At 69.0% G+C, this 56,344-nt stretch carries 51 protein-coding genes; 21 read left to right on the top strand and 30 right to left on the bottom strand.

Annotation, left to right across the window (positions count from 1 at the left end):
* The first annotated feature begins 349 nt into the window (after positions 1-349).
* Positions 350-1,363 (top strand): LacI family DNA-binding transcriptional regulator, encoded by a 1,014-nt coding sequence (locus tag C693_RS0100535; protein ID WP_017460289.1) that lies wholly within the window; start codon positions 350-352, stop codon positions 1,361-1,363.
* Positions 1,364-1,429: 66 nt separating this feature from the next.
* The gene (locus C693_RS0100530; protein ID WP_017460288.1) at positions 1,430-2,725 is read left to right on the top strand and encodes an MFS transporter; all 1,296 of its coding nucleotides are present in this window, start codon (positions 1,430-1,432) and stop codon (positions 2,723-2,725) included.
* Between the two features lie 52 nt (positions 2,726-2,777).
* Here C693_RS0100530 and C693_RS0100525 read toward each other — a convergent pair whose 3' ends face one another.
* Positions 2,778-3,473: an AIM24 family protein gene (locus C693_RS0100525; protein WP_017460287.1), complete on the bottom strand. Its 696-nt coding sequence runs from the start codon at positions 3,471-3,473 to the stop codon at positions 2,778-2,780.
* Positions 3,474-3,808: 335 nt separating this feature from the next.
* Between C693_RS0100525 and C693_RS0100520 the strand changes: the two genes are divergently transcribed.
* The gene (locus C693_RS0100520) at positions 3,809-4,639 is read left to right on the top strand and encodes a hypothetical protein (protein ID WP_157798521.1); all 831 of its coding nucleotides are present in this window, start codon (positions 3,809-3,811) and stop codon (positions 4,637-4,639) included.
* A gap of 84 nt (positions 4,640-4,723) precedes the next feature.
* Here C693_RS0100520 and trmY read toward each other — a convergent pair whose 3' ends face one another.
* The 10 genes from trmY to C693_RS0100470 form a co-directional block, all read right to left on the bottom strand.
* Positions 4,724-5,317: a tRNA (pseudouridine(54)-N(1))-methyltransferase TrmY gene (gene trmY / locus C693_RS0100515; RefSeq protein WP_017460285.1), complete on the bottom strand. Its 594-nt coding sequence runs from the start codon at positions 5,315-5,317 to the stop codon at positions 4,724-4,726.
* 103 nt (positions 5,318-5,420) lie between these two features.
* Complete coding sequence (locus C693_RS0100510) at positions 5,421-6,122, bottom strand: hypothetical protein (RefSeq protein WP_017460284.1); 702 nt, start codon at positions 6,120-6,122, stop codon at positions 5,421-5,423.
* Between the two features lie 224 nt (positions 6,123-6,346).
* Complete coding sequence (locus C693_RS0100505) at positions 6,347-7,075, bottom strand: zinc-dependent peptidase (RefSeq protein ID WP_241762604.1); 729 nt, start codon at positions 7,073-7,075, stop codon at positions 6,347-6,349.
* Positions 7,076-7,233: 158 nt separating this feature from the next.
* Positions 7,234-8,301, bottom strand: coding sequence for a S41 family peptidase (locus C693_RS20725; RefSeq protein ID WP_017460282.1), 1,068 nt, complete (start codon positions 8,299-8,301; stop codon positions 7,234-7,236).
* 76 nt (positions 8,302-8,377) lie between these two features.
* The gene (locus C693_RS0100495; RefSeq protein ID WP_017460281.1) at positions 8,378-9,043 is read right to left on the bottom strand and encodes a response regulator; all 666 of its coding nucleotides are present in this window, start codon (positions 9,041-9,043) and stop codon (positions 8,378-8,380) included.
* On the bottom strand, positions 9,044-10,456 hold the full coding sequence (locus C693_RS20720) for an ATP-binding protein (RefSeq protein ID WP_157798520.1): 1,413 nt from the start codon (positions 10,454-10,456) through the stop codon (positions 9,044-9,046).
* A gap of 154 nt (positions 10,457-10,610) precedes the next feature.
* Positions 10,611-11,222: a dihydrofolate reductase family protein gene (locus C693_RS0100485; RefSeq protein ID WP_017460279.1), complete on the bottom strand. Its 612-nt coding sequence runs from the start codon at positions 11,220-11,222 to the stop codon at positions 10,611-10,613.
* A 306-nt stretch (positions 11,223-11,528) separates the two neighbouring features.
* Positions 11,529-13,469 carry a CocE/NonD family hydrolase gene (locus tag C693_RS0100480; protein WP_017460278.1) on the bottom strand — a complete coding sequence of 647 codons (1,941 nt, stop codon included), beginning with the start codon at positions 13,467-13,469 and terminating at the stop codon, positions 11,529-11,531.
* A 199-nt stretch (positions 13,470-13,668) separates the two neighbouring features.
* Positions 13,669-14,559, bottom strand: a complete 891-nt coding sequence (locus tag C693_RS0100475; protein ID WP_017460277.1) for a hypothetical protein — start codon at positions 14,557-14,559, stop codon at positions 13,669-13,671.
* A gap of 193 nt (positions 14,560-14,752) precedes the next feature.
* A complete protein-coding gene (locus C693_RS0100470; protein WP_017460276.1) occupies positions 14,753-15,460 on the bottom strand; it encodes an SDR family NAD(P)-dependent oxidoreductase in 708 nt (235 codons plus the stop codon).
* A 130-nt stretch (positions 15,461-15,590) separates the two neighbouring features.
* On the opposite strand from C693_RS0100470, the gene C693_RS0100465 reads away from it, so the two are divergent.
* Together C693_RS0100465 and C693_RS0100460 are read left to right on the top strand one after the other, a co-directional pair.
* A complete protein-coding gene (locus C693_RS0100465) occupies positions 15,591-16,520 on the top strand; it encodes a LysR family transcriptional regulator (protein ID WP_017460275.1) in 930 nt (309 codons plus the stop codon).
* Between the two features lie 66 nt (positions 16,521-16,586).
* Complete coding sequence (locus tag C693_RS0100460) at positions 16,587-17,354, top strand: DUF2189 domain-containing protein (RefSeq protein WP_017460274.1); 768 nt, start codon at positions 16,587-16,589, stop codon at positions 17,352-17,354.
* Positions 17,355-17,409: 55 nt separating this feature from the next.
* Here the strand turns inward: C693_RS0100460 and C693_RS20715 are convergent, their stop codons facing one another.
* The 4 genes from C693_RS20715 to C693_RS0100440 all read right to left on the bottom strand — a co-directional run bounded on the left by C693_RS20715 (position 17,410) and on the right by C693_RS0100440 (position 22,718).
* Entirely contained in the window at positions 17,410-18,609 is a 1,200-nt protein-coding gene (locus C693_RS20715; RefSeq protein WP_017460273.1) for an alginate export family protein, read from the bottom strand.
* A gap of 88 nt (positions 18,610-18,697) precedes the next feature.
* Positions 18,698-20,062, bottom strand: a complete 1,365-nt coding sequence (nirK, locus tag C693_RS0100450) for a copper-containing nitrite reductase (protein WP_017460272.1) — start codon at positions 20,060-20,062, stop codon at positions 18,698-18,700.
* Between the two features lie 354 nt (positions 20,063-20,416).
* The gene (locus tag C693_RS0100445) at positions 20,417-21,469 is read right to left on the bottom strand and encodes a sensor domain-containing diguanylate cyclase (RefSeq protein WP_017460271.1); all 1,053 of its coding nucleotides are present in this window, start codon (positions 21,467-21,469) and stop codon (positions 20,417-20,419) included.
* Positions 21,470-21,515: 46 nt separating this feature from the next.
* Positions 21,516-22,718, bottom strand: coding sequence for an HD-GYP domain-containing protein (locus C693_RS0100440; RefSeq protein WP_043598226.1), 1,203 nt, complete (start codon positions 22,716-22,718; stop codon positions 21,516-21,518).
* A gap of 191 nt (positions 22,719-22,909) precedes the next feature.
* Between C693_RS0100440 and C693_RS0100435 the strand changes: the two genes are divergently transcribed.
* The 3 genes from C693_RS0100435 to C693_RS0100425 are packed head-to-tail and all read left to right on the top strand — an operon-like array spanning position 22,910 to position 24,328.
* Complete coding sequence (locus C693_RS0100435; protein ID WP_017460269.1) at positions 22,910-23,359, top strand: helix-turn-helix transcriptional regulator; 450 nt, start codon at positions 22,910-22,912, stop codon at positions 23,357-23,359.
* Positions 23,356-23,799, top strand: a complete 444-nt coding sequence (locus tag C693_RS0100430; RefSeq protein ID WP_241762602.1) for a VOC family protein — start codon at positions 23,356-23,358, stop codon at positions 23,797-23,799. The genes C693_RS0100435 and C693_RS0100430 overlap by 4 nt, the downstream gene beginning before the upstream one ends.
* A gap of 37 nt (positions 23,800-23,836) precedes the next feature.
* Positions 23,837-24,328 carry an iron chaperone gene (locus C693_RS0100425; RefSeq protein ID WP_017460267.1) on the top strand — a complete coding sequence of 164 codons (492 nt, stop codon included), beginning with the start codon at positions 23,837-23,839 and terminating at the stop codon, positions 24,326-24,328.
* 34 nt (positions 24,329-24,362) lie between these two features.
* Here C693_RS0100425 and C693_RS0100420 read toward each other — a convergent pair whose 3' ends face one another.
* From C693_RS0100420 to C693_RS0100410, 3 genes are all read right to left on the bottom strand, one after another.
* Positions 24,363-26,174: a diguanylate cyclase gene (locus tag C693_RS0100420; protein WP_198506809.1), complete on the bottom strand. Its 1,812-nt coding sequence runs from the start codon at positions 26,172-26,174 to the stop codon at positions 24,363-24,365.
* 166 nt (positions 26,175-26,340) lie between these two features.
* A complete protein-coding gene (locus C693_RS0100415) occupies positions 26,341-27,633 on the bottom strand; it encodes an MFS transporter (protein ID WP_052329332.1) in 1,293 nt (430 codons plus the stop codon).
* A gap of 66 nt (positions 27,634-27,699) precedes the next feature.
* Entirely contained in the window at positions 27,700-28,584 is an 885-nt protein-coding gene (locus tag C693_RS0100410; RefSeq protein WP_017460264.1) for a LysR family transcriptional regulator, read from the bottom strand.
* A 128-nt stretch (positions 28,585-28,712) separates the two neighbouring features.
* Here C693_RS0100410 and C693_RS0100405 point away from each other — a divergent pair, with 128 nt between their 5' ends.
* Positions 28,713-29,270 carry a cysteine hydrolase family protein gene (locus C693_RS0100405; RefSeq protein WP_017460263.1) on the top strand — a complete coding sequence of 186 codons (558 nt, stop codon included), beginning with the start codon at positions 28,713-28,715 and terminating at the stop codon, positions 29,268-29,270.
* A 63-nt stretch (positions 29,271-29,333) separates the two neighbouring features.
* On the opposite strand, the gene C693_RS0100400 is transcribed toward C693_RS0100405, so the two are convergent.
* Positions 29,334-29,849 (bottom strand): hypothetical protein, encoded by a 516-nt coding sequence (locus tag C693_RS0100400; protein WP_017460262.1) that lies wholly within the window; start codon positions 29,847-29,849, stop codon positions 29,334-29,336.
* 213 nt (positions 29,850-30,062) lie between these two features.
* Between C693_RS0100400 and C693_RS24455 the strand changes: the two genes are divergently transcribed.
* Positions 30,063-32,348 carry a winged helix-turn-helix domain-containing protein gene (locus C693_RS24455; RefSeq protein WP_083868188.1) on the top strand — a complete coding sequence of 762 codons (2,286 nt, stop codon included), beginning with the start codon at positions 30,063-30,065 and terminating at the stop codon, positions 32,346-32,348.
* A gap of 99 nt (positions 32,349-32,447) precedes the next feature.
* Here the strand turns inward: C693_RS24455 and C693_RS0100390 are convergent, their stop codons facing one another.
* Positions 32,448-32,996 (bottom strand): hypothetical protein, encoded by a 549-nt coding sequence (locus tag C693_RS0100390; RefSeq protein WP_026107069.1) that lies wholly within the window; start codon positions 32,994-32,996, stop codon positions 32,448-32,450.
* A 331-nt stretch (positions 32,997-33,327) separates the two neighbouring features.
* Here C693_RS0100390 and C693_RS0100385 point away from each other — a divergent pair, with 331 nt between their 5' ends.
* The 5 genes from C693_RS0100385 (at position 33,328) to C693_RS20710 (ending at position 38,904) form a co-directional block, all read left to right on the top strand.
* Positions 33,328-34,146 carry an HDOD domain-containing protein gene (locus C693_RS0100385; RefSeq protein WP_017460259.1) on the top strand — a complete coding sequence of 273 codons (819 nt, stop codon included), beginning with the start codon at positions 33,328-33,330 and terminating at the stop codon, positions 34,144-34,146.
* Positions 34,147-34,329: 183 nt separating this feature from the next.
* Positions 34,330-36,282 (top strand): M61 family metallopeptidase, encoded by a 1,953-nt coding sequence (locus C693_RS0100380; RefSeq protein ID WP_017460258.1) that lies wholly within the window; start codon positions 34,330-34,332, stop codon positions 36,280-36,282.
* A 164-nt stretch (positions 36,283-36,446) separates the two neighbouring features.
* On the top strand, positions 36,447-36,812 hold the full coding sequence (locus C693_RS0100375) for a hypothetical protein (RefSeq protein ID WP_017460257.1): 366 nt from the start codon (positions 36,447-36,449) through the stop codon (positions 36,810-36,812).
* Positions 36,813-36,878: 66 nt separating this feature from the next.
* Entirely contained in the window at positions 36,879-37,685 is an 807-nt protein-coding gene (locus C693_RS0100370) for an SGNH/GDSL hydrolase family protein (protein ID WP_017460256.1), read from the top strand.
* Positions 37,686-38,085: 400 nt separating this feature from the next.
* A complete protein-coding gene (locus C693_RS20710) occupies positions 38,086-38,904 on the top strand; it encodes a GGDEF domain-containing protein (protein ID WP_157798519.1) in 819 nt (272 codons plus the stop codon).
* 6 nt (positions 38,905-38,910) lie between these two features.
* Here the strand turns inward: C693_RS20710 and C693_RS20705 are convergent, their stop codons facing one another.
* From C693_RS20705 to C693_RS0100330, 7 genes are all read right to left on the bottom strand, one after another.
* Complete coding sequence (locus C693_RS20705) at positions 38,911-40,710, bottom strand: GGDEF domain-containing protein (RefSeq protein ID WP_017460254.1); 1,800 nt, start codon at positions 40,708-40,710, stop codon at positions 38,911-38,913.
* A gap of 285 nt (positions 40,711-40,995) precedes the next feature.
* Positions 40,996-42,729, bottom strand: coding sequence for a tetratricopeptide repeat-containing diguanylate cyclase (locus C693_RS0100355; protein ID WP_241762601.1), 1,734 nt, complete (start codon positions 42,727-42,729; stop codon positions 40,996-40,998).
* 60 nt (positions 42,730-42,789) lie between these two features.
* Positions 42,790-43,080, bottom strand: coding sequence for a hypothetical protein (locus C693_RS20700; RefSeq protein WP_017460252.1), 291 nt, complete (start codon positions 43,078-43,080; stop codon positions 42,790-42,792).
* Between the two features lie 156 nt (positions 43,081-43,236).
* On the bottom strand, positions 43,237-44,061 hold the full coding sequence (locus C693_RS0100345) for an SAM-dependent methyltransferase (RefSeq protein WP_198506807.1): 825 nt from the start codon (positions 44,059-44,061) through the stop codon (positions 43,237-43,239).
* 80 nt (positions 44,062-44,141) lie between these two features.
* Positions 44,142-44,690: a peroxiredoxin gene (locus C693_RS0100340; protein ID WP_017460250.1), complete on the bottom strand. Its 549-nt coding sequence runs from the start codon at positions 44,688-44,690 to the stop codon at positions 44,142-44,144.
* Between the two features lie 105 nt (positions 44,691-44,795).
* Positions 44,796-45,329 carry an SRPBCC family protein gene (locus tag C693_RS0100335; protein WP_017460249.1) on the bottom strand — a complete coding sequence of 178 codons (534 nt, stop codon included), beginning with the start codon at positions 45,327-45,329 and terminating at the stop codon, positions 44,796-44,798.
* Entirely contained in the window at positions 45,326-45,694 is a 369-nt protein-coding gene (locus C693_RS0100330; protein WP_026107066.1) for an ArsR/SmtB family transcription factor, read from the bottom strand. The genes C693_RS0100335 and C693_RS0100330 overlap by 4 nt, the downstream gene beginning before the upstream one ends.
* Before the next feature lie 491 nt (positions 45,695-46,185).
* On the opposite strand from C693_RS0100330, the gene C693_RS24340 reads away from it, so the two are divergent.
* Together C693_RS24340 and C693_RS0100320 are read left to right on the top strand one after the other, a co-directional pair.
* Positions 46,186-47,847, top strand: a complete 1,662-nt coding sequence (locus C693_RS24340) for a methyl-accepting chemotaxis protein (RefSeq protein WP_017460247.1) — start codon at positions 46,186-46,188, stop codon at positions 47,845-47,847.
* Between the two features lie 180 nt (positions 47,848-48,027).
* Positions 48,028-48,816 (top strand): hypothetical protein, encoded by a 789-nt coding sequence (locus C693_RS0100320; protein WP_017460246.1) that lies wholly within the window; start codon positions 48,028-48,030, stop codon positions 48,814-48,816.
* 16 nt (positions 48,817-48,832) lie between these two features.
* Here C693_RS0100320 and C693_RS0100315 read toward each other — a convergent pair whose 3' ends face one another.
* Positions 48,833-49,675, bottom strand: coding sequence for a class I SAM-dependent methyltransferase (locus C693_RS0100315; protein WP_017460245.1), 843 nt, complete (start codon positions 49,673-49,675; stop codon positions 48,833-48,835).
* Positions 49,676-49,835: 160 nt separating this feature from the next.
* Between C693_RS0100315 and C693_RS0100310 the strand changes: the two genes are divergently transcribed.
* Together C693_RS0100310 and plsY are read left to right on the top strand one after the other, a co-directional pair.
* Positions 49,836-51,638, top strand: coding sequence for a DegV family protein (locus C693_RS0100310; RefSeq protein WP_017460244.1), 1,803 nt, complete (start codon positions 49,836-49,838; stop codon positions 51,636-51,638).
* A 3-nt stretch (positions 51,639-51,641) separates the two neighbouring features.
* Entirely contained in the window at positions 51,642-52,295 is a 654-nt protein-coding gene (plsY, locus tag C693_RS0100305) for a glycerol-3-phosphate 1-O-acyltransferase PlsY (protein WP_017460243.1), read from the top strand.
* 47 nt (positions 52,296-52,342) lie between these two features.
* Here plsY and C693_RS0100300 read toward each other — a convergent pair whose 3' ends face one another.
* Positions 52,343-52,834: a GNAT family N-acetyltransferase gene (locus tag C693_RS0100300; protein ID WP_017460242.1), complete on the bottom strand. Its 492-nt coding sequence runs from the start codon at positions 52,832-52,834 to the stop codon at positions 52,343-52,345.
* Between the two features lie 156 nt (positions 52,835-52,990).
* Here C693_RS0100300 and C693_RS0100295 point away from each other — a divergent pair, with 156 nt between their 5' ends.
* Both C693_RS0100295 and C693_RS0100290 read left to right on the top strand, forming a co-directional pair.
* Entirely contained in the window at positions 52,991-54,247 is a 1,257-nt protein-coding gene (locus C693_RS0100295) for an FAD-dependent oxidoreductase (RefSeq protein ID WP_017460241.1), read from the top strand.
* A gap of 113 nt (positions 54,248-54,360) precedes the next feature.
* Positions 54,361-55,551, top strand: a complete 1,191-nt coding sequence (locus C693_RS0100290; protein ID WP_017460240.1) for an MFS transporter — start codon at positions 54,361-54,363, stop codon at positions 55,549-55,551.
* A 31-nt stretch (positions 55,552-55,582) separates the two neighbouring features.
* Here C693_RS0100290 and C693_RS0100285 read toward each other — a convergent pair whose 3' ends face one another.
* A complete protein-coding gene (locus C693_RS0100285; protein WP_017460239.1) occupies positions 55,583-56,041 on the bottom strand; it encodes a hypothetical protein in 459 nt (152 codons plus the stop codon).
* Positions 56,042-56,344 lie beyond the last annotated feature (303 nt).

Raw genomic sequence — 56,344 nt, 5'->3', positions numbered from 1 at the left:
TTGTGCCGGGCCCCCCGATTGCGACGCAAGCTAGCCACTTGTACAAGCGCTGTCAACAAAAATACCAGCGCTGGTATTTTTGGAGTGGACGGCCAAAATGACCGGCGGCTTCGCACGTTTTCCCGAGCGTGATGATGCGCTGCAGCGACAAGGTCGGGCCGCGTGGCATCCGTTGCGATTCGGATAGTCCGCCGCGATGTGCGGCGACAGGTGTCGAGCGTCCCGAAGTCATGCAAGAATGCCAGCGCTGGTATTTTCAGGGTGCGCGGCTGATGTCCCTCGTGGCGGCCGGTCACGGTCGTCACCGGCATGGTGCGTTGCAATACGGAAAGGATGGAAAGCTCAGGTCATGGCCGCAAGAATCGAAGACGTCGCCGCGGACGCAGGGGTATCCGTCAAGACGGTGTCGCGCGTGCTGAACGGGTACACCAATGTGCGGGTCAAGCTCAGGGAGCGCATCGAGAAGTCGATCCGCGACCTGAACTACGTGCCCAACGCATCGGCGCGCAGCCTGGCGGGCAGGCGCTCGTTCCTGGTGGCGCTGCTCTACGACAACCCGACGGCGGTGTCGAGCTACATCATGGATGTGATCGTCGGCGTGCTGGAGGCCTGCAAGGAAACGCCGTACAACGCCGTGCTGCACCCCTTCGATGCGGCCGACGACCTGGCGGCGCGAATCGACGGCTTCGTGGCGCACCACCGGCCGGACGCGCTGGTGCTGGTGCCGCCGCACGCGAACAACGCCAAGCTTCTGCAGCGGCTGGACGAGCTGGACATACGCTATGCGACGATCTCGTCGCGCCTGCGCGAGTCGGGCATCGACATCGGATTCGACGAGCGCAAGGCGGCCGAGGACATCGTCGAGCACCTGCTGTCGCTGGGGCACCGGCGCATCGGCCACGTGACCGGCCTGAAGGGCCACGGCGCGCGGGCGTGGCGTCGCACCGGCTATCGCGACGCCTTGCGCAAGGCCGGTGTGGCCTATGACGCATCGCTGGTGGTCGAGGGCGATTTCACTTTCGAGTCGGGGGTGGCCGCCGCCAGGGTGTTGCTCGATCTGGATAACCCGCCCACGGCCATATTCGCGGCGAACGACGATATGGCGTGCGGCGTGATGCGCGAAGCGTACGAGCGGGGACTCGTCGTTCCCGACGACATCTCGGTATGCGGCTTCGACGGCACGCCGGTGTCGCAACTGATCTCGCCCGGGCTGACCACGGTGCGCCAGCCCTGCCGGGAGATGGGATGCGCGGCAGTGCAGAGCGTATTGCAGGCGATTCGGGATCCCTCCCTGCGCCACCAGGAGCGTCTGCCTTACCAGCTGAAGATTCGCGGGTCATCGGCAGCACCCGGAACGTCGTAGGATTCGCTCAGGCCGTGTACCCGGCATGCCCCTGGCGGGGCGTGGGGTGCAGGGGGCGAATGGACGATGGACGACGACAAGGCCGAGGTAGCGGTGGCGGAGATGCCGCAGGCAGGCGCGGGTGGTTACGCGTGGGTATGTGCCCGCCCGGTCAGCCGGTGGTTCATGGTGGTCTACGGCCTTGCATACACCGGCATGTGGATGGCGTTGCTGTCGCCCCTCCTGGTCGGGCTGGCGATGCGCGTGCAGGTCATCGACCCGGCGCACGCGGACAACAGTCTTTCGCTGGTCGTTGGCGTGGGGGCGTTGGCGGCGTTGTTCGGCAACCCGTTCTTTGGCCGCCTCTCCGATCGCACGGTGTCGCGTTTTGGAGCACGCCGGCCCTGGCTGGTCGGGGGCGCGCTGGCGGGAGTGGCCGGTCTGGCCCTGGTCGCGCAGGCCGACTCGGTGCCGGCACTGCTGCTGGGCTGGTGTGTCACCCAGTTGGCGTACAACGCGCAGCTCGCCGCGCTGGCTGCCATCCTGTCCGATCAGGTTCCGCCGGCGCAACGCGGTACGGTATCCGGCATCGTCAGCATCAGCCTGCCGGTGGGCATGGCCGTCGGCACTTTCCTGGTGCAGGCCTTCGCCACCTCGACCTATGCCATCTTCCTGCTGCCGGGCGCCATTGCATTGGTTTCTGCGCTGGCTCTGGCTGCGGTCCTGCGCGGCGATCGATCGGCTGCGACACTTGCGGCGCCATACGGCTGGCGGGAATTCGCAGGCAGCTTCTGGATCGATCCGCGGCGCTTTCCCGATTTTTCATGGACGTGGTGCAGCCGCTTCCTCCAGTTTGCCGGGGTGGCGCTGCTGCTGACCTACCAGGAGTTGTACCTGATCCACCAGTTGCACTGCCCGCCTCATGAGGCGCCGCACCGGATTTTCCTGTCCACGCTGCTGCAGTCGATCATGCTCGCGGCCTTCGGCGTGCTGGGCGGCCGGCTGTCCGATGCAGTGGGCCGCCGCAAGGCATTCGTATCCGGCGCGGCGCTGCTGTATGCGCTGGCCCTGCTGCTGATCGCACTCACCCGCTCGTTCGACTGGTTCCTCGTCGGGATGGCGGTGACCGGCATCGCGCAGGGGGCCTACCTGGCGGTCGACCTGGCGCTGCTGACCGACGTGCTGCCCGAGCGCGAGACCCACGCAGCGCGGAACCTTGGCATCTTCAACATCGCCAGCGTGCTGCCGCAGCTGCTGATGCCGGCGATGGCGCCGGGTATCCTGGCGATGACCGGCGACAGCTACGCGGTGCTGTTCGGGCTCGCGGCGATCCTGGTCGCCGCCGGGGCCTGGACCATCCAGCGGGTGCAGGGCGTGCGCTGAGTCGGTGGCAGCGCCGGTCCGGTCGGGGGCTCGTCCGCCCCGCGGCGGTAACTCAGCGCGCCTCTGGATAGTGCATGTACATCGACTGGATGCCGACGCGGCCGGGGCCGGTGAAGCGGTTGAGCACCAGGTTCATGCCGCCCAGCAGGCCGCTGGTCAGGCGGTCGACGGTGGTCTCCATGCGCACCGATGGATCCTTGTACAGCCAGCCGCCCGGCTCGATATCGATCGACTCGCCCGGTGCCAGCACTTTCTCGAACACGTTGCCGTAACCGTGCAGCCACAGGATGCCGTCACCGGCATGGCTGTGGAACTTGTCGATAAAGAACCCGCTGCCGCCGAACAGCATGTTGGAGAAACCCTTCACCCGCTCGAAGCTGTAGTCGATGCTCTGCGTCGCGGCCAGGAACTGGTGTTCGCGCACGTGCAGCTCACGGCCCTTTTCCAGGTGGATCGGCACGATGTGGCCGGCGCCGTCGCGGCTGAAGGCGATCATGCCCGGGCCTCGTGCCTCGGTGACGAAGATCTGCATGCCGGCCATCATCCGCTTCAGCGAGCCGCGCATGTTGCGCAGGCTGATCGCCACCTGCGGATGCTTCCACAGCAGGATGTGATGCTCGAAATAGACGGCCGTCTGTGACACGTCGACGGTGAGCACCGGCACCAGTTCGCCGTCGATGTGGTAGGTGACTCCACCGAAGGTCTCGGCCCTGGCGGTGGTCGGCATCAATACGGGCAGTTCTTCCATCGCTGCATCCTTGGCTGAAAGATCGGGAGGTGCTACCGGTTGAGCTTAGCCGGATGCGGCGGTTTCAAAGCCTTCCGGTGATCGATTCGAAAGGATTTGCGCGATGCGCCGGGGTCGCATGGCCGGAGTGGCTCCCGGCGCGGCCCTTTCTTGTGGGGGCGCACGGAAATCGCCGGCCAGCGGATCTGCCCTGCATGTCTGGACGTGCGTGCCCTTGCGGTCCGCTGGGGACGCCACCGCAACTTGGCGCATACTGGGCGAGGCTTGGTGCAGGAAGCGAAACCATGGCAAGTGCAGCCTCTTGGCGTCGTTGCGCAGGGACGATGGCATGCCTGATGGTGGGCATCGCGCTCTCCGTTCCGATCAGGGCCGAGCCAGCTCAGGATCGATCCACCATGGCCTGGGCGGTGATCCTCGATCCGCACCAGCCGTTGGACTTGCGGCGACAGACGCTCGCCGGACTCGAGGAACATGCGCCTGACGACGACCAGCACGACCTGTATCTGCTGGGTTCGCTCTATCGGATGGGACCGAAAGCGTCGGGTGCCCCCGTTCCGCAGGACCTGACCAAGGCCACGCTGTATCTGGGCAACGCGGCGTTGCGCGGCAGTCTGCTGGCGATGGCGAAGATGGCCGAGATCAAGCTGGCCGAACATAAGGACCGCGAGGCGATGATCTGGGCGCAGGTCTTCGCGCACTACGTGACGCAGGTGCCGGGCGAAGAGCGTCCCCCCGAAGGCTATATCGCCGAGCTGGTGCAGCGGATTCTCGATCGGCTGGGGCAGGCGGGCATGCCGCAGGTGATGTCGGACGTGGCCGGCTTCGTTGCCCAGCACGACGCAGCTATTCTTGCTGGCCTCCGTGCGCAGAGCCGCGCAAAGACTCTGCAGCCGCAGCCTGGCGAGCACTTCGTGACGATGCCGCCCGGACGCTTTGCACCGCAGTCGGGTATTGCCGATTACCTCGTGGCGTTCCGACCGGATGGTTCAGTTGAGCATGCCTGGCTGCTCGACGCGGTGCCCGCCCCCTCACTGGGCAGGGCCTTGCATCACTACGTGCACGGGATGACCCTGCCGGCCCGGTCCGGCGAGAATGGTCATCTACGCTACGAGTGGGTGCCTGCCATGTATGACGATCACAGGTATCGCGCGACACCGGGTGCCTAGCGGGTAGCCAGGGAAGCACATGGTCGGCGCGCGACCGTCGCCGCTGTTGTCGTTATCTCCGCTGGGGCGGCCGTCTCGAGGGAATCAGCGCCCATCCAGCTCGTGATGGATCAGCACGACGCACTGCGAGGCGAACAGCATGGTCGGGCCGAGGGTGATCTTCTTCGCGCCCAGCCGTTCCAGGCTGTGGAAGGTCTTCTTCGGCATCGGGATGTGGTCGGTGAGCAGGAAGCAGGGGCTGCCGTCGAAGGCCTGCTCGCGGATCGGCGCGCCCTTGCGGTCCATCACGAACAGCGGGTGGTCCTCGGCCAGCTCCTGCACCAGCCGCTCGAAGCTCACCGTGCGCACGGTGATGCCGGGTGCGACCGGGCGCGATTCCTCCTTGCCCATGCCGATGGAGGCGTCCAGCGCCTTCGCCACCACGGCCAGCAGCCGGCGCTCGTCGAAGCCGCCGATGTCGGTGAGCGCGTTGGCCTCGACACGGATCGTGCGCGAGTAGTCCGGCGTGCTCTCCAGCACCAGGTAGACGACCACGTCCGCGCGGTGCGACTGCGCCACGAAGATCGCGTTCATCAGCGTGTGCGCAAGGATCTCCGGATGCGCCTCCTGGCCGATGGCGGCCAGCAGCTTGTGGCTGTCGGTGGGCGCGGCGCGTGCGCGCAGGACGAAGGTTCGCATGGAGCATTCCGAAGGCTGGGAAAAGAGGCGCGAGGCGTCTCCGGTGCCGATTGTCCCCTGAACGCCCCATGCGTGACAGACCGGAGTCGTACCGACGAATGGATCAACCCAGTAGCCGGGTGAGGAAGTCGCGCCAGGCTGGCGTCTGCATCGCGAAGAAAGCCGCCTGCATGACCAGCACGAAGATCGCTCCACCGATGGCGAATGCCGGATGCAGCCGGCGATGCCGAAGCGTGTCGATACCCACGCACAGCACCAGTGCGCCGTAGACCGCCAGCAGGATCGAGAGCAGGCTCTGGAACAGTCCCAGCGGAAGGCGCGGAAGCACCGAAGGCAGCATGCACACCAGGGTGAGCAGCATCAGTCGCTTGTGGTAATCGCCGCGGCGCCGCAGCCAGACGGCGCTGGTGACGAACCCGGCGAAGAGCAGCATCTCCACCAGCTCCAGCCCGGTGATGGTGACCTGCAAGGGTGCGATATCGGTGTGCGCGCGCACCTCCCGGATCGACGCGTGCAGCGTCGCCATGGTGCCGATCGTCACCACCAGCACGGCCCAGCCGGCTCCCACGGTGCCGAGCTTCCGATGCATCCGCATGTGACCGGTCTCCACCAGCCCGGTCTGCATGATGAACATCAGCACCCAGCCACTCATGATGGCGCCATGCACCTGCAGGAACAGCGACAGGTGCGGACTCCGGAACAGCCATCCCAGGTAGTAGCGCTGCGCAAACGCAAGAAACACCAGCAGCACGAACAGGCTGGCGGCGATCACGAAGAAGGGGCGGTCAGCGGCTTCCTTTCGCATGGACGACCTCACGCATCGGTAGCAAGGACGCCGGAATGTCCCTTCGGGCAGGGGGCGCGGGCGTCATCCCGGCCCGGCGTGGGCATTGAGGCACAGCCTTTTGCGAGTTTCAATCGGCGCGAACGGTCTGATGTGCCGATGCCTGCCACGACGCCGGTCACCCCGGCTTGGCCCGGCACCGCGGCGACCAGCATTGCGCTTCCGGATGCGGTGGCGAGGACGGCTCAGTACGGGTGCTGTCGGTAGAACAGCTCCAGTTGCCGGTACACCTCCGGCAGATGCTCGCGCAACGTCGCGGGTGCCTCGAAGAACTGCTCGCTGGCCACGGCGAAGAATTCGGCGGGGTTCTCCAGGCCGTACGGGTCGATCGGGATGGGGACGCCCTGGTGGTGCTCCCGGCGCAGGTGCGCCCAGGCGTCGGAGAACACCTGCGTCCACCGGCGCGGGTCCATGCGCCGGTGCAGCGGCGGAAAGCCGTTGGCGGCGCCGTTCTGCAGGTCGAGCTTGTGCGCCATCTCGTGGATGACCACGTTGTGTCCCGGTCGGTGGCCGGCACGGAGCACGTCCGCCCAGGACAGGATCACCGGTCCTCGGCCCCAGGCCTCGCCGGCCATCGGGGTGCTGGTCCGGTGCACCACGCCGGCCTCGTCGACCTGCGTGCGGTGGGGGACGAACGCATCCGGGTAGACGATGACGCTGTGCCAGCCCTCGAACCAGTCGATGCCCAGCTTGAGGATGGGCACGCAGGCGTGGGCGGCGAGCAGCACGCGGTCGGCGTCGTCCAGCTCCAGTCCCTGCACCGGCTCGATCGACTTCTCGCGCAGGAACAGCGTGGCCAGCACGCGCAGGTTGGCCTGGTCCGACGCACCCAGCCGGCGGGCCGGGGCACATCGTGCCAGCGCAGCCTGCCACAGGGGGTCGGGAATGGGGTGCCTGGCGACGATGCGGCGCACGCGCCAGTTTCTGAGCTTTCGGAACATGGCCCCACGCAGGAGGAGTCTTGGCGTTCCGAAGCATCAGGGCGAAGTGCGCTTTCTCAAGCGTGCTCGCCCATCTTCCGGGAGCCCGGGGCCCGCACCGTGGGGTGGAGCCCCGGGCGCATCTGCCCCGGTCAGTGGAGCTCGGCCACGCGCTGTTCGAGCTTGGCCTTCCACCGCGGATCGTGTTCGTTCGCGACGAGTGCCTTCAGGGCGGCGAGCTGGGCGACGTCCATCGCCTTGTCCGCTGGTACCTGCACGTCGGGGGCGACCCCCGTGCCCTCCCAGTCGGCATGGGTCACCGGATTGATCGGCCGTCCGGAGGGCACGAACATCATGAAGTGCGCGGTCAGCCGGTGCGGGCTGCCGGCGTGGGCACCGCCGCCGGTGGCCTGGCCGATCACGGTGGCGCGGTGGTTGTTCTTCAGCGCGTAGGCGAAGTCCTCGCAGCCGGAGAAGGTGTCCGGGCTGGTCAGCAGGTAGACCTTGCGTGTCTCGCCGTAGCGGGTGCCGGGCACCTTCGCCCGGGTCCAGCGGCGCTCGGTGCGGTTCTCGTCGCGCCAGTAGATGTCGTTGAGGTGGGTCGGCTTGTCGTACAGGTAGCTGGCGAACGCCATCACCGTGTCCGGATCGCCGCCGCCGCAGTGGCGCAGGTCGACGATCAGCGCATCGGTACCCGCCAGCAGGTTCATCGTGGCGGCGATGCGTGGCGTGGCACCTTGCGGGCGGCCGAATTCGTGCAGGTCGATGTAGCCGATGTTGCCCTTCAGACGCTGGATGGTGGAGAGCCCGAAGTTGAAGCGACGTTCCTGGGTCAGCTCGGCCGCGGCCTCGCGGGCCTGGTCGGCCCGGTCGCCGTGCCCGGCCGGCACGGCCTGGGGGAAGTAGCGCACCATCAGGTGCCCGTCATGGCTGGTGCGACGAAGCAGGTCGGTGAGGGCCTTGGCGAAGGCGTCGCCATCGGTGATCGCCGCGAAGTCGCCGCGGGCGAGGCTGGCGTCCAGGGCCGCGTCCATCACCTTTGCCTTGTCGGGAAACACGTAGGCCCGGTCGAGGTTGGCCTTGATCGCGATCGCGACTTCGGCGCGGGTCGCCGCGTCGAGGGGATGCGGCGGCGTCGGCGGGGCGGACTGTGCCAGGCTGCGGCCGCAGGCCAGTCCGGCGACGATCAGCGCGACGGCGAGGGAATGCTTCGGGGTCATGCAGGTGCTCCGGAATGCGTCGGGATTCGACGCATCGGAGGCTGCGGCCGGATCGTGGAGAAACGATGGAGGACGCTCAGGTCTCCACCCGGTAACCCACGCCGTAGACCGACTGCACGATCTCGGCGCCGCCGGGTTGCGCCGCCAGTTTCCGGCGCAGATTCTTGATGTGGCTGTCGACCGCGCGATCGGTGACCTCCAGCGTGTCGCGGCGCACGGCATCGAGCAGCTGCGCGCGGGAGAACACCACGCCCGGGCGACGTGCCATCAGCGCGAACAGGTCGTATTCGGTCGGCGTGAGGTCGAGCGGCTGGCCGCGCAGGCGAGCCGTGCGGCTCGCCTCGTCCACCTCGATCGTCGGCACCGGGCCAAGCCCTCCGCGGTAGCGCCGCAACTGCGCGTTGATTCGCGCCATCAGCTCACGCGGGCTGTAGGGCTTGCACAGGTAATCGTCGGCACCGGAGTCCAGTCCCAGTACGCGATCGATCTCCTCCACTCTGGCGGTGGTCATGATGATCGGCACATCCGATTGCCGGCGCACTTCGCGGCACAGCGACAGGCCATCGAGCCCGGGCAGCATCAGGTCCAGCACGACCAGGTCGTAGCGTGCCTCGCGCAGGCGCACGAGCGCGTCGTGACCATCCTCGACCACGTCGGCGCGAAAGCCTGCCGCACGCACGTAGTCGCCCACGATGCGGGCCAGCTCGGTCTCGTCTTCGACGATGAGCACCGCGGCGTCCACTCACCGGACTCCGGGCAGGGTCAGCACCACGCGCAGCCCGCCGAGCGGCGAAGGCGCGAACGTGAGGCTGCCGCCGTGCGCTTCGGCGATCCCGCGGCTGAGCGCCAGCCCGAGCCCGGCACCGCCCGCGGCACGGCTGCGCGACGGGTCCACGCGGAAGAAGCGTTCTCCCAGGCGTCCGAGCAACGGCCCGGGTACGCCCGGCGCGCTGTCTTCGACCACGATCCTCAGCGCGTCGCGGCCGCCTTCGCCGCTCAGCCGCACCTGTCCACCGGCGTCGGTATGGCGGCGCGCGTTTTCCAGCAGGTTGGCGATCAGTTGCCGCAGGCGTTCGGCATCGGCCAGCACCACCATCGGGGAGTCGAAGCCGGTCATGGCCGTGCTGAGCTGGCGGTCGGCGAAGCGCCCGGCGAACCCCTGCCAGACCGGCACGACGAGTTCGCGCAGGTCCAGCGGGTACCTGTCATAAGCGCGTTCGCCGAGGTCGGCGGCGGCCAGTGCGTGGAGATCGTCCACCAGCCGGGCAAGTGTGCCGGTCTGCGCCCGGAGCAGCGTCAGGCTCTCGCGGTCGAGTGGGCGGATGCCGTCCTGCAGCGCCTCGATCTGCGCGCGCAACACCGCCAGCGGCGTGCGCAGCTCGTGCGAGGTGTCGGCGACCCACTGTCTGCGCTCCTGCTCGGTGATGGCCAGCTTCTCGGCGAGCTGGTTGAAGGTGTCCGCGAGCTCACCCAGCTCGTCACGGTGTCGTGCGACGACGCGTGTGTCGTAGCGACCGCTGCCGAGGCGGCGTGCGCCGCGCACCAGCGCGTCGATCGGTCGCCGGAAGCCCGTCGCGACGATCGCCGCCGCGAGCGCACCGAGGCCGGCGGCGATCAGTGCGAGCAGGGCGAGCGGGCGCTGCTGCTGGATCAGGAAGGCGACCACCAGTGCGTCGCGGGCGTCGTGCGGCACGGCGACCGTGAGGTAGCCCACGGTGCGGCCATCGACCATGACCGGCGTGCGTGCGCGGTCGATCGATGCCAGCGCCACCAGTACGCGGGACGGTATGCGGCCGGCGAGTACGTGGCCCTGCGCATCGGACAGCACCAGGCGGAATCCCAGGGTCGGCGATGCAGGGGCACCGGCGTCCGATGTCGCGGTCGTGGATGCCAGAACGGATGCCCGTCCGAGCAGCCAGCGCGACCGCTCGCCGGCGTCGGCCGGCAGGAATCCCCAGCCGTCGCGTGCGCGATAGCGGGAGGCGAGGTCATCGCGCAGGGTGTCGACGAGATGCGACTCATCCGTCGCCATCGTGCGGTCGGGAGGCGTGCCGTCGGCCAGCCTCCAGCGGATCAGGCCGAGGCCGGCTGCCGCGACCGCCAGCATCGACAGCGACACCATGAGGAAGAGACGGACCGCGATGGAGACTCTCAACTGGCGTGCGCCCGGGCGAAAGTGGAGGTTGCCTGGCGCGGCGCGGTTCGCGGCGATCGGCTCGGCGGCTGACTGTGCATCAGTCCGGTGCCTCCGGGAAAGGGGCGGGTGGCCGCCCGCGACCGGGCCGGGCCGCGCCCACGGGCGGCCGGACTCACATCGGAGCGACCCGCAACTCGCCCTCGCGGACGTAATGGCTCGCCACGTTCCCCTTGCTCGAGGTCGTCGACGACGCCAGCCGGAACGCCGTCGGCAGCGCGCGATCGTCGAACAGTCGCTTGCCCGTGCCGAGCAGGATCGGCACGACGATCAGGATCAGCTCGTCGACCAGGTCGGCGGCCAGCAACTGCTTCACCAGCTCGCTGCTTCCCTGGGTGAGCAGGGTAGGGCCATCGCTCTGCTTGAGCGCGCGCACGGCCGCGATGACGTCGGGCCCGAGGGCCTGGCTGTGGTCCCACGGCAGTACGTCGGGACGGTGCGTGGCGACATGTTTGGTGGCGGCGTTGAACAGGTCCGCCGTGCCGCGCAGCGGGGAGTCCGCGGCGACCTCGGGCCAGAAGCTGGCGAAGCCGTCGTAGGTGCGTCGCCCGAGCAGCAGCTCGAACGGATGCTGGAACAGCGCCTCCATCGCATCGGTGGCCTCGTCGGCATACGGCCAGAACCAACCGCCATGGGTGAAGCCGTCGGCGGTGTCCTCGTCAGGGCTGCCGGGCGACTGGATGACGCCGTCGAGGGTGACGAAGGCGGGGACGATGAGCTTTCTCATTCGGGTCACTCCTGGGACGTTCGGAAGATGCGCATACCTCTTTGACGAACGACAGGGCGAGGAATCGACAACGCCCGCATGCAATGCACGCGGCCGGGGCCATGGATCAGTTCAGGCCTGGCGGATGCTGCGCGCCGGTGTACCGATCTGTCCTGGACGGGTGGATCCATCTGCCACCCCGGTGGCGTGTGGCGCATCGCCGTAGCGAGCATGCCCGCCAACGGCCCGCCTGCGGGAAAGGCCCGGCCCGCGATGCTTCGCGAACCGGGCCGGCCCATGGATGCCCGCCGATGGCCGGACGCCGAATCAGCGAGGGGTGGTTGCCACCACCGGCAACAGCACCGCGCTCTTGCCATCGGCGCCGTGCTCGATGGTGATCGTGGCCTTCCTGTAGTCGGCGGGTTTGGCGAACAGGATGTTAGGCACGTATGTCTGCGGGTTGCGGTCGTACAGCGGGAACAGGGTGGACTGGATCTGCACCATGATCCGGTGTCCCGGCTTGAACTCGTAGTTGATCGTCGGCAGCCGGAACTTGTACTGCTGCACCTCGTTGGCGGGGATCGGCGACGGATCGGAGAAGCTCTTGCGGTAGCGGCCGCGGAAGATGTCCATCGACACCGGCAGCTCGTAGCCGCCCATGGTCGGGTCGGTCGGCACGCTGCCGGGGTAGACGTCGATCAGCTTCACCACGAAGTCGCCGTCGGTGCCGGTGGTCCTGGCGAACAGGTCGGCGATCGGCGCACCCTGCACGGTCACCGTCTTCGTGAGCACCGGCGTGGTGTAGGACAGCACGTCGGGGCGGTCGACCACGAAGCGCTGGTCCTGCACCAGCCAGGTGCGCCAGCGGTCCTCGTTCTGCGCCGGGATCGGGCGCTGCAGGTAGGGCACCGGCTTGGCCGGGTCGGAGACATAGCTGTCGCTGCCGCCCGAGGGCTGCTCGAAGCCCAGGCCGAAGTTGCCCTGCAGGTAGATCGGGGTGAGCTTCTGCTCGCTGGCCGGCTTCCAGTCGTTGAAGCTGTCCCAGTGCTGCTCGACCGCGTTGTAGACCATCGCCTCGGGCAGCGGCTTGGCCATCGGCGTGCCGCGCAGGTAGTGGTTGAACCAGGGGATGATCACCTGCTGGCGGAACTGCGCGGTGGTGTCGCCCGGCCACTTCAGCGGGCCGAGGTTCCAGCCGGCACGGTTGATCTGGCTGTGCCACCACGGGCCCATCACCAGATGGTTGTTGGCGCCGTGACCGGCCTTCTCCAGCGCTTCCCACGCGTGCACGGCGCCGTAGATGTCCTCCTGGTCCCACAGGCCCTGCAGCCACATGGTCGGCACGTTGGACGGATGCTGGACCAGGAGCTTGTCCAGCGCCTGCAGCTGCCAGAACGCGTCGTACGACGGGTGCGCGGCGAAGCGGTTCCACCAGGGCAACTGCCTGAAGCCGTGGGCGTCGGCCCAGGCGCCGGGCGAGCCGGCCTCGAGGAAGTTGGTGTAGTCGTCGTAGTTGTCGCGCGGCACGCTCTCGCCCGAGCCCTTCTTGGTCATCTGGCCGGTGAAGTAGTCCAGGTTCACCTGGCGCAGCGCGCCGTAGTGGTACCAGTCGTCACCCATCCAGCCGTCGATCATCGGGCTCTCCGGTGCGGCGACCTTCAGGGCCGGATGCGGGTGGAGCAGGGCCATCGCCACGGTCCAGCCGTCGTAGGACGAGCCGATCATGCCGACCTTGCCGTTGGATTCCTTGATGTTCTTCACCAGCCAGTCGATGGTGTCCCAGGCGTCGGTGGTGTCGTCGGTCTTGGTCGGGTTGAGCGGGCCCATCGGCGGGCGCGTCATGATGTATTTGCCTTCCGAACCGTATTTGCCGCGGATGTCCTGCCACACCAGGATGTAGCTGCCGTCGGCCCAGTCCTTGTCGCCCGACCAGACCGCGTCGGCCATGTGCGGACTGTTGCCGGAAGCCATGCCGCTGGCGTCGTAGGGCGTGCGCTCGAGCAGCATCGGCAGGTCGTGTGCACCCTTCGGGATCATGATCACCGTGTGCAGCTTCACGCCGTCGCGCATCGGGATCATCACCTCGCGCTTGACGTAGTCGAAGTTGCCCTGCGGCTGCACCCACTTGGCCGGGATGTCCGATCCGGTCTGGATCATGTCCGGGGTGACCTTCGACGATGCCTGGCCCGGCAGGGGCGCAGCGAACGCGGTGGCGGAAGCAAGGCAGACGAGCGAAACGATCGCCGAAGCCAGGACGGCTTTCTTCATGGGTGGGGATCCTCTGGTGTGGGGAGTCACGGCAGCCCCGCGGGGGCGCCATCCCCGAGACTATGAAAACGTCGGGTCGGGTTTGGCAAGGCGGGGTGCGTCAAGCGTGGGTTCTTGCGGCGGGCAGGCCGGTTCCCCCGACGCCGGAAACGGAAAAGGCGGCCGAGGCCGCCTTCTCCAGTCGTCGCGAGGCCGGTGCTCAGGCCGTGGCCGGTTCCGGCAGCGCGGGGGCATCGTCGGTGCCGCACACGTCGCGCCACAGGTGGTAGCTCACGCCGAACATGGCCATGAAGATCGTCATCATGAACGCGATGTACAGCGGGATGGAGATCACCAGCATCAGCCACGCGCCGACCAGCTTGCCGAGCAGGACGGCCACCATCACTACGAAGATCAGGACGATGGCGACACCGATCAGTGCGAGCAGACCGCCGAGCGCATACGCTAGCAGCGGAAGCACGTTCTTCACCGCGCCGACCAGGCCGTCGCCAATGGACGCGAACACGCCACGGCGGCTCAGCGCGACCTGGCCGAGACCGATCGCGTAGAAGCCGGTGAAAAACAGGAAGAACACCGCGCCCAGGGCAACGAACAAGCCCAGGCCATGCGGCAGCGGCAGTTGCTGCGCCTGCATGGTGAGCGCCTGCATGTACCAGTGCAGCAGCCCTCCGCCAGCGGCAACGAGAAGCAGCGCGAACATCGCGACGTAGATCAGCAGGGCCGCCAGCCCGAAGCCGATCAGGCGCAGGGCACTGCCATCGCGATAAGGGCTGAAGATGTCGCGTATGCGCGCCGCGCGGCTGTATTCGGCCGCATCGATCACCTGCAGGTATCCGCCGTACAGCGGGATCACCAGCAGGCCGATCAGCATCGAGAGTGCGGTCCACGCGACGGAGGTCATCGGGGAGACCGGCACGCCGGCATGGATGGCATGCAGGCGAATCGGCAGCGTCACCAGCGACGGCAGGACAACCGCCGCCAGCAGTATCGCCGCACCTCCCCATAGCGGTTTCGGATGGCGAAAGCCCGCACTGAATCCGCGCGTCAGCCAGCCGAACCCGGCCGACGCCCGCCTCGATCGTGTCGTCATCGTTGCTCCCCCTGATCGGCGCCCCTTGCGCCGCTGCGGTCGAGCATAGCGACAGCGCCAGCCCGAAGAGCGATGCGGTCTGCCGGGGCCTCGAAAAACGGCGGATTTCGCAAGCGTTTGCGACGTGCCGGCGACCGCAGGTTCCGTGCATCCACGGGTTGCCGCGGGTATCGCGAGCCCCGCCCGGGCGCCGCTACCAGGGCACCGTGCGACCCAGATAGTCGAGGTACCGCAATCCGGGCGTGCCTGGCTGGGCGAGCAGCACGTCCACCAGGCGGGGCACGCTGTCCTCGATGGCCAATGGCGCCTCCGCGCCACCGAGCTCGGTGCGCACCCAGCCGGGGGCCATCAGCACCATGGCGCGGGCGGAGCCGGCGTGCCGGGCGGCGAAGCTGCGCATGAACATGTTCAGCGCGGCCTTGCTGCCCCGGTAGAGCTCGCGCATGCCTTTCTCGTTGTTGGCGATGCTGCCTTGTCCGGACGACATGATGCCGATGAGGCCGGTGGAGATGACGAGCGCTTCCAGTCGCTCGACCACCCGCATCGGGCTGAGCGCATTGGTGACCATCAGGTCGACGAAGTCCCGGGTCGACACCTCGCCGATGGTCTGCGTGGGATCGGGATTGGTCGTGCCCGCGTTGACGAACAACATGTCGAAGCGCCGATGATCCAGGCGCTGGCGCAAGGCGGCCAGCTGATCCGCGAAGCAGATGTCCAGCGTCTCGATCTCGACCCGGCCCGGGTGCGCATCGGCCAGCTCGTGCAGTCCGGTGCGGGCAGTGCCGCGCACGGTGCCGACGACGTGCCAGCCCCTGCGCAGGAACTCGCCCGCCATGGCGAGGCCCAGACCGCGCGAGGCACCGATCAGCAGGATCGTCGGGGGGAGGAGAGGAGTCGGCATCGGGGGTGTCCGTGCATCGGGGGCGACAGGGAGGGTTCCACGCCTTAACGGCTGGCGCCAGACGCATGAGATGCAAATTGTTTGTGCACCAGACGCAATGATGCGGGCGGCTCGGCGCTATGCTGCACGGATGGACGCCGTCGATCTCAATCTGTTGCCGGCCCTCGACGCCCTGCTCGCCGAAGGCAGCGTGACCGGCGCGGCGCGCCGGCTGGGATTGAGCGCTTCGGCGATGAGCCGGACGCTGGCGCGGCTGCGCGCGGCGACCGGGGATCCGCTGCTGGTGCGCGCCGGTCGTGGCCTTGTGCCGTCACCGCGGGCGATCGAGCTGCGCGAGCGCGTGCATGCGCTGAGTCGTGACGCGCAGGCGGTGCTGCGGCCGGTGGCGGATGCGCTCGACCCCGCCGCGCTGGATTGCACCTTCACCCTGCGCGCCAACGAGGCCTTCGTCGAGCGTTTCGCGGTGCCGCTGTTCCGGGCGGTGTTGGCCGGGGCGCCGCGGGTGCGGCTGCAGTTCGTGCACAAACCCGACAAGGATGTGACGCCGCTGCGCGACGGAAGGATCGATCTGGAGATCGGCGTGGTCGGCACCGCGGCGCCGGAAGTAAGGGCCCGCCTGCTGTTCCGCGACCGCTACGTGGGCGTGGTGCGTACCGGCCACCCGCTGCTGTCGGCGCGGACCGTGACCGCGAAGCGCCTGGTGGCGCACGGGCATGTCGCCGCGTCACCCGGCGGCGAGACGCGCGGACCGGTCGACGATGCGCTGGCCGCCGTGGGACTGCATCGCGACGTGCGGGTCGTGGTGCCCGGCTTCACCGATGCATTGGCGATGGCGCGCGATACCGGCCTCGTCGCCATCGTGCCGCAGTCCTGCCTCGGAAGCGCGTCGCCGGGACGTCGCTCCCGTGCCTCCGCGCTCGACATGTTCGAGCTCCCGCTGAAACTGCCGCCGCTGATGGTGAGCGCGATCTGGCATCCCCGGCTGGATGCCGATCCGGCCCACCGCTGGCTGCGTGGCGTGGTGCTGGCGGTCTGCCGCGCAGCCTGTCCGGCGGGTTAGCCGACCGGCACACGGCGATGGCACGGCTCGTTATAGTCCGCCGCAGGGGATCGTGGAGGAGGGGCCATGACCGAGGAAGCGCAGCGACCGTTCGTGGTGCCGTGCCGACCATTGCAGCTGTCGGCGCCGTGGCGCTGGCTGGCGGCCGGCTGGCGCGACGTGCGTCGGGCGCCGCGTCTCACCGCCGTGTTCGGCGCGGTGATCGTGCTGGTGAGTGCGGCGGTATCGGCGCTGGCGTGGGAGCTGGGGCGCTTCGCATTGCTGGCCTTGCTGCTGTCCGGCTTCGTCTACGTGGCGCCGCTGATCGGGGTCGGGCTGTATTCGGTGAGTTGCGCGCTGATCGCCGGGCGCGAACCGCGGCTGCGCGATTCGTTCACGGTGGCACGGCGGGTGATGGGGCAGGCCGGGATCTTCGCGCTGATGCAGCTGGTGATCATCCTGATCTGGTCGCGCGCCGGCATGATGCTCACCGCCTTCGTGCCGGTGGACCCGGGCGACCACCGCGCGCTGCTCGAGTATCTGGCGATTGGCTCGCTGATCGGTGCGGCCTTCGCCGCCTTCACCTTCGCCGTGTCGGTGGTGTCGCTGCCGCTGATCGCACAGCGCGACGTGGACATGGTCACCGCCTGCGTCTCCAGCTTCAACGCGGTGCTGCGCAACAAGCCGGTGATGCTGCTGTGGGGCGCGATCATCGTGGTGTTGACGGTGATCGGTTTCGCCACGGTGGTCGGGCTGGGCCTGGTCATGCCGTGGCTGGCCTACGCCACCTATCACGCCTACCGCGACACGCTGGATGCGTCGGACTGGCCGCTGCAGGAGGGCGCGGCCGGCTGACCCGCGCGCCGATGCCGGCGGCGACCGGCGGTGACCCCGGCCGCCGCCGTGCCGCTCAGAGCGTGTACTGAACGGTGAACCAGACGATGCGGGTGTCGCTGGCATAGTGGTCGGCGCGGTAGTCGGCCAGCGCCAGCGAGGTGCTGAAGTGGCGGTCGATCGCCAGGCCGGCAGACAGGTCCAGTTCGTTGCCGTAGTGCGTGCTGGTGTGTGTCGCGGCGAAGCGGTGCGCGGTGGCCGCCACGCTCAGCGCGCGTGCCTTCCAGCTCACGCCGAGGTAGCTGTCGGCGAGTCCGTCGGCCGGCGTGGCGAGGAAGCGGTCGGCCCAGCCATTGAACGCATGCAGCGTGGCCAGCGGGGTCTGCAGCGCGCTGGTGCCGTTGCCCTGCAGCCGCTCCTGGCCCAGCGTCCAGTGCCAGGCACGCAGGCCCAGGGCCAGTTCGGCGTGCAGGTAGGAACGGCTGCCTTGCAGCGTGCCGCGCTTCCAGGCGTGCTGCCGGGCGGCTTCCAGGGTGTAGTCCAGGCTCCAGTCCTGGCTGTGCGCGGCATGGCCCAGCCAGCGCAGGCCGAGGTCACGATGCGAGCTGGCCGGCAGCGACTGGTTGCCGATCAGGTAGGCGTAGCCGACCAGGGTGCCCGCCGCCTGCTTCCACGACACGTTGAGCAGATGGGTGTCCAGGTTCTGCCGGGCGTGCAGCGGGTCGGGGTGATGGGCGCCGAAGATGCGGTTGACGCGGGTGAGGTAGGCGTAGTCCACGCGCCAGGCCGCCGACGGCGTCCAGGTCGCACGCGCGGCGTCGAAGCTCTGTTCGAGCTGGCGGAAGCCGACGTTGCCGACGAAGCGGTCGTTGTCGAGCTTGATCACCTGGCGGCCCACGCGCAGGTCCAGCGGTTGCCAGCCGTGGTACTCGACATAGGCCTGGTCCAGCCCGGTGTCGGCGGGGTCGGACACCACCGGGTAGTCCGTCTGTCCGTTGCGGGTGCTGTTGTAGAGGTCGTTGCCGGCCACGCGGTTGTCCTGCAGCGAGACCAGCGCGCTCCAGCCGCTGTGGTCGGCGAAGCGGTAGCCCAGCCGGGTGCGCACGGTCGAGGCGTTGGCGTCGCGGGCGAAGCCGCCCTGGTCGACCTGCTCGAGGCGGTAGCGCACATCGAGCTGGGGACCGCTGGCGGTGTCGGCATGCGCGCTGGCGCAGCCGGCGGCCCCCAGCAGCAGGGCGAACGCGGCGCGCGGGGTGTTGACGGCCCATGGTTTCATGGTCGTTTCCTCGGAGTTTTCGGGAGGGATGGCCCGGCGGCGGGTGCCGCCGGGCGGGGAGGGCGGCGTGGCCGCCCGGAGGGCCGGATCAGTTGCCGGCGCGGAAGATGCCCGGGTCCTTCGGGCCGGTCACTTCCACCCAGCCGGCGAGGCCTTTCTCAAGGCGCGACAGCGCGTGGTCGACGAGGATGTACTTGCCCGGCTCCTCGAAGTGCACGTCGGTCACCACCGCGCCACCCGGCGGTACGGAGATGGTCTGCACATCGTGTTCCGGCCGGTTGGCCAGCGCGCCCCAGGCCCAGGCGTCGTCGAACATCTCGCCGATCAGGTGGAACGAGGAGGTCTTGTTCGGGCCGCCCACGCCGAAGTAGATGCGCACGGTGTCGCCTACCTTGGCCTTCAGCGGATGGTCGGTGGTGAGCGCGCCGACGGCGCCGTTGAAGACCATGTAGGTCGGCTGTTCGGCGAGCAGCTTGTTGACGTCGAACTGCAGGTGGCCGTGGGTGTTGAACGGCTCGGTGGTGTAGATCTCGCCCTGCATCATGTAGAACTCGTGCGCCACCCTGGGCAGGCCGCCGGCCGGCTCCACCAGGACCATGCCGTACATGCCGTTGGCGATGTGCTGGGCGACCATCGGCGTGGCGCAGTGGTAGACGTAAAGGCCCGGCTTGAGTGCCTTGAAGGTGAAGCTGCGGGTCTGGCCCGGCGGCACCTGCATCACCGCGGCACCGCCGCCCGGACCGGTCACCGCGTGCATGTCGACCGAGTGGTTCATCAGGCTGTGGGCGTCGTTGTGCAGGCTCACCGTGACGGTGTCGCCGACGCGGGCGCGCAGCATCGGGCCGGGCACCTTGCCGTTGAAGGTCCAGTAGGTGAACGTGGTGCCGTTGGCGAGCTGGCCGGTGACTTCCTCGGTGGTGAGGTTGAACTCAAGGTGCTTCGGTGCGCGGTCGCCGACCGGCGGCGGCAGGTCGTCCGGCGCGCGGCTGATGTCGGCGGCGGTGGCCTTGGGCGCGGCTTCGGCCTCGCCCACCACCAGCTTGCCGTCCATGCCGGCGGCGCGATGGCCGGGGATGTTGCAGAAGTAGTCGAAGCTGCCGTCGTGGTCGGCGCGGAACACCACCGCGGTGCTGGCGTCCTTGCCCACCACGTCGTTGGACAGCACGTTGAAGTCGGGCAGGCGGATGTTGTGCATCGAGCCGTCGCCGTCGATCAGGTTGATCTGCACGATCGCGCCGGCGGGCACCTTCAGGGTGGGGTTGAGCTGGCCGTCGATGGCGCCGCCCACGCCGCGGAAGCCCATGCCGAACGCGCCGATATCGGTCTTCAGGGTGAAGGTCACGGTCGGCGTGTATTCGGCCGGGCTCTGCAGGTTGGAGGTGGTGGCGTTCGCGTGGCCGGCCCAGGCCAGCGCCAGTGCGAACACCGGTAAAAGCATGCGACGAATGTTCATGGTTCCGTCTCCTGCAGCGACATCCGGGCCCCTGTCGCATGCACTGATCTCGGAAAGCGTCCTGCCCGGCGAGCGTGTCGTTCGAGTCGATCAACGTTCGGGGCACACGCTATCGGCCCGGGTGGTGCGAGGGGTCTGATCCATGTCAGGCGAGTCCGCCATGGCGCGGGGTGCGACCGGATGCCACGGGATGGCGGCGAGAGGGTCGATACCTGGTGCTGCGCCGCACGCAGCGGCGCACCGCTCGTGCGCGTGGAGCATTTTCGCGCCTGCGTTGAGCGGCGGGTTCTGCGCCGGGCATCGATCATGCGGAGCGTCGGCTGCCGCATCGACCCGGTTGAAGGCCGCGGCGTGTCAGCGCGGCGGCATGTCCGATGCGTGGCCGCCGACGCGGTTCCTGCCTGCGTCCTTGGCCTGGTAGAGCGCGCGGTCCGCGGCTTCGATCCACTGGCGCGGGTGGTTTCCGCCGCCCGGGCGGGAGGCGATTCCGATGCTTACCGAACAGCGCAGCGAGGGCACCAGCGGGAAGCGCAGGCTCTCCACATCGGCGCGGATGCGTTCGGCGATCGCGCCCGCACCGGACGAATCGACAGGCAGGACGAGGGCGATTTCGTCGCCTCCCAGCCGTCCGGCCAGCCCACGATCGGCCACCTGCTCACGCACGATGGTGCCGATTGCGCGCAGCACGTCGTCGCCGATCGGATGGCCATGGGTGTCGTTGACCACCTTGAAGTCGTCCAGGTCGATCAGCAGCAGCGTGGCGTCCGCACCCGGGCGCAGTGCGGCCAGCATCGCGGCAACGCGCTGTTCCCAGTGGCGTCGCGTATGCAGGCCGGTCAGCGGATCGGTGTGGGCCAGCTCCTTCAGGCGCAGGTTCTGCAACTGCAACCGGCGCACCAGGCTGTAGCTGATCGCGCTGACCACCAGCGTGTGGATCACCAGGATCGGCAGGCTGGCCATCACCACTGCCATGTCGGAGGCGGGGGCGGCGGCGAAGCCGGTGAGCAGCCCGCCCAGCACGATGCCGGCGGCGGTCCAGCCCAGCGAGCGAAGCCACAGCCCGCGGATGCCGGTGGTGACCTTGTCGGCCGCCACCACGGCGATCAGCACCACCGACGGCAGCAGGTTGAAATGCATCAGCGGGGCGCAGGTGCCGGCGAAGAACGAGTCCAGCAGCAGATTGCGCCGCTCGGTCGCGGCCGGATCCCTGCCGTGGCGGGCCATCAGGAAGGCGAGGTGCGGCCAGGCGAAGCACACCAGCCCCGCCCACGCCCAGGCTCCCCAGCTTCCATACTGCTGCAGCACGACGGCGATGGGCAGCGCGCCCAGCCCCATGCCCAGCACGCGCAGCACGTAGGTGCGCCGGTAGAGCTGGCGCAAAGGGTTGCTGGACAGGTCGTTCTTCATGGGCTTCACGATGCCTGAGGGCGGGCCGGCGGGAGCTGTGCCGGCCTCATGCACGCAGCAGGGCGGGGATATCCAGATCCCAGTCGGCGGGATCTTCGATGGTGAGGATGCGATCGTCCGAGCCTTCCAGGTCGAGCGTCTCCGGCTCCAGCGGCGCGCAGTCGGGAAGGGTGCAGATCAGTCGCACGATCGGATTCAGCGCGCTGCCGTTGCCCTGCACCAGCACCACGGCCAGCCGCTGGGACGCCAGTCGCACGAGTGTGCCGGTGGGGTAGATGCCGATGAGCTTCACGAAGACGTGGAAGATCCTGCGGTCGAAATGACCATCCTGCCACTCGGCCATGCGGCGAATGGCGTCGGCCGGCTCCCAGCCGGCCTTGTAGGAGCGCTCGGAAGTGATCGCATCGTAGACGTCGCAGATCGCACCCATGCGCGCGACCTCGCTCAGCGCATCGCCGGACAGGCGGCCCGGATAGCCGGTGCCGTCGGTCCGTTCGTGATGGTGCAGGCACACCTGCAGCGCCATCGGGCCGGCGGCCGATTCGCGGCTCAGGATGTCCCAGCCGATCTGCGGATGCTGCCGCACGGTAGCCAGCTCCAGTGGGTTGAGGCGACCGGGTTTGTTGAGCACCGCGTCGGATATGCCGACCTTGCCGATGTCGTGCAGCAGCCCCGCCACGCCGAGCTCTTTCAACGCTTCGCCCTGGTAGCCCAGGCGCCTGCCCAGGGCGATCATCAGGGCGGCGACCGCGACCGAGTGCAGGTAGGTGTAGTCGTCCTTGTTCTTCAGGCGGACCACGCTGAGCATCGCGGCAGGGTTGCGGGCAATCACCTCGTTGATCTCGTCCACCACCTCGGCAGCGGCGTCCATGCTCAGCGCCTTGCCCATGCGCGCCTCGCCGAACAGCGACTTCGCCACGCCCTTGGCGCGCTCGCGGATGGCTTCGGCGGCGGCATAGTCATCGCCGAAGACGGAACGCGGCGGCGATGGCACGGGTGCCTCCGCGGGCGCCGCAAGGACGGGGGCAGTGGCCGGTTGCGGTGTCGCGACAGGCAGGTCCACGCCCTTGCTGGTGTCGATCCAGACGCCCTGCTGTCCCAGCGCGCGCAGGGTGACCAGGGTCTCGCCAGGTTCCACCACGAACGAGCCGCGCCAGAACGGGTGATCCAGCCAGCTGCCATCGATCTTCCTGACATACATGCCGGGTACGACCTGGGTGGCGGGAATCTTTTTCAGGGGCGAGGACATGTTCGGGCGGGAGGGGGCGTCTTGTTGCGGAGCTGCATGACACCTTCGTGCCGCGTCCCGGCTGTCTGGCGGCGGGGCGGCTCTCCGGTGAATGGCTTGCCGATCAGATATCGGCGCGGCGGCCCCCGACTTGAGTCACGTACCGGTCTCCGCGCCGGGTACGCCGCCAGTGTGCGTGTGACAATCCCGGCATGACCCATCCGCCAGCCCCGCCGCACCATCTCCGCGACCTGGCCCGCCTGCGACGGGTGCGCGACCGCATCGACCGCGAGTACGCGCGGCCACTGAACGTCGAAGCGCTGGCCCACGGCGTGCACATGTCGGCAGGACACCTGAGCCGGCAGTTCCGGCTGGCGTTCGGCGAGTCGCCGTATGCCTACCTGATGACCCGCCGCATCGAGCGGGCGATGGCCCTGCTGCGCCGCGGCGACCTCAGCGTGACCGAGGTGTGCTACGCCGTGGGCTGCGCATCGCTGGGCACGTTCACCACCCGCTTCACCGAGCTGGTGGGCGTGTCGCCCGGCGTGTACCGGCGCGAAGCGGCTCAGGCGACGCGGGGCATGCCCGCGTGCGTGGCCCGGCAGGTGACGCGACCGGTCAGGAATCGAGAAGCGCCGACGGACGCGCCGGACCTAGCATGACCGCTCCTTACCCAGACGAGGCGAACGCCATGGACATCGCGATTCACGCCAGTTTTCTCCCGCACACCGACCCGGATGCCTCGCTGGCGTTCTACCGCGACACGCTGGGCTTCGAGGTGCGCAACGATGTCGGCTACCAGGGGCTGCGCTGGATCACGGTCGGCCCGCCGGGGCAGCCGGAGACCTCCATCGTGCTGGCGCCGCCGTCGGCCAGCCCGGGCGTTACCAACGAGGAAAAGCGCACCATTGCCGAGATGATGGCCAAGGGCACCTACGCGATGCTGCTGCTGGCCACGTCCGACCTGGATGCCGCGTTCGAGCGCATCCAGGCAAGCGGCGCGGAGATCGTCGAGGAGCCGACCATGCAGCCCTACGGCGTGCGCGACTGCGCGGTGCGCGATCCGGCCGGCAACCTGCTGCGCGTGCAGGAGCGGCGCTGAAAGCGGCGCGATCGATCACCCACACAAGGAGACGGACGTGGCGGAAAAGAAAGGTGGCACGAAGCCGGCGACGAAGCCGGCGACAAAAGCGGCGGCGAAACGCTCCGCAAGCGGCTTCACCGCCGAGGAAAAGGCGGCGATGCGCGAATACGCGCAGGAACTCAAGGCCGCCTCGCGGCCGGGCAGGAAGGCCGCCGACGGCGAGGCGGACCTGCTGGCCAGGGTCGCCGCCATGCCCGAGCCGGACCGCGTGATGGCCACGCGCATCCACGCCATCGTGCGGGCGAGCGCGCCGGCGCTGGTGCCGCGCACCTGGTACGGCATGCCGGCCTACGCCAATGCCGAGGGCAAGGTGGTGTGTTTCTTCCAGGGCATGTCGAAGTTCAAGACGCGCTACGCCACGCTCGGCTTCAGCGACAAGGCGAAGCTCGATGACGGCACGATGTGGCCGAGTGCCTATGCGCTGAAGCGGCTGGATGCCACCACCGAGGCGCACATCGCAACGCTGGTGGCACAGGCGGCGGGGTAGCCGGTCGCGGCGCGGGCGTCGCGCCGCGCGGCGTTCAGGCACCCGCCGGCAGCGACATGGGGCTGACCCGGTTGCGGCCGTCCTGCTTGGAGGCATACAGCGCGTCGTCGGCGAGTCGCAGCAAATCGTCGAGGTCGGCTGCCGGCTCGCCGTGGGCAACGCCAAGGCTGGCGGTGATGCGGATCGGCGAGGCCCCGGCCAGCGGAACGGCCAGGCCGGCCAGCGCGGCGCGCAGGCGTTCGGCGATCGCCAGTGCCTCGTGCATGGGCGTGTCCGGCAGCAGCACCACGAACTCCTCGCCGCCCCAGCGCGCCAGCAGGTCGCGGCTGCGGGTGGCAGCACGCAGGGTGTCGGCGACGGCGACCAGGGTGCGGTCGCCGGCGTCGTGGCCGTGCCGGTCGTTGATCGCCTTGAAGTGGTCGATATCCAGCATCGCCAGGGCATGGGCGCCCGGTGTCGCGGCCGCATCGAACAGGGGCGCGGCGTGCACCAGGAAGCCGCGGCGGTTGTACAGCCCGGTGAGTGCGTCGTGTTCGGCCAGCTGCAATGCCTGCGCACGGTCCTCGCGGTCGCGGCGCAGGCGCAGCCCCAGCGCCAGCGCCCAGATCGACGCTTCGGTCATGATCCCGACCTCGATCAGCCGGAAGGTCATGTCGTTGAACGGCAGCCGTCCCATCACCGCCTGGGTGGTGATGAAGGCGCCGACCATGCTGATCAGCGACGCGACGAAGAACGGCCAGGCCTGCTCGGCGCGGCGGCGCACGGCGAGCACGCCGATCACCACCATCAGCACCGTGAACACGTTGATGTAGGCGAAGGCCAGCGTCACGGCCAGCGCGTGCGCGTTGGTGACGATGCACAGCGCCATGCCCGCCAGTCCCAGCCGCACCAGCCAGGCCAGGGCCCGATCCAGCCGCGGTGCCCAGCGCGCCATGCGCAGGAAGTCGCGGGCGAATGCAAGGCCGGTGCTGGAGAACAGCGTCATGCCGACCAGGATGGCGTAGCGCCCGACCAGTGGCGCGTCCGGCCACACCACCCGCGCGGCCACGCCCAAATAGGCCAGGTGCATGAACAGGTAGCTGCCCACGTAGAACACGTAGCGCCGCAGGCTCGACTCGCGCAGCGCCAGCCACAGCAGGCCGAAGGTCGCCACCAGCGCCAGCAGGTAGCCGTGCACCAGGCCCAGCCAGCCGCGGGTCGATCCCTCCAGCAGGCCGGTGCGGTCCATCGGCACGAGACGTACGCCGAACTGCACCGAGTCCACGCTGTCGGCGCGCACGAACAGCTGCGAGCGGCCTGGCTGCAACCGGGCGTCGAAGGCGAAGCCCAGCCCGGGATGAAGGTCGCGCCCGGGGGCGCGCTCGTCGCCGCCCTGCCACGGGGTGATGCGGCCGCCCGGTCCGACCAGCCAGGCGTCCACACGGTCGGCCCAGCCTTCGACCACGTAGATGCGCCAGGTGCGGGGCAGGTACTGCGCGTCGTCGATGTCCAGCACCAGCCAGCCCGGCGGGGCGTCGTTGCCCAGGTTCGGCACCGCGCTGGCGGAACGGCTGAAGCGGCCCTCCGCCAGCGCCCGGCGGGCCTGCTCCAGCGTGAGCGGGTGACCACGCTCCTCGGCCAGCAGGCGCACGTAACGTCCCAGCGGCGCGTCCGGGTCGGGCAGGCGCAGCTCGTGTCCAGGTTCGCCGTGTGCGGGTGGTTCGATCGCGGTGATGCCATGATCGTCCAGCCGCACCTGCTGCGCGTGGCCGGCCGGCGGCAGCCAGGTCAAAGCGGCCAGCAACAATCCGCAGGCCAGGTGTCGGCCCCGACTCGGTGTGCGCCGTGCGCGGCGCTCCCGCTCCATGCCCCCGTCCATCGCGCCCCCTGTAGCACGCCGGGCCCGGCCTGGGCCGCGTCTGCGCCTGATTGCGATAGTGCCATGCCCCGCCGTCGTGGCGCAGCCGCTGCACGGGGTCATGCCCTTCGGGGACAGCACTGCACGGCGCTCCCGCCGGGCCGCGTCGCTGGCCTCAGCCGCGCCCGGCCTCGGCGGGCACGGGCCGGGTTTCCGGCATGCGGGCGAACACCGGCAGCACGGCCAGGGCGACCAGCGCGATCATCGCGCCGGGCACCGCATGCCAGCCGGTCAGCTTCACCAGCACTTCGGCCAGGAACGGCGTGAGCCCGCCGAAGATCGCCGTGGCCATGGTGACGCCCAGTGCCAGCCCGCTCAGCCGCCCCTCGCCGGGGAACTGCTCGGCGGTGGCCGGCGCGCCCACTGCGCTGACCCCGCCGGCGAGGCAGGCCAGTACGACCGCGCCGAACGCGATCATCCATTCATCGCCGCTGCCCATCACCGCGAACATGCCCAGCGGCAGCAGCGCGCTGGCGGCCGCCAGCCACAGCAGTACCGGTCGCCGGCCCACCCGGTCGGACAGCGCGCCGGTGAACGGCGTCACCACGATCACCGCCACCGCCGCCAGCGTGGACAGCCCCAGCGAGCGCCCCTCGGCGAGTACGCCGGAGGAGGTGAGGAAGGCCGGCACGTAGGTGATGCCGACGTAGTAGGTGATCGATCCCAGCGCCGACACCGCAAAGGTGCGCAGCAGGGCCGGCCGGTGGTGGCGCAGTGTGTGGCGCAGCGGCGAGTCGGGCACGCTGCGCTCGGCTACCTGGCGCTCGAAGTCCGGCGATTCCTCCATTACCGAGCGCGCAAACCACACCGCGCCGGCCAGCACGGCGCCAGCGAAGAACGGGATGCGCCAGCCCCAGGCGGCGAGGTCGGCCGGGCTCAGCATGCCGACGGTGAGCGCCGACAGCGCCACGGCAAGCAGCGCGCCCACTTCGCTCGCCGCGGACGCCAGCGAGGTGAGCAGGCCACGGCGCCGCTCCGGCGCACCCTCCAGCATGTACGCCACCACGCCGGTGTATTCGCCGCCCACCGAGAACGCCATGAAGCAGCGCAGCGCCAGCAGCAGCACCCCGGCGGCGGGACCGATCGCGGCATAGTCCGGCAGCAGCGCGGTGGCCAGCATCGCGGCGGTCATCAGCATCATCGACAGCAGCAGGGTGCGCCGACGACCGATGCGATCGCCGATGTGACCGAACACCACGGCGCCCAGCGGCCGCATCGCGTAGGAGATGGCGAAGCCGGCCAGCGTGGCCAGCAGCGAGGTGGCGCCGCCGCCGAAGAACACCCGCGACAGCACGGTGGCGAAATACAGGTACAGGGTGAAGTCGTACCACTCCACCACGGTGGACAGCGCCGCTACGGCCATGGATCGGCGCGAGACGGTCTCGGTTCGGCGGGCATCAACGGACATGGCGGGTCATCGGGGAGGGCAGGCCCCGATGGTAACGGCCGCTGCGCAGCCGGGTCGGGCCCGCGCTCAGAGCCGTGCCAGGCGCAACGCGTCGAGCAGGATGGCGAGCGGGCCGCCGACTGCGGCGCCGTCCAGCGCCGTTACCTCCAGCACCATCGTCGGCAGCGGTTGCGGCGTGGGCACCTCGACCAGCTCGCCGCGCGCCAGCTCGACCGCGACGGCGTAGCGCGGCAGTGCGCCGAGCTCGCCGCCGGAAGCCACCTGCCGCTTCACCGCCTCCACCGAGCCGGCCGAGTGCAGCGCCGCGGCGATGCCCACATGGCGCAGCCAGGTGGAGAGCAGGGCGTTGAGCGCACCTTCCGGGTCGGGCACGCAGATCGCCGCGGCCACCGCTCCGGCGACGGGCGACGGAGCGGTGTCGCCTGGTGCGCGGAACAGGGCCAGGCGCGACGACGCCAGTTGCAGCAGCGTCTGGTCCGGCGGCACCGTCTGGTCGATGCTCGGGCCGATGGTGATCGCCGCCTGCAGCCGGCCGGCGGACACCAGCTGGCGCAGCTCCGTGCAGAGGCCGGTGCGGACCTGCACGGGGAGCCCGGGACAGCGCTCGCGCAGGACGGCGAGCGCGGCGGGAAGCACGTAGGTACCGACCGATTCGGAGGCCCCGATGGCCAGCGCATGCTCCGGCTGCAGCCCTTTCGCGAACGCCATCGTTTCCTCGGCGACCTGCAGCAGACGCCGCGCGTACGGCAGCAGCGCCATCGCCTGCGCGGTCAGCACCGCGCCGCTGCCCGGGGACCGCTCGGTGACGGCGAAGCCGACCGCGCGTTCGAGCGAGAACAGGGTTTCCGACAGCGTCGACTGCGCCACCCCGACGGCCTTCGCCGCGCGGGCGATGCCGTGCTGTTCGGCGAGCGCCAGCAGCGCCCGGCAGTGTCGCAGTTCGATGTCCATGCGTGCGGGGTGGGGTGATCGTCCGGGCCGATGGGTCCATCGGGGTTTTGGAACGCGGCCGACCGGCGCGGACCATGCCGCCACCGCGCCGGCCTGCGGCGCATGCGACAGGCAGAACCACCGTGACGATGCTCCTCCCCCGCAAGACCGCGCTGATCGTGATCGATGTCCAGCAGGGTTTCAACGACCCGCGCTGGGGCGCGCGCAACAACCCCGGCGCCGAAGCGAACATCGCGCGCCTGCTGGCCACGTTCCGCGCGCAGGGCCGGCCGGTGATCCACGTGCATCACGATTCGGCCGCGCCCGACGGCGCGTTCCGTCCGGGCACGCCGGGCAACCGCCCCAAACCGGAAACCGCGCCGCGCGAGGGCGAGCCGGTCTACCGGAAATCGGTCAACAGTGCCTTCATTGGCACCACGCTCGAGCGCGACCTGCGCGCGGCGGGCATCGAGGGGCTGGTGGTCACCGGCCTGACCACCAACCACTGCGTGTCGGCCACCACCCGCATGGCCGGCAACCTCGGCTTCGACACCTTCATCGTCGCCGACGCCACGGCGACCTTCGCGCGGATCGGCCTGGACGGCGCGATGCGTCCGCCCGAAGAAGTGCACCTGAGCGCGCTGAGCGATCTCAAGGACGAGTTCGCCACGGTGGTGGACACCGACGCGGTGATCGCCGTGGCATGACCCTGCCCGGCAAACGGACGGGACGCCCGCCGCATGGTGCGGCGCGCGCCTCGTCCGGGGTGATCACCAACTGCGCCGCGCAACCCCCTCGAAGACATTGTTCGAGGGGTTGGTCTGGATCATCCGCACCCGCTGGCCGAACGCCTCGACATAGATCGAGAAGGTGACGTTGTTCGGGTCGAGGAAGTGCACGGTACCGGTGCAGTCCGCGTTGACCGTGTATTCGCCAGGCGCGCCGCCGGGCGGGGCCATGATGGCGCCGAGGTCGCCGAACGGATTGGCCACGGTGACCGCCGGCGTGAGCACGGTGCCGTCGCCGTTGAACTGCAGCACCTCGAGGATCGCCTTGGGCACCCACGGCGTGCCCGGCGGCGCCGCGGGCGCCCGGGTGAAGCCGCTGGCGGTGAACACGTAGCGGCCCTTGAGACTGCCGCTGGAACAGCCGCCCAGGTTGGCGTGGGCGAGACTCGGGCCACACATCGCGAAGGCGGCGACCGCCAGCACCGCGGACAGCAGGGCACGGCGGCGGGCAGGGGGGCGGGCGGTGTCGGTGGTGCGTACGACGGATGCCTGGTTCATGGACTTTCTCCGGTGACGGATGGTGGTCGGTGCAGAATCCCGCCGGGGCGCCGCCGTGCCGTGGAGCGACGACGGCGCCAGCCGGAGCGGGTCCGGCGATCCTGCGCAGGCCGCCCCGGCGGCGTCCTTTGGCTTTTCTGGAGCTTTTCTGGGGAGAAGCTGGTGGGGTGTCCGGGAACGGGCTAAGGTCGCGCCAGCGAGGGGAGCAGGACGATGCGCGAGGGAGCGGGAGACGCCGCACTGCCGACATCCGCTGTGCCCGGCCAGGTGCCCGGTGGCGCCGGGCTGTGCGTAGGCGAGTGCCGGGTCTGGGCCGATCTCGACCGGGTCGTCGCTCCCCACGGTGAGACGGCGCTGGAGCCCAAGACGATGGCGGTGCTGATGCACCTGGTCGAACGGGCCGGCGAGGTGGTCAGCGCCAGCGAACTGATCGACACGGTGTGGCACGGCCGTCCGATGGGCGACAACCCGGTGTACCGCTGCATCGCCCAGCTGCGGCGCGCGCTGGGTGACGATCCGCGCGCGCCGCGCTACATCGCCACCGTGCCGACCAAGGGCTACCGGCTGATCGCGCCGGTGGCGCGGCAGGCCCCGTCACCCACCGAGGCGCCGGCGCCCGCGCCGCCCGCAGCGCCGGCCGGCCGGCGTTACGCCCGTCGCTGGCTCGTCGCCGGTGCCCTGTGCGGTGTGCTGGCATTGGCCTGGTGGGCCTGGCCGCGGGCCCGGCCGGCGCCACCGACTCCTGTCGAGGCCACGCTCGCGGTATTGCCGCTGCAGGGGTCGGCGCAGGACGACGCGGGTCCACGCATTGCCGCCAGCCTGACTGACCTGGTGCGGCAAGCGCTCGCACGAACGCCGGGACTCACCGTGGTCGCCGACGGTTCCACCGTCGCGGCCACCGCGGCGATGAGCGACGCGCGGGCGGTCGCCGGCCAGTTGCAGGTGGGTTACGTGCTGCAGGGGGCGGTCACGAGTACCCCGGGGGGCGTGCGGCTGGATGCCCGCTTGGTGGAGGCGCGCTCCGGCCGGGTGCTGTGGCAGGGGGGAGCGATGCGACCGCCGCAGGCGGTGGCGATGCTGCGCGACGACGTCGTGCGGGAGGTGCTGAAGGCGCTGGACGCGCCGCCCCTGCCAACGGCTCCGGGCGCGGATCGCGCGATCCACCTGGACGCCTATCGCGTCTACCTGCTCGGGCGCGAGCGGATGCGTCGTGCCGACCCGGCCAGTGCGGCGGATGCGATCGAGCTGTACCGGCGGGCGACGATTCTCGACCCGGGATTTGCCCGGGCCTATCTCGGGCTGGCGCAGGCGCTGATGCGCGCGGCCGATGCCGATCCGGGACCGGCCGCGGTGAAGCGCGACGAGGGGCGCCAGGCGCTGGAGCGGGCGGTCGCGCTCGATCCCGCCCTGGGTGAGGCGTGGAGCGAGCTGGCGCGGCTGGCCGACAATCCCGCGCAGGCCGAGGCGCTGTACCGCAGGGGGCTGGCGCTGTCGCCGAACGACGGCGACGGCCACGTGCACTACGCACAGTGGCTGTTCCTGCATGGTCGCGTGGGCGAGGCGCTTGGCGAGATCGAGCGTGCCCGCCGGATCGAGCCGCTGGCGCCGGAGCTGTGCCTGACCCAGGCGTTCTTCGTGATGATCGTGCGCAGCGACGTGGCCGAGCATGACCGGCTGGTGGAACAGGCGCTGGCGATCAACCCGGCATTGCCGGAGGCGCTCTACCAGCTGGCGTATTCGAAGTGGGAATACAGCGGACACTTCGCCGAGGCCGCACAGCTGATCGAACGGGCCCTGGCCGTGCAGCCGGAGTGGCCGCAGGCGCGCGCGCTGGCGCGCGACATCTATCTCGACCTGGGCGATCCGGCGGCTGCCGAGGCGGCGCTGGGGACGGCGCCGCCGCCTCTGGCCATGCTGGAGATCGCCCAGTACCGCGGCGACCCGGCCGCAGCGGCGGCGGCCGCTGCCGGCATCGCTGCGGCGCGTTGGCCGGACCACGGTCCGCAGGCCTCCGCGGCGCAGGCCGTGCGTGACGCCGCGCTGGCACGCGGCGATCCGGCCTCGGCCCTGCAGGTGCTGCAGTCGGTGGACGCGGCGCATGCCGGCCAGATGCCCATGTGGTACCGCGGATTCGACGCGGTCTATGCCCACGTGCTGGTGCTGGCGGGGCGCCGTGGTGAAGGGCGGGCCAGGGCCCGCCAGCTGCTGGCCCTGGTCGATGCGCACGGGCTGGGGCGTGCGCCGGACTGGTTCAGTCGCGAGCACAGTGCCGCATTCGCCGTGCTGGGCAACGACGCGCGGGCACTGGACGCGCTCGGGCACAGCGTGGCGAACGGGCAGGTATACCGCTGGTGGTATCTGGCCGGGCACGACCCGCTTTATGCGCACCTGCGCGACGACCCGCGCTTCCAGGCACTGGACCGCCTCGTCCGCAGGCATCGCGACGAGCAGCGCGCGCTGCTTGCCCGCATGCGCCGGGAGGCGTCCTCCCGCGAATGAGCGGCACCGGTGGCAGAGGGGCAAAAAAACGCCCGCGTTGCGCGGGCGCATCACGTCGCGATCCGGGGACGGGCGCGACGCGGGGAGAACGGGTGGGCTTCAGGAGCCGTTGCCCTCGGAATTGCGGGTCTGCTCCTGCTGCTGCTCCTGCTGGCGGGTCTTTTCCTGCTGCCGGTTCTGATCCTGACCCTGCGCCTGGTTCCGGTTCTGCTGCTGGGTCTGGTTCTGCGTCTGGTTCTGCTGCCGCATCTGCGACGGCGAACCCTGGCCATTGCCCTGCCTCTGCATGCCCGGCAGGGTGACGCCGCGGTCGCGGGCACGTTGCTGCATCTGTTCCATGTGCTGCTGACGGTAGGTTTCCCGCTCCTGCAGTGTCTTCATCTGCATGATCTGCGAGCGGTAGGACGAGCGCTCGGCCGGGGTCATCAGCGAATAGCCGTAGATTTGGTTGTCGCGGTCGCGGGTACGGTCGCGATCCATGTCGTGGGCCGGGTCGCGGATACGGTCATGCAGGCGGTCCTGCTGCATGGTTCCCTGGCCGGCCTGTTGGCCGCTGCCGCGATTGCCGCGGGCCTGGTCGGCCATGGCCAGTGCCGGGACGGCGATCGCCAGGCAGGCGCCCAGCACCAGAGTCGGTTTCATTCGCATGGGGAGACCTCGTTGGGCATGTCACATGGCACGCCTGTCATCCTGGGGCGCCGCGGCCGAGGGATCTTGATCGCCGTCAATGTCCGGTTCGGCCGGGTAGGGCGGTATGTCGCAGCCGCCGCGCCGGGCCGCATTTCGCCCGTGCGGATCGTTGCATGGGGTACCCGGTCCCGCGGACGCCACGGCCGGGACGCTCGATGACCGGCTCGATCGTGCGATGGACCCTTCACTTCCCCCGGAACATGCCGATAAGCCGACACGCCGGCCGCCGGTCGGCGATGCCGCTGGTGGTTCAAGCGGGCGTGCATTCCATCCGACGCGCGAGGTGCGCATGAATCTGGACGACCTGTTCGAGAAGCTGCACGACATGCCCACCGTCCCCGAGGTGGCACATGAGCTGCTGCGCCAGTTCGACGATCCCGACACGAACATCGACGAGCTGGCCCACACCATCGAGCGCGATCCGGTGATTGCCGCCAAGGTGCTGCGACTGGCGAACTCGGCGCGCTTCCACGGGGCCCGCGACTGCACGCATGTGTCCGACGCGGCGCTGCGCCTGGGCTTCAACATGCTGCGCACGCTGGTGCTCGCCTCGGCGGTCACCGGCGTCTTTCGCCCCGGCGGCAGCTTCGACCTGAAGCGCTTCTGGCGACACAGTTTCGAAGTCGCCAGCATCGGTCGTCTGCTGGCCCGGCAGCGCGGCATCGATGCTGAGGCCGCGTTCACCTGCGGCATGATGCACAACCTCGGCGAGCTGCTGATCCAGACGGCTGCGCCGGAGTACGCGAAGATGCTGCAGCCGACCACATCGTCCACGGCCCATGCCGCGGATGAGACGTTGCAGCTGGGGTTCGGCTTCCCGGAGGTCGGAGCGGAGCTCGCACGGCGCTGGAATCTGCCGCGCCTGATCCAGGACGCGATCGCCTATCAGGCACGGCCGATGCAGGCTCCGGCGGGATCGGTGATGCCGCTGTTGGTGGCGCAGGCCGTACACATCGCCGATGCGCTGGATGCCTGCGGTGGCATCGGCGACGAAGCGCGCCAGGCGGCCGATGGCCCACTGATGGCGGGCGTGCAGCTGGATGCCGTGTTCAAGCTGCTGCCAAAGGCGCTGGAAGCCGACAGCGCCTTCGCCGAGGTGCTTGGCTAGTTGCGATGTCGCCGTCGACGGCTCCCGCGTGAGTGCCCGCCGTGGCGTGTCACTCGCAGGCGTCGACGGCGGGGCATGGCAGTCGGATCCGGGCGAAGCCATCGTCGGATGGCTTCCGGCACGGCCCATCGCGTGCTGGCTGGTGCTAAGTTCCAAGGTTTACCACCGCTGCTGGAGCCGCCCATGTTCTCCCTTCCCGCCAACGGTTCGCCGCTCGCCGCGAGCCGCAAGTTTTCGCGAGTCGCAGTGGCTGTCGCACTGGTCCTGGGCAGCGCGGTCGCCAGCGCCCAGGAATCGCGCAGCGGCAAGGTGCCGGCGCCGCAGGACGTGCCGTATCCGGGCACGGTGGCCATCCACGTCGATGCCAGCGACACCCGCCAGGGCATCTACCGCGTGCACGAGACCGTGCCGGTGAAGCCCGGTCCGTTCACGCTGCTGTATCCGCAGTGGATCCCCGGCGACCACTCGCCGACCGGTCCGGTCGCCATGCTCGCCGGACTGCGCATCGAGGCCAGCGGCAAGCCGCTGAAGTGGACGCGCGACAAGTACGACGTCTACGCCTTCCATCTCGACGTGCCCGAGGGCGTGTCCAGCCTCGACGTGACGTTCCAGTACCTGTCCGATCGCAGCGGCGGCTTCGAGATGACCGACCGCATGCTCGACCTGGAATGGAACAAGGTGGCGCTGTACCCGGCCGGCCACTACTCGCGCCGGATCACCTTCGCGCCCAGCGTCAGCCTGCCCGCCGGCTGGCAGTTCGGCAGCGCGCTGGAAACCGCCTCGCAGTCCGGCGGCACCACCACCTTCAAGCCGGTCACCTTCAACAACCTGGTGGACTCGCCGATCTACGCCGGCAGGTACTTCAAGCGGGTGGACCTGACCCCGCCGGGCGGGGCGCCGGTGCACCTGGACATCGTCGCAGACGCGCCGAAATACCTGGCGATGACGCCGCACCAGGTGCAGGTGCACCGCAACCTGGCGGTGCAGGCGACGAAGCTGTTCGGCTCGCACCACTACGACCACTACGACTTCCTGTTCTCGCTGTCCGACGAGCTGGGCGGCAACGGCCTGGAGCATCACCAGTCCAGCGAGAACGGCCTGGGCGCGGACTACTTCACCGCGTGGGACGACGCGGCGCCGGGGCGCGACCTGCTCGCGCACGAGTACACCCACTCGTGGAACGGCAAGTTCCGCCGCGGCGCGGACCTGTGGACGCCCAACTTCAACGTGCCGATGGGCGACTCGCTGCTGTGGGTGTACGAGGGCCAGACCCAGTACTGGGGCTTCGTGCTGACCGCGCGCGCCGGCATGTGGACGCCGGAGCAGTTCCGCGACGCGCTCGCGATGGTGGCCGCTAACTACGACCGCAACCGCGAGGGCTTCCAGTGGCGCACGCTGGAGGACACCACCAACGACCCGACCGCGGCACGCCGCGCCGCGCTGCCGTACCGCAGCTGGCAGATGAGCGAGGAGTACTACAGCGCCGGCCAGATGGTGTGGCTCGCCGTGGACGCCAAGCTGCGCGCGCTCACCCACGACCACAAGTCGCTGGATGATTTCGCCAGGGCGTTCTTCGGCGTCGACAACGGCAGCTACGTGACGAAGACCTACACCTTCGACGACGTGGTCGCCGCGCTCGACGGCGTGGCCAAGTACGACTGGGCCTCGTTCCTGCGCCAGCGCGTGGACACGCTGGATCCGCCGCTGCTGGACGGGCTGGCGGGCACCGGCTGGAAGCTGGTCTACACCGAGCAGGAAAGCCCGTACGAGAAGCAGTACGACAGCCGTCCGGAGTCGCCGCGGCACCTGTACAACTTCACCTGGTCGATCGGCCTGACCATGGCGGACAAGGGCCTGGTCAACGATGTGCGCTGGGGAGGCCCGGCGTTCAAGGCGGGGGTGAGCACCGGTGCGACCATCGTGGCGGTGAACGGGCAGGACTACTCCAAGGACGTGCTCAAACAGGCGATCAGCGCGGCCAAGGGCAACCAGACACCGATCGACCTGCTGTTGAAGTACCAGGGCGGCTACCGGCATGTGGCGGTCGACTACCATGGCGGCCTGCAATACCCCCACCTGGAGCGGATCGAAGGTACTCCGGACTACCTTGACCAGATCATCGCGGCGCGGAAATAGGCGTCACGCTTCGATAATGTGATTTACATCACACTGTTGTTCGGCGGCAGTTGACATGAATCAGCTGCCGCCTGTCCCGCTGGGGCAGAGTGGCCATCCGATAGGGAAGACATCGGGTGCGGGAGTGCGGTGAGGCTCCCGCGACACACCTGGGAGGTGCGGTCATGCGGAATGAATGGCGTGGTGCGTTTGCCGTCGTGCTCGAGCTCGTCGCCATCGGCATGAGCCTGGCGTGGGCGGGCGAGGGACTGATCCAGTTCTCCGGCGCGGTGGTGACGCCCACCTGCGATACGGGTGCGGCAACGCGCCTGCCCGGTGAGGTAGGCGGCCCGGTCCGGGTCTACTCGTGCGGAGCACCGGTTGCCGACGGCGGTGGAGGGGACGCGGCCAACCCCTCGACCTACCGCCGCGAGGTGATCCGCCTGAACGACCACGAGTCACTGCCGGTGCTCCGGCAATTCGGCGACCAGGCTGCATCCGCCTCATCCACGGGGCAGCGACCGCTGCTGGTCGTGCAGACCTACAACTGATCCATTCGGGTGCCGCGGCGCATTGCGCTACCGTGTGCCGAATCGGTCTGTCGTGGAGTTGTCCGGATGTTTCGAGTGTTGCCTGTGGTCGCGGGCCTGCTGGTGCTGGCCCTGTCATGGAATGCCTTGGCATCCGGCGGAAAGGAAGGCACGCCACAGGCGATCAATCCGCTCTACACCGCGCCTGCGTCGTCGCTGGACCTGGCGCAGATCGCCTCGATGCAGCACCTGCTGGCCGACTGGCCGCAGCTGGAGCGCTACCGCGCGGACAACCGGAGGCTGGGCGCGCCGAAGCCCGGCGAGCAGCGCGTGGTGTTCTATGGTGATTCGATCACCGACGCGTGGGGGCGTGCGCCCGGCACGACGTTCTTCCCCGGCAAGCCGTTCGTCAACCGTGGGATTTCCGGCCAGACCACCGCGCAGATGGTGGTGCGCTTCCGGCAGGACGTGATCGACCTGCACCCGGCCGCCGTGGTGATCCTGGCCGGCACCAACGACATCGCCGGCAACACCGGACTGGCCACCTTGCCGATGATCGAGGACAACTTTCGCTCAATGACCGAGCTGGCCCGAGCCCATGGCATACGCGTGATTCTCGCTTCGGTGCTGCCGACCGCCGACTACCCCTGGCACCCGGGATTGCAGCCGGCGGGTCGGATCCGCGCACTGAATGCCTGGCTGAAGGACTACGCGAAGGCGCAGGGCGCGGTCTACCTCGACTATTACGACGCGCTGGCCAATGCACAGGGCGGACTGGATCGCCGGCTTGCAGCCGATGGCGTGCATCCGACGCCGGCTGGCTACGCGATCATGGCACCGCTGGCGCTCGGGGCGATCGGCAGGGTCCTGGCAGGATCGACCCGGGTGCACTGAGCCGCATGGCGGCTCCCGCTGGCTCCCGCTAAAGTGGGTCGGATCTACAGGGGAGTCCAGGGGAATGCATCGACAGGCTGGCTTGCTGGTGGCCGCCGTGTTGGCTTGTGCCGGCATGATGCCTGCGCACGGGCAGCAGCGGGAGCCGGCTCGTTTTCCGCCACCGCGCGGGATGCGTCCGCCGCCTCCACCACCCCCGCCCGGCATGCCTCCACCGCGTCGATTCCCGCCGCCACCGCCACCGGAGGCAGGGCGTGCACCGGCGACGTTGCCCGCCACGGTGCCCATCGTGACGGCGCCCGCTCCCGAACGCGTGGCGAGCGATCCCGTTCGCGCCGCCGGTTCGCAGCCGCAGCCCCCGACGACGGCACTGCGGGTGGCACCCGCGCCGGCGGCGTCCATGCCAAACCCGGCCGCTTCGGCGCCGATGCCGACCCGCGTGGCGGGCGCCTTGCCGGCGGAAGCGGGCGCCGCTCCCGGCTCGCCGCCGGAGTCCCGCAAGGCGCCGACCTGGCCCTGGCTGGTGCTGCTCGCCGCGCTGGCCGCTGCCTGGTGGACAGCCTGGCGCCACAGCCAGCGGCTGAAAGCGGAAACCGAGCGGCTGGCGCGCCAGCAGCGCGTGCTGAAGTCGGCCCACAGCCACCTGCAGCGCAAGTCGGAGAAGCTGCAGCACCTGTCGATGCACGATCCGCTCACCGGCACGCTCAACCGGCAGGCGTTCGGCGCCGAGTTGCGTGACCGGATCGACCACTTGTCCAAGTACGGTCAGCCGCTCAGCCTGATCGTGTTCGACCTGGATCACTTCAAGCAGATCAACGACCGCCACGGCCACCTGGTGGGTGACGCGGCGCTGGCGCTGGTGGTCGGCGTGGTGCGGGAGCACCTGGTCAGCGACGATCTGTTCGGTCGCTTCGGCGGCGACGAATTCATGATCGCCAGCCCGGGCCAGGATGCCGCGCGCACGCTCGCGCTGGCCGAGACCCTGCGCCTGGCGGTTGCCGCACGCGCTCCGCACGCCGACCCGCCGGTTCCTGGCTTGACGCTCAGCCTGGGTGTGGCCCAGGCCGACCCGGACCAGGGCTACCAGCTCGACGAACTGTTCGCGCGGGCGGACGCGGCGCTGTACGTGGCCAAGCAGCGCGGTCGCAACCATGCCGTGGCGGCTGACGAAACGATGATGGCGCAGCGGGTGCCGGGTACGGTGCGCAGGCACCTTTAGGCGGATTCAGGCGGGACGGGGGTCGCGCACCGAGCGGCCGAGCAGATCCTCGTCGGTGAGCTCGGTCATGACGCGGTTGCGGCCAGCCCGCTTCGCCGCGTAGAGCGTGGCGTCGGCGTGGTGGAACAGCCGGGACAGGTCGAAACCCACATCTTCGGCAAACGCCATGCCGATGCTCGCGGTGACGACGATCGGCTCGCCGTCCAGACGGAGCGGCGTCGCCGCTACGGCCTCGCGGACATGCTCGGCCAGGGCGACGCATTCGTCGTGTGCGCAGCCGCTCAGCAGCAGGCCGAATTCCTCGCCACCCAGGCGACCGAAAAGATCGCCGGGGCGCAGCCAGGCTTGCACCACCGACACGATGTGGCGCAGCGCCAGATCGCCGGTCACGTGGCCGTGGACGTCGTTGATCTGCTTGAAATGGTCCAGGTCGATCAGCGCCAGCGCCACGTTGCCAGATCGCTTCGCTTGTTCGGCCACCAGGGTCTCGGCTTCCTGCATGAAGTGCTGGTGGTTGAGGATGCCGGTGAGTCCGTCCCGGCGCGCCATCTCGCGGAAGCGCAGCTGCAGCCGCTTGACCCGCAGCAGCCAGAGCACCAGGAGGGTCAGCAGCCCGAGCAGCAGTACGGCATAGAGCCGGGTGGTGTGCGCCGCCTGTTCAGTCAGCGACCGCTCCAGGCGCAGGACCTGGTTCTGCCGCTCCAGCGCATCGTTCTGCATTTTCTGGGCGAGCAGGTTCTGCTGCACGCGCTGGTAGGCGAGAGCACGCGCGGACACGTCGTTGAGGTAGCTCGTGTTCTGCTTGACGTAATGCTCGTAGTTCTCCAGCGCGGCCATGCCGTGGCCGCGCTTTTTCTCGATCTCGTAAAGCACGTGGTAGGCGTCGGCGAGATGCTCGCCAACGTCGCCAGGTGTCTTCATTGCGATAGCCGCCCTTGCGGCGTTCTCGGCTGCAGCATCCTCTCCGAGGGCAAGGTAAGCCTGGGCCTGCTGTACGTGCCAGGAGAGTCTGTGCGGGTAAAGACCCACGCTCTCGATGGTTGGACGAATGCTGTTCAGTAGTGGCAGTACTTTGTTGGGGAGATGCTCTCCGAGCAACATATCTCCCTTGACAAGCTGCAGCAGGTCCACGAGTACCGGTTGTTTAGCGGCGTTGCACGTCGCGATGGCGTTCTCGAGGCTGGGGCTGGACGACGACAAGCGTTTCGCGGTCTCCTCGGCGACTACCAGTGACACTCCCGGCAAGCACTCGCTCTCTCCGGGCGGAATCGTGTCTCGCATCATTCGCGCGTAATGCGCGGCTAGGTTGGGCTGACCAGCGAAGTTATAGACCTGCGCCAGATTCTCCAGAACGAGGAAGCGCGCCAGTGGGTCAGTGATTTTGGGTAGCCGCGTCACCATATTGCTGGCCAATTCGTAGGCCTTGTCGTAGTGCTGGTTGATGACCTGGATACTCATCAGCAGCGCCAAGGCCTTCGCGGCAAGGTTGGCGTCACCAGAGTGGTCGCTTACATCCTGCAAGCGATTTTCCGCCTTGGCGTAGTCCCCCTCGTACGAAGACTCCCAGCCGTCCAGATAGCGCAACCGCCACTGCTGCGACGAGGTCATCGCCGGCGCTTCCCGATGGATCTGCGCGAGCTTCTGCACGAAGCGCGAATGGTCGCTCAGCCGGATGTTCTCGGTCTGGTCCAGGAAGAGCCCGACATCGGTGATCGCGGCCGTGGCCCACGTCGCCCACAGCGACAGGGCCGTAGCAAGCACGGCGGCGGTCAGTCGGAGCGGACGGGGAAGGCGGCGAGGGGACATGGCAGTCGCGATCAGCCTCGCCCGGACGCGGCTTTGCCGACGCGCTGCGCCGAACAGGCACGCAGCCGGGCCTGATCCATGGCCATTCGGCGATCACATCTGCAACGGACCGCTGGTCCTGCGTGGGGGGAGCTCAACAACATCCTTTCCTCGAACAGGCAACGACAACCGGGATGCCCGGCGCTCCCTGCAATGACGGCAGCGAAGCGGAAAGGTTGAGGTCCGGGCGGAAAGCGGGGGGCATAAAGCTCACCCTCGGGGGCTGCAGGAGTCGCGAGGGGCCGGTCATGCAAAGACAGAGGTGCCTTCCCCCGCATCCGCGACTACCCGGTTGCGGCCGTCGCGCTTGGCCCGGTACAGCGCCGCATCGGCGCGACGACACAGGCGTTGCAGCGCATGTCCTGCGTTGCAGGTGGAGGCGACACCGACGCTGGCCGAGACCGAGAGCATCATGCCCTCGTGTTCGAGCGGATCCCCCTCGATCGCCAGGCGGATGCGGTCGGCGATGGCGATGGCGTGGTCCCGCTCGCATTCCAGCAGCAGGATGCCGAATTCCTCGCCGCCCAGCCGCCCGAACAGGTCGCCAGGGCGCAGATGGTCGTTGCAGACCTTCACGATGTGGCGCAGCACGGCGTCGCCGGCGGCGTGCCCATGGGTGTCGTTGATCTGCTTGAAGTGGTCCAGGTCCATCCACAGCAGGCTGGCTTGCCCAGACTTCCGTTCCAGATGCCGGAGCTGCCGTTCGGACTCGTTGATGAAGTGCTGGTGGTTGAGGATGCCGGTCAGGCCGTCGCGGGTGGCCATGCGCTTGAAGCGCAACTGGGAGTGCTTCAGCCGCAGCAGCCACAACACGATGCCGGTCAGGCCAATCAGCAGCAGCACGATGTACAGCCGGCTGGTCTCCACCGCCTTGGCGTCCAGCTGCTGCTGCAGCTTGAGGATGGCGTTCTGCTTGCTCAGTTCCTCGGTTTCCAGCTTCTTGGCAAGCACCTGCTGCTTGGCGAGCTGGAAGGCAAGTGTGCGGGCGCTGATGTCATTGAGGTAACCGCGGTCCTGCTCGACGTAATACTGGTAGTACCGAAGTGCGGTCGATGATTCCCCGCGCCGTTTTGCGACGCGGTAAAGCACCTGGTAGACATCCCTCAGCCATTCACTCACGTCACCGGGATCGCTCATCTTGATGGCCGAGAGCGCTGCCTGCTCGGCATCGTTGTCTCTTCCGAGCATCTCGTAGGCCTCTGCTCGCTGCGCCAGCGCCGAAAGCAGGTGTGGCTGGAATTTGTTCTGATCGAGGCTCTTCCTGATGCTGCCGAGCATGGCCAGCACTTTCGTCGGCTTCCCCTCGGCAAGCAGGTGTTCGCCCTGGACCAGCCAGAGCGAGTTCTGGACAACGGGTTGGTCGTCAGCGATACATGCCTGGATCGCCTGCTTCAGCTCCGCACTGTCCGATTGCACCTTGTGGGCGTTGGAGAGTGCGAAAACCTTCGATGTCAGTGGGTAACAGAGGCTTCCACCGGGTGGAGTGGTGTCGACCAGCATCTGCGCGTACTTCAGCGCCAAGTCGGATTGTCCCGCGAGATTGAATGTCTGCGAGAGATCGTAGAGCACCTCGGCATGTGCTTCCGCGTCCTTCAACTTCGGAAGCTCGGTCGCCAATCGATTGGCCAGCGCGAAGGCTTTTTCGTAGTCCCGAGTGATTCCGTAGCTGCTGAGCAGCCGGGCTGAGGACTTCGCCGTCAGGACCGGGTCGTTTGAGTGATCGATGATGTCCTGGAACTGTATCCGCGATCCGACATAGTTGCCGTTGTACATCGCCTCCCACGCTTCGAGGTACCGCAGGTGCCACCGCTCGTGTTGGTCGAGCGATGAGACACCAGTGCGCAACTCATTCAGCCGGGTGACGAACAGGGCGTGGTTCTTCGTCCGGACCGCTTCGGTCTCGTCGAGGAACTTCCCGGGATTCGGGATAACTGAAGTACGACCGACAATCGGCAAAGCAAGAAAGAACAGAACCGCCAAGGCGGTTCTGCAAGTGCGCCGATTGACATTCCTTGACATTCTGGCGTCTGACTATGGGAATCAATCGCGACCGGATGCCTGCGCGCGACGGATCCCAGGCTTGTCGTCCTCGTCCTCGTCGTTGTCAGGCTCGTCATCCTCACGCCCGGGTCGCTGGTTCACCTGGGTTGCCTGCATGACCCTTGCCCCGAATTCACCTGCCAGGGCCGAGCGATCCCCCATGCTAATGGCGGCCTTCAACGGCTCCGCCGCATCGGCCAGCGCCTGTTCATTGACCAGGTCATCCCCCGGCATGTAGCGCAGGGCGGCGTCCTGGCCAATGGCGGCAAGCATTTCGATCGTATCAAGCATGATTCCCCCTCTTGTCTGGAATGGTAGCGTCGCGAATAGCCCCGGACGAGGGGCCCTGCATTCACGTCGCTCTGTGTGGAAACCCCTATTCTTCCTTCCGGGCGCCAGCAACTCCCGCCAGCGACCGATTACTTCTTCCCCGGTCGGATCATGCCATCATCTTGAGCCCGCCTTGTCCAGCGCATCCAGGCGTGCCCGAAGAAGCGCGTTGCGCACCAGTGGGCGGGCCGGGGGGAGGACCACAGTCTCCTCGGCTGGGATGTCTGCGTCAGGCAGGTCTCTCAACGCCATGCGGCGGATGCGCGGTTGCTCGATTGGCAGCGTGGCGCATCGATAGACCATGACCTCATGGTCGAGAGGATAGTCCCGGGCCAGCACCTCGACCAGCAACTCCCGGTATCCCGATCCACAGTCGGAATCGGCGGTCGAGGCATTTCCCACCACGCCGAACTGCCAGATGACGACATAACCGCCTGCATCGATGCTTCGTTCGTAGAAGAGCAGTTGGCTGGCTTCGAAGTGTTGGCAGCCCAGTTGGCCGGGGTCGATGCCCAGGTCTGCGTATAGGCAGTCCTCGGCCGAGATGCCTGGCTCCATCCTGGCCGAGAACCCCTCGGCGCGCGCCACTTCGATGACCTTGTGCGGCGACCAGGCGAAGACCCCGGGGTGACCGTAGAACACGCCGCAGACGCGCTTGCCGGCACGCACCTCGGTCATCATCACCTCGACCCACTCGCGGTAGGTGTCGATGCGCGGCTTGCCCTCACCGTAGTAGGGCTGCAGGCTGCGCACATCCGGGTGCATGCGCTCCAGCCACATCTCGACGATGTTGTCGGAGACGGCGGCGAACACCACATCGGCCTGCTGGATATGGCTCCGCGCCAGCGGCGTGAGATGCGAGCCCAGCGTCATGCCGACGCCCACGCAGGCGATGCTGCCGCGCGGGGCTTCGGCTGTGATCGGGTTCACGGAAGAGGTCATCCGTCGGATGTTACGGCGAATGACTCCAAAAAGGGGAGACGCCCGACATGGCGGTCGGGCGTTCCGGGACCGGTAACCGTTTACTTGTGTTCCAGTGCCTTCACCGCATCCAGCGTGTTCTCCACGTGCTTGTTCGGGTTGAGCGCCGAGTACACGTAGGTGATCTTGCCGCTGGAATCGATGACGTATGAGGTACGGTCGGACCAGCCCGGACGCATCATCAGCGTAGCGTCGTACTGCTTGGCGACCTTGGCGCCCTCGTCGGCAGCCACCGGGAACTTGCCGCTGCAGTGCTCGGTTTCCTTCGAGAACGCCGCCAGCTGGTCGGTGTTGCCGGCGGTGACACCGATCACGGTGGCATGCAGCGCCTTGAACTTGTCGATCGCCTGCGAGAACAGATGGGCCTCGAGGTTGCAGCCCGAGGTGTGCGCTGCAGGGAAGAAGTACACCACCACCGGCCCCTGCTTCAGTGCGTCGGCCAGCTTGAAGGTGAACGGCTGGCCGGCGAGATACGCCGGCAGGGTGAAGTCGGGGGCCTGGGTGCCTTCCTTCAGCGCTGCGTGGGCGGGGGAAGCGAGGGCGGCGATGCCCACGAGGGCGAAAGCGGCGAGCTTGGACAGGGACTTCATGACAACACTCCTTGGATCGGGGCAGACCCCCTTTTATACGCGGGTTTGCCTGTCGCGGATGTTGTCTGTGCGCCCGGCCCGACGGTCCGGGCGCGGAGAGCGGCATCAGACCGGCATGCGCTGCTCGTACTCGTGCTTGAGATCCGCCCAGCGGTCCCAGAACGCCGTGGGCTGCTGCTCGGTGAGGCGGGCGACCAGCACGTCCAGGTGCATGTGCCAGCCGGTGCTGACGTTGAGCAGGGTACTGCGCTCGGCGACCCGGCGATGGGTGACGGTGAGTAGCACCTCGTCCCCGTCCTCGGCCAGCACGAAGCTGACGCCGCCGGTGCTGCCCCAGGTGATGGCGAGCCGGTGCGGCGGGTCCAGTTCGGTGATCCGGCAGCTCATGCGGTGTTCGCTGGGAAAGCCCTCCGGGCGCTGGCCGGGCGGATCGGTGAGTTCGTCGTTGCGCCAGACCAGCTCGACCGTCGCGCCGATCTCCATCGGCATGTCTCCTGCGGCCAGCCATTGCCGACGCAGATCGCTCTCGGTGAGGTAGGCCCACACGCGTTCGATGGGGCCGGGCAGGCGACGCTGCACGGTGAGTGTGGCCGGTTCGGTGAGGGTGCCATAGGCGTTCTGCAGGGTGCGCGCATTCATGAGGCGTCTCCTTTCCGGGATGACTTGGACGGATCGGGGCCCTCCGCGCGGAGGGCATGTTCGAGCGCATCCAGGCGCTGGGCCCAGAAGCGTTCGTAGAAGGCGAGCCAGGCGTTGGCGCTGGCCAGTGGGCCGGGGTCGAGTCGGCACAGATGCGTGCGGCCGCGGATCTCGCGACGGATCAGGCCGGCGCTTTCCAGCGTGCGGATGTGCTTGGAGGCGGCGGCGAGCGACATGGCGAAGGGTTCGGCGAGCTGGCCGACGGTGCGTTCGCCCTGCGCCAGTTCGCGCAGCATGTGGCGCCGGGTGGCGTCGCCGAGGGCGTGGAAGATCGCGTCTAGCTGGGGAGATGATTGTTCAACCATATGGTTGAATGTAGTCCGGACGCAGGACATGTCAACCCTTTGGTTGAATGATCTTTCGGGGGGCGATCGTGCCGCCAGCGGGCAGCGCCTGAAGCCGGGTGGGGCCGCGTCGCGTCAGATGCGGGCAGTCACGGCGCTGGCCGGCGGGGTTATTCCCGTCATCGGTCCGTCCCGTCTGCGGGAATCATGCGGCCGAATGGGCTCAAATCGCCGCGAGCGATTTTCACCTCTGTTTCAAGTCCGGGTTAATGGATATCCATGTAACTGATTTGCCTGTGTAAGTTCCGCAAATAATTACGTTAAAGGTCGGCGAAACCCTGTCGCTAATCCGCACGTGATGCACCGGTATTTCCGGTGCCGCTGATGGTGGACCGCAAGCCGCTGCCGACGGGAATCACCGGTGCCGGAACGACGATTTCAAATCCACTCGCAAAGCCGGTTTTCCCCGCTCATCCAAACCGGCCCGGGTCATCTCTTGAAGGAGTAGGGGTATGGCAATTCCGCAGTTTTCCATCAAGGTCCGGCTGGCCGGGACGCTTGGTGTGCTTGCCGTGCTGCTCGGTGCGCTTGGCTTCATGTCCATCGTCGACCTGGACAGCAGCAAGGCCGCGTTGCAGGACATGCACGCGAACAAGCTGGTACCGGCGATGGCGCTGGCCCGCGGGCTCGATCTGCTCGGTGCCGAGAGGACGGCCCTGCATCGCGCGGCCGCGGCGAGGGATCCGGCACTTGTCGCCAAGGCAAGGCAGGCCGAACAGGGCGATGACGGCCAGCTGGTGAAGCTGTTGGCCGCGTTCCATGGCGCAGTGCTCTCGTCGCAGGAGCAGCTCGTCGGCAAGCGGCTGGACCAGGACATGGGCGGCTTCCGCCAGAGCGTCGGTCTGACGCTCGACGAGCTGGGCGCGCAGAAATTCGACCAGGCGACGCAGACGCTGGACGGCCCGGGCGAGAAGCGCTATCTGGCGCTGCGTAGCGACATCGGCGACCTGTTCACGCTGCAGGACTCGATCGCCAACGACGCCTACGCCGTCGACGAAGCGCGCGAGTCGCGCGCGGTGGAGACGACCATCGGGTCGATCGCTTTCGGATTGCTCCTCAGTGCGGCGATCGGCTTCCGCCTGGTGCGTTCGATCTCGCGCTCGCTGGGCGATGCCATGCGGGTAGCCGACAACATTGCCGCCGGCAGGCTCAACAACCGCATCGACCGCATTCCCGGCGATGAGGTCGGCCGCCTGCTGCGCTCGCTGGCTGAGATGGATGCGAAGCTGTCCGGCGTCGTGATGGACGTGCGCGCGGGTGCGGAATCGGTCAGCGCGGCGGCCCGGCAGATCGCGCAGGGAAACGACGATCTCAGTCAGCGCACCCAGGAGCAGGCGTCGAGCCTGGAACAGACCGCTGCCTCGATGGAGGAGATGACCTCCACGGTCAAGCAGAATGCCGGCAATGCGGCGCACGCCGACCATCTGGTACGCAGCGCGCGCGAGCAGGCCGAGCACGGTGGCGTGGTCATCGCGCAGGCGGTGGAGGCGATGGACGGCATTTCCAGCTCCAGCGGCAGGATCGCCGATATCGTGGGCATGATCGACGAGATCGCGTTCCAGACGAACCTGCTGGCGCTCAACGCCGCCGTGGAAGCCGCACGTGCCGGCGAGCAGGGGCGCGGGTTCGCAGTGGTCGCTTCGGAGGTACGCAATCTTTCCCAGCGCAGCGCCGCGGCTGCCAGGGAGATCAAGACTTTGATCGGCGACAGCGTGGAGCGGGTCCGCCTTGGGGCCGAGTTGGTGGATGCATCCGGGCGCTCGCTGGCGGCCATCGTGGAGAGCGTGAAGAAGGTGAGCGACATCGTTTCGGAGATCGCTGCGGCCAGTAACGAACAGTCGGTCGGCATCGAGCAGGTCAATCTCGCGGTGACGCAGATGGACGAGGTGACCCAGCAGAACGCGGCCCTGGTGGAGGAGGCCGCCTCGGCCAGTCGCGCCATGCACGAACAGGCCCACACCCTGCAGCAGCGGGTTGCCTATTTCCGGCTGGATGAGGATGCGGGCCTGGGACTTTCGGCGTACGGCAGGGAAAAGGGGCCGTCGCGGGGTGTGCTGGATGCCGAGGTGCCGGCCTTGCCGGCACCGGGCATGGCTTGGGTGGCGGCTTCCTGAGCCGCCGGCCGGAGAATCTCTGGCCGGAGCGTACTGGCGGTTGTCGGCTTCGACCGGTCGCCCCGGTGGTCGCCCGGGGGGAACGCGGCTGTGTCCACCGATCGCCGGGTCCCGTGATGGCTCCACGGGGAACGGCCATGCGTTTACCATCGCCGGCGGCAGGCACAGGGAGTGGCAGGCATGTGGCGATGGTTTCGCAGGGAAGCGCTACTCGGCGACGAGCTGACACGGTGGCAACTGGACGGCCTGGACTGGCTGCTGCAGCACACGGGCGGGCTGGACGCCCTGCGGGCACGGCGGCTGGTGCTGCCGACACCGGAATATTTCTCGCAACGGGTGGAGTACAGCCACGCATCCGTCGCCGCACTGCTCGAACAGGTCAAGCGGCACGCCGGAATGGCCGACTGGATGTGCGAGCTGGCACCGCACGAGAGCGGGCCGGAGACGCGCGTGTCGCGGCACGCGTTCGTGCAGGGTGCGCCGCAGGCGCCCGCCGGTACCTTCCGCACGCGTCAGGACGGCACTGCGCTGATCACTTACGATCCGCGCCAGCTGGCCGATCCGATGGCCCTGGTCGCCACGCTGGCGCACGAGTTGGCGCATTACCGCACCTCGGTGTTCCCCGAGCCGCCTCCGGGTGGCTGGGAGGTATGGGAGCCGGCCACGGACCTGGCCGCGGTATTCCTGGGTTTCGGCGTGTTCCTCGCCAATACGCGCTTCCGCTTCAGCCATTTCGACGACGGTCACCGGGCGGGGTGGCAATGGCGCCACCAGGGCTACCTGTCCGAGCCGGAGGTGCTGCACATGCAGGCGCTGGTCTCGCAGGTGATGGGTGTGCCGGCATCGACCACGCTCGCGGTGTTGAAGCCGGCACTGCGCGGCATCTTCAAGCGGGTCTGGCGCGATGCCGAACGTGCCCTGGCCGCCAACGGCCTGCCGGGAGGACCGCGTGGTATCTCCACCACCTGATGCGGCGATGTGACGATCAGCGGCGGGATGCGAACACCCCGTCCAGCGCCAGCTCGGCCCTGAAACCGGAACGCTCCAGCCGGCGCGCCACTTCACGCGGCACGTCGCGTCCGCTGGTGAGTTTGTTGGGGCTGCCGGTGTAGTGGAACAGCCGGCCGCCCCGACGCAACACGCGGGCGAGCTGGTCGTAGAAGGTCTGTGCGTACAGCTCGCCGGCGATGCCGAAGCGCGGCGGGTCGTGCAGCAGGGCATCGACCGAGGCGTCGGCGATGTTGGCGATGGCTTCCGTCACGTCGGCATGCGTGAGCTGCAGGCGGCCACCGCTGGAGGGCGCGCCAGGGTCGGGCGACCACGGATTGATCGTGCGCAGCCACAGCACATCGGCGTTTTTCTCGAACGACTGCATGTGCGTGACGCCCGCTTCAAGGCAGCAGGCGGCGAAGTAGCCGAGGCCGCCGCAGGTATCGAGCACGGTCTTGCCGCCCGGTTCGACCAGCGCCACCTTGCGGCGTGCGTCGTCCAGTGGCGATTCCTTCGCCGAGGGCAGCATCTTGATGCCGTCGATCTCGAAGGTCGGCACGTCCCATTCGGTCGGTACCAGCTTGATCAGCGCGCCGGAAAAGCGCGACACCGGTGCGAACTCCTCGCCGTCCCACCAGTAGATCGTGCGGTCCCTGAGCTTGTCGGGGTAGGGATAGTGCCGGTCGAGCCACTGCCAGCGGTCTGCATCGAGTCGTGCCTGGCCGGTCGAGCGCCCCAGGTCCAGCGAGCCCTGCCAGGTCGGCTCGCCGCGTTTCGCGGCGTCGAGCAGGGTGATGCCGGTCGCGCGGGTCAGCAGGGGGCCGGTGTAGTGCGTCACGTCAGGCTCCGCGGCCGCGGAGCGGCACGCATGCGGGGAAGGGGCGGCATGGTAACCCAGCCCGCTCGTCCCAACGGTGGCGCGTGCGATGCAGCATGCGTGCCGTCCAGACCTCCCCGTATGCTCCTGCGGTTGCCCCTCCACGGACTTCGACAGCCGCATGACGACTGCCACCCTGCCGCGCGCCATCCGAACTCCCGCCCTTCGCCGCGCCCTGATCGGCGGAGCGCACCGGGTGATTGCCGGGCGCGACGGGCTGAACCGCATCAACGTGTTCCCGGTGGCCGACGGCGATACCGGCAACAACCTGGCCTTTACCATGGGCAGCGTGCTGAGCGGGGCATTGAGCCGTCGCGCCGCCGGTGTCGGCGAACTGCTGCGCCGGGTCGGCGAGGATGCGGTGGACGGTGGGCGCGGCAACTCCGGCGCGATCCTGGCGCAGTTCCTCACCGGTGTGGCTTCGGATCTGGGCGACCGTATCGCGGTCGCTCCCGCGCGGCTGGCGCAGGCGGTGCAGGCCGGTGCCCGTGCCGCGCGCGAGGCGGTGGCCGAACCGCGCGAGGGGACGATGCTCAGCGTGATCGCTGCCTTCGCCGAATCGCTGGAGGCGAGCGAAGACGTGCGCGATCCGCGAGCGTGGTTCGGGGTCGCGTTGGAGCGCGCGCGACGGGCACTGGCGCATACCCCGCAGCAGTTGCCGGTACTGCTCAAGGCCGGAGTGGTGGATGCCGGCGCGCAGGGTTTCGTGCATCTGCTGGAGGGTATCGGCGCCGTGCTGGGCGGCGAGTCCGTCCCGCTCGAAGTGGCGGTGCCGGCGCTGGCCCCGGAGCACCTGCATGCCGACGACGCGCTGGCCGCCGCCGATCCCGCCCATCGCTGGTGCAGCGAGTGCCTGATCAGCGGCAGCGACCTGCATCCGGCGGCGGTGCGCGAGGCGGTCGCGGCGCTGGGCGCGTCGTGCATCGTGGTCGCCGGCTCGACCACGCGGATGCGCCTGCACGCACACATCGCCTCGCCGCAGGCGCTGTTCGAGGTGGCGGCGCGCTTCGGCCAGGTGGAGTCGACCAAGGCGGACGACATGCAGGCGCAGGCGCGCAGCGCGGCCGGCGCCGGTGCAGTGGCCATTGTCACCGACAGCTCGGCGGACCTGCCCGAGGGGCTGGCCGAGGCACTGCATCTGCACGTGGTGCCGCTGCGGCTCAACTTCGGCGAGCAGGATTATCTGGACAAGGTCGGCATGACGCCGGCGCAGTTCTACGCACGCCTGCGCCAGAGCGACGTGCTGCCGCGAACCAGCCAGCCGGCACCGGGCGATTTCCGGCGGCAGTTCGACTTCCTGCTCGCCCATCATCCGGCGGTGGTCTACATCGGCGTGGCACGCGCGGTGTCCGGCACCATCCAGTCAGCCGAGACCGCCGCGCAGCGGGTCGATCCGGCGCGCACCTTCATCGTCGACAGCGCCAACGCCGCCGGCGGCCAGGCTTTGCTCGCCATCGCCGCCGCCGAAGCCGCGCGCGAGGGCGCTGGTGCCGCGGCCATCGTGGCTCGGCTGGAGGCCCTGCGCCCGCGCACCCTGACCTGGGCGATGACCCGCGATCTCACCATGCCGGTGCGCGGCGGGCGCCTGCCGGCGTGGAGCAAGACCGTGGTGGAGCTGCTGGGGCTGGTGCCGATCGCGCGGGTCAAGCCGGACGGCAAGCTGGGCGTGGTCGGCGGCCTGTTCGGTCGGCAGCGGCTGGTCGAGCGTTTCGCCAGCTATATCGCACGGCGCCTGCCCGCCGGCGCGCGCTGGCGGCTGATCGTCGGCCATTGCGACGCGGCCGGCGAGGGGGCGGAGCTGCTGCAGGCGCTGCGCGAGCGGTTGCCGTGCATCGAGTCGTGGCTGGTCGAGACCGGTCCGGCGATCGGCGCCCATGCCGGGCCGGGCACGCTGGTGGTCAGCGCGCAGCCGGTGGAGAACTGAGCCGTGACGGCAGTCGTCCAGCCGGTGTCCTGGGCCCTCACGCTGGCGCTGTTCGTGCTGACCTACCTGCTTGGTTCGCTCTCCGGCAGCCTGCTGCTGGGGCGGTTGCGCGGCGTGGATATCCGCACATTGGGCAGCGGCAATGCCGGGGGCACCAATGCCCTGCGCACGCAGGGCTGGCGCTTCGCGCTGGGTACCGTGCTGATCGACATCGGCAAGGGTGCGCTCGCCGCCTGGTTGGCTGTGCACTGGATGCCCGATTCGACCCGCGCCTGGGCGGTGTACGCGGCACTGCTGGCCACGGTCGCCGGCCACGTCTGGCCTGTATTCCACGGCTTCCGCGGCGGCAAGGGGGCGGCGACCCTGGTCGGCGCGCTGGCCGTGGCGTGGCCGGCTGCGCTACCGGTGATCCTGGCCGTGTGGCTGCTGAGCCTGCTGTCGACGGGCTATGTCGGGCTGTCCACCGTGCTCGCCGCGATCAGTCTGCCGCTGTTCGCGCTGGCATCCGGGGCGGGGGCGATCCGGATCGTGTTTGCGCTGGTGGTCGCCGCATTGCTGGCCTATACCCACCGCGCCAACCTGGCGCGGCTGCGTGCAGGCACCGAGTCGCGCTTCGAGCGGGTGCACGTGTTGCGACGGCGCAAGGCCCGGCGCTGAGGCGCCGCACGCGAACCGGCGACGATTTCTCCGCGACACGGGCTCCGCTAGAGGCGGCGATGCAGCCGAAGCAGTTCCTGGCCGGCGAACTTGCCCGGCGGAGCCGGCACCCGCTGGTAGACGACGAAACCGTTGCGCTCCAGTGCGCGCAGCGAGGCGGAGTTGCTGGCCAGGCAGGTGCTCAGCAGGGCTTTGAGTCCGAGTCGATCGCCGGCGAACTGCTGTGCCAGCGCGATGGCGGCCGAGGCAACGCCACGGCGTTGGTACGGCACGGCGACCCAGTAGTCCAGGTGCGCCCGCCCGACTGCGCGATCGATGTCGTTGAGGCTGGCGACCCCGCGAAAGGCGTCGTCTTCCGTGATCGCGAAAACCGCCGCGCTGCCAGCGGCTACGCGGTTGGTCAGCGCGGCGTGCCACGTGGCGGCGCCGTCGGCAGGGTAGGGCGAGGGAACGTAGCTGCTTGCGCCAATGGCGGGATCGGCGGCGAACCGCTGCACCTCGGGCAGATGCGCTTCGGTGATCGGGGTCAGAAGTATCAAGGGTAAGCCGTCCTTGGTAGGGATGACGCTGCCTGCTCCGGTGTCGCGTCGGGGAGTTGGCGATGGTGTCGGGCCACCCTAACCGGGAGCGCCGGGGTTTTCGAGCAAGTGGCGCTACGCTTGGCGGGATCGTGGGGTGGACGCGCAGGGACGGGGATGACGAAACGGTTGCGGGTGGCGGTGGTCGGTTACGGCAGCGGCGGTCAGGCCACTGCATTGCTGCTCTCGCGCGATGGCCATGACGTACAGGTGTTCGAGCGGGTCGCGCAGCCGGGGCCGGTGGGTGCGGGCTTCTTGCTGCAGCCGGTCGGGTTGCGCGTGCTGTGGGAGCTCGGCCTGCTCGACGCGGCGCTGGCGCATGGCGTGAGGATCGGCCGCCTGTTCGGCGAGACCGCGGCCGGACGCCCGGTGATGGACATGCGCTATGCGGAATTGGATCCGGTGCTGTTCGGCCTGGGCCTGCAACGTGGCGCGATGTTCCAGTTGCTCGATGCGGCCTGGCAATCCGGGCGCCGCCTGCATGCCGGTAGCGCCATCGCCAGCGTCGATGCGGAGGCAGGTCGATTGATCGATGGCGGGGGCAACGTCCATGCCGGCTTCGACCTGATCGTGGTGGCCGACGGTTCGGCCTCGTCGCTGCGTGGCCAGATTGCGCCGGCGGTGCTGGACCGGCCCTATCCATGGGGCGCGCAATGGTGTCTGGTCGACCAGGCGCAATGGCCCTGGGCCGACGAGTTGCGCCAGCGTTACGTGGCCGCGCGACGCATGGCCGGCATGCTGCCGGTGGGTACGCGACCGGACGATCCCGTGCCGAAGATGAGCTTCTTCTGGAGCCTGCCGTCCGCGGCAATGGAAGCCGTCGGCGATGCGCCGGAGCGGTGGCGCGATGCATTGAAGGCCGTCTGGCCAGAAGCCGCCGAGCGGCTGGCTGCAACCGCCGTACCGCACGGGCTGGCACCTGCCCGCTACCGCGATGCCATGCATCGCCGCTGGCATCGCGGCCGTGCCGTGTTGCTGGGCGATGCCGCCCACGCGATGAGTCCGCAGTTGGGGCAGGGCGTCAACATGGCGCTGCTGGATGCGTTGGCCCTGCGTGATGCCCTGCGGGTCTGCGGCAAGGTGCCGGAAGCGCTGGCGGCGTACCAGGCCGGGCGCCGCTCGCACCTGGGCGTCTATCACTTCTGGAGCCGGTGGCTCACGCCGCTGTTCCAGTCCGATCGGCGCGTCGCTCCGGCCCTGCGCGATGCGCTGTTCCACCCGCTTTCCCGACTGCCGGGTGGGCGCGGGCAAATGCTGCGGGTGCTGACCGGCACGCGGTGCGGTTGGTGGGGCACGGTCGCACTGCCTGCCGCATTTCTCGATCGGCTGGCGACCGAAGTGCGGCGACCGGTCGAGCTGCATGCGGGAGCTTGAGATTTGCGTGCCTGGCGACCACCTGCATCGCTTGCCCGCGAACGGGCTGACTGCGCGCCCATAGCGGGCGACCCCCGGCTGCACGTGGCGGACGCGCCGCACACGGATTCCCGATGACCGACCAGACGCCGCCATTGGCCCACCCACTCACCCGCGGCACCCTGTTCGCGATGGCGCTGGCCTGCGGCACGGCGGTGGCCAACATCTATTACAACCAGCCGATGCTCGGCATGATCGCCGCGCGCTTCCCGCACGCGGGCGTGGCCGGGCTGGTGGCCACGCTGACCCAGGTCGGCTATGCGCTGGGGTTGTTCCTGCTGCTGCCGCTGGGCGACCTGTTCGAGCGCAGGCGCCTGATCGTGGTGCAGTTCGTCGCGGTCGCCGTCGCCTCGCTGGGGGCCGCGCTCGCCTCCAGTGCCTGGAGCCTGCTGGCCGCCTCGCTGGCGCTCGGCGCGGCGGCGACCGTCGCGCAGCAGATCGTGCCGTTCGTGGCGATCCTCGCCGAGCCGTCGAAGCGCGGCGCGGCGATCGGTTTCGTGATGAGCGGCCTGCTCACCGGCATCCTGTTCAGTCGCACGCTGGCCGGTTTCGTCGCCGAGCGTTTCGGCTGGCAGGCGATGTTCTGGGTGGCGGTGCCGATCGCGCTGGGCAGCGCGCTGCTGATGCGACAGTGCCTGCCGGCGCACCGACCGGCCCGGTCGATGCGCTACGGCGCGCTGCTGGCGTCGCTGGGCAAGCTGTGGCGTGGCGAGCCGGTGCTGCGCCGGGCCGGCTTCACCCAGGCGATGCTGTTCGCTTGCTTCACCGCGTTCTGGACCATCCTCGCGCTGCGGCTGCAGCAGCCGGCATTTCACCTGGGTCCCGACGTGGCTGGCCTGTTCGGCGTGGTCGGCGCCGTGGGCGTGGCGATGGCGCCACTGGCCGGGCGCATGGCCGATCGCCGTGGTCCCTACGTGGTGATTGCGCTGGGTACCGCGGTGGCGGTGCTGGCGTGGGGCGTGTTCGGCGTGTGGGAGTCGATCGCCGGCATGGTGGTGGGCGTGGTGCTGCTGGATTTCGGCGTGCAGGTGGCGCTGGTGTCGCACCAGCACCTGATCTACGGCCTGCATCCGGAATACAAGAGCCGGCTCAACACGGTGTTCATGACCACCATGTTCCTCGGCGGCTCGTTCGGCTCGGTGGGCGCGAGCCTGGCCTGGCAGCGGGCTGGCTGGCCGGGTGTCAGCCTGTTCGGCGGCGCGCTGGCCGTGGTGGCAATGGCCTCGCAGTGGCGCGCGCACCGGCTGCAGGCGGCGGCCGCCTGATTCCCCCGCGGGGCCGGCGCCTCGCGCTGTCCTAGTGCAGCACGGCCGGCACGTCGAGCCGGCGCATCGCCGACAGCGTGTGCACGAGCTCGCGATAGCTGGCGGCGAGCTGCTCGTACAGCGCCGCGTAGGCGCGGCGGCTGGCGTCGGCCACGCCCTGGTAGGCGGCACGGCCGATGTCGACGTAGTAGCCCACGCTCACCCGGCGGCGTTCGGCCAGCTGCGGGAACAGCCCGGCGACCAGCAGGCAGCGGTCGCCGACGTCGCGCAGGGCCTCGGTCCGCGCGCTGCCGACCTGCTCGAGCGCGTCGAGCCAGTCCAGGCCGTGGGTGTGGCTGAGCAGTTGCGCGTCGCGCTGGAAGCGCAGCAGGACGAAGACGAGGTGGCTCTCGTGGGTCTCGTCCAGCGGGTGCCCGGCGTGCCGGGCGGCCTGCTGCACCAGTTCCTGCCAGACCTGCGCCGGCGTGCCGTGGTGGAATGCCTCGATCATGTCGCGTACCCCCTGTTGGTGCTCGACGGCTCGAGCCTACCTCCGGATCGGGGGAATTGCGCGGCAGCCGGCGGGGGCGATTGCTAACAGGTGGCGGAGGCGCGGAACGGGCGGGCTCCGGCGCAGGGTGGGGACGCCGTGGGTGCACGTCGCCGTCCCCTCTGCCGCACGCCCCGCCGGCCGGCGGGGCGTGGATCGGCAAGGCTTACTGCGCGGTGGTGGCCTCGGACTGGGTCCACAGCTTCGCTTCCACCGGACCGCCGAGCATCTGCTGGCGCACCAGCGGGATCGGCGGGGCGCCGC

The sequence above is a fragment of the Dyella ginsengisoli LA-4 genome (assembly GCF_000334915.1).
GTDB classification, from domain to species: Bacteria; Pseudomonadota; Gammaproteobacteria; order Xanthomonadales; family Rhodanobacteraceae; genus Dyella_A; species Dyella_A ginsengisoli_A.
Note: the sequence above shows the minus strand (reverse complement) of the source record. Positions and strands in the feature narration are given on the sequence as shown.

What these genes read in the sequence shown, in the direction of transcription:
- C693_RS0100535 (WP_017460289.1), top strand. Translation starts at nt 350, where the DNA reads ATGGCCGCAAGAATCGAAGACGTCGCCGCGGACGCAGGGGTATCCGTC.
- C693_RS0100530 (WP_017460288.1), top strand. Translation starts at nt 1,430, where the DNA reads ATGGACGACGACAAGGCCGAGGTAGCGGTGGCGGAGATGCCGCAGGCA.
- C693_RS0100525 (WP_017460287.1), bottom strand. Translation starts at nt 3,473, where the DNA reads ATGGAAGAACTGCCCGTATTGATGCCGACCACCGCCAGGGCCGAGACC.
- C693_RS0100520 (WP_157798521.1), top strand. Translation starts at nt 3,809, where the DNA reads ATGGTGGGCATCGCGCTCTCCGTTCCGATCAGGGCCGAGCCAGCTCAG.
- trmY (WP_017460285.1), bottom strand. Translation starts at nt 5,317, where the DNA reads ATGCGAACCTTCGTCCTGCGCGCACGCGCCGCGCCCACCGACAGCCAC.
- C693_RS0100510 (WP_017460284.1), bottom strand. Translation starts at nt 6,122, where the DNA reads ATGCGAAAGGAAGCCGCTGACCGCCCCTTCTTCGTGATCGCCGCCAGC.
- C693_RS20725 (WP_017460282.1), bottom strand. Translation starts at nt 8,301, where the DNA reads ATGACCCCGAAGCATTCCCTCGCCGTCGCGCTGATCGTCGCCGGACTG.
- C693_RS0100485 (WP_017460279.1), bottom strand. Translation starts at nt 11,222, where the DNA reads ATGAGAAAGCTCATCGTCCCCGCCTTCGTCACCCTCGACGGCGTCATC.
- C693_RS0100480 (WP_017460278.1), bottom strand. Translation starts at nt 13,469, where the DNA reads ATGAAGAAAGCCGTCCTGGCTTCGGCGATCGTTTCGCTCGTCTGCCTT.
- C693_RS0100475 (WP_017460277.1), bottom strand. Translation starts at nt 14,559, where the DNA reads ATGACGACACGATCGAGGCGGGCGTCGGCCGGGTTCGGCTGGCTGACG.
- C693_RS0100470 (WP_017460276.1), bottom strand. Translation starts at nt 15,460, where the DNA reads ATGCCGACTCCTCTCCTCCCCCCGACGATCCTGCTGATCGGTGCCTCG.
- C693_RS0100465 (WP_017460275.1), top strand. Translation starts at nt 15,591, where the DNA reads ATGGACGCCGTCGATCTCAATCTGTTGCCGGCCCTCGACGCCCTGCTC.
- C693_RS0100460 (WP_017460274.1), top strand. Translation starts at nt 16,587, where the DNA reads ATGACCGAGGAAGCGCAGCGACCGTTCGTGGTGCCGTGCCGACCATTG.
- C693_RS20715 (WP_017460273.1), bottom strand. Translation starts at nt 18,609, where the DNA reads ATGAAACCATGGGCCGTCAACACCCCGCGCGCCGCGTTCGCCCTGCTG.
- nirK (WP_017460272.1), bottom strand. Translation starts at nt 20,062, where the DNA reads ATGAACATTCGTCGCATGCTTTTACCGGTGTTCGCACTGGCGCTGGCC.
- C693_RS0100445 (WP_017460271.1), bottom strand. Translation starts at nt 21,469, where the DNA reads ATGAAGAACGACCTGTCCAGCAACCCTTTGCGCCAGCTCTACCGGCGC.
- C693_RS0100440 (WP_043598226.1), bottom strand. Translation starts at nt 22,718, where the DNA reads ATGTCCTCGCCCCTGAAAAAGATTCCCGCCACCCAGGTCGTACCCGGC.
- C693_RS0100435 (WP_017460269.1), top strand. Translation starts at nt 22,910, where the DNA reads ATGACCCATCCGCCAGCCCCGCCGCACCATCTCCGCGACCTGGCCCGC.
- C693_RS0100430 (WP_241762602.1), top strand. Translation starts at nt 23,356, where the DNA reads ATGACCGCTCCTTACCCAGACGAGGCGAACGCCATGGACATCGCGATT.
- C693_RS0100420 (WP_198506809.1), bottom strand. Translation starts at nt 26,174, where the DNA reads ATGGAGCGGGAGCGCCGCGCACGGCGCACACCGAGTCGGGGCCGACAC.
- C693_RS0100415 (WP_052329332.1), bottom strand. Translation starts at nt 27,633, where the DNA reads ATGTCCGTTGATGCCCGCCGAACCGAGACCGTCTCGCGCCGATCCATG.
- C693_RS0100410 (WP_017460264.1), bottom strand. Translation starts at nt 28,584, where the DNA reads ATGGACATCGAACTGCGACACTGCCGGGCGCTGCTGGCGCTCGCCGAA.
- C693_RS0100405 (WP_017460263.1), top strand. Translation starts at nt 28,713, where the DNA reads ATGCTCCTCCCCCGCAAGACCGCGCTGATCGTGATCGATGTCCAGCAG.
- C693_RS0100400 (WP_017460262.1), bottom strand. Translation starts at nt 29,849, where the DNA reads ATGAACCAGGCATCCGTCGTACGCACCACCGACACCGCCCGCCCCCCT.
- C693_RS24455 (WP_083868188.1), top strand. Translation starts at nt 30,063, where the DNA reads ATGCGCGAGGGAGCGGGAGACGCCGCACTGCCGACATCCGCTGTGCCC.
- C693_RS0100390 (WP_026107069.1), bottom strand. Translation starts at nt 32,996, where the DNA reads ATGCGAATGAAACCGACTCTGGTGCTGGGCGCCTGCCTGGCGATCGCC.
- C693_RS0100385 (WP_017460259.1), top strand. Translation starts at nt 33,328, where the DNA reads ATGAATCTGGACGACCTGTTCGAGAAGCTGCACGACATGCCCACCGTC.
- C693_RS0100380 (WP_017460258.1), top strand. Translation starts at nt 34,330, where the DNA reads ATGTTCTCCCTTCCCGCCAACGGTTCGCCGCTCGCCGCGAGCCGCAAG.
- C693_RS0100375 (WP_017460257.1), top strand. Translation starts at nt 36,447, where the DNA reads ATGCGGAATGAATGGCGTGGTGCGTTTGCCGTCGTGCTCGAGCTCGTC.
- C693_RS0100370 (WP_017460256.1), top strand. Translation starts at nt 36,879, where the DNA reads ATGTTTCGAGTGTTGCCTGTGGTCGCGGGCCTGCTGGTGCTGGCCCTG.
- C693_RS20710 (WP_157798519.1), top strand. Translation starts at nt 38,086, where the DNA reads ATGCCAAACCCGGCCGCTTCGGCGCCGATGCCGACCCGCGTGGCGGGC.
- C693_RS20705 (WP_017460254.1), bottom strand. Translation starts at nt 40,710, where the DNA reads ATGTCCCCTCGCCGCCTTCCCCGTCCGCTCCGACTGACCGCCGCCGTG.
- C693_RS20700 (WP_017460252.1), bottom strand. Translation starts at nt 43,080, where the DNA reads ATGCTTGATACGATCGAAATGCTTGCCGCCATTGGCCAGGACGCCGCC.
- C693_RS0100345 (WP_198506807.1), bottom strand. Translation starts at nt 44,061, where the DNA reads ATGACCTCTTCCGTGAACCCGATCACAGCCGAAGCCCCGCGCGGCAGC.
- C693_RS0100340 (WP_017460250.1), bottom strand. Translation starts at nt 44,690, where the DNA reads ATGAAGTCCCTGTCCAAGCTCGCCGCTTTCGCCCTCGTGGGCATCGCC.
- C693_RS0100335 (WP_017460249.1), bottom strand. Translation starts at nt 45,329, where the DNA reads ATGAATGCGCGCACCCTGCAGAACGCCTATGGCACCCTCACCGAACCG.
- C693_RS0100330 (WP_026107066.1), bottom strand. Translation starts at nt 45,694, where the DNA reads ATGGTTGAACAATCATCTCCCCAGCTAGACGCGATCTTCCACGCCCTC.
- C693_RS24340 (WP_017460247.1), top strand. Translation starts at nt 46,186, where the DNA reads ATGGCAATTCCGCAGTTTTCCATCAAGGTCCGGCTGGCCGGGACGCTT.
- C693_RS0100320 (WP_017460246.1), top strand. Translation starts at nt 48,028, where the DNA reads ATGTGGCGATGGTTTCGCAGGGAAGCGCTACTCGGCGACGAGCTGACA.
- C693_RS0100310 (WP_017460244.1), top strand. Translation starts at nt 49,836, where the DNA reads ATGACGACTGCCACCCTGCCGCGCGCCATCCGAACTCCCGCCCTTCGC.
- C693_RS0100295 (WP_017460241.1), top strand. Translation starts at nt 52,991, where the DNA reads ATGACGAAACGGTTGCGGGTGGCGGTGGTCGGTTACGGCAGCGGCGGT.
- C693_RS0100290 (WP_017460240.1), top strand. Translation starts at nt 54,361, where the DNA reads ATGACCGACCAGACGCCGCCATTGGCCCACCCACTCACCCGCGGCACC.
- C693_RS0100285 (WP_017460239.1), bottom strand. Translation starts at nt 56,041, where the DNA reads ATGATCGAGGCATTCCACCACGGCACGCCGGCGCAGGTCTGGCAGGAA.